Below are 57671 nucleotides of genomic sequence, written 5' to 3'. Positions count from 1 at the left end.
GGGAACACGCGAGCAGTTTGCGTCGCTGGGAATTAAGACGTGGATCTCCCCCGCCGACTGCACGGACAAAACGGTGACGGAAACCTCAAACGCCGACGGAGCGCGCAGCGCGCCGTTTTCACTGGCGGAAATAACGCGCGAAGTCACGGAACTGGCCGCCATCTTTGACGTTTCCGCGCGGGGCGAGCAGCTCAACCGCGCGCTGACGGCGCGTATTGAGAAAGCGCAGGCGCGCGTTTCGGCCAGGCCGCTCAAGGTCGTATTCTGGTTTTCAAGCAGCCGCCTGAACGGCGATCCCTGGGTGGCGGGGAGCTACGGCGCGCCCGGCTGGATAAGCCGCACGCTGGGGTTAAAGAACGTGATTGACTCCCGCGACGAATGGCCCGCCGTCACCTGGGAACATATTGCCCAAATGCAGCCGGACGTTATCGTCATCGCGCAGATGTCGCGCAGGCTCTACCCCGCCGATGACGTTGCGGTAAAGGAGGCCTTTTTACGACGCGATCCGGTAACCCGGAACATTCCCGCGGTCAGGAATAACCAGATTATCGTGGTGCCCGCCATGTCGTTAACCCCTTCTTTGCGTAACGTCGATGCGGTTGAGCTTATCAGCGACCGGCTTGCTTCATTCCGGGGCGAATAATGCGCCATTTCTCCTCTTCCCGCCGCCAGCAGGTGGCGCTTGCGGCAGGCGCCGTGGCGCTGCCGCTGATGCTGGTCTTTGCCGCGAGTATCGGCGATATGCCGGTATCGTATGCCGTTACCGGAAAAGCGATTCTGAACGGGCTGGGGCTGACGTCATATCACCTGCCCCAGCCGGAGGAAGGCATCGTCTGGCAGTACCGCATGAGCCGGGCGCTGATGGCCGCCTGCAGCGGCGGCGGTCTGGCGCTGTGCGGGCTGGTGCTCCAGTCGATACTGCGTAACCCCCTGGCTGAACCCTATCTGCTGGGCATTTCCGCAGGCGCCTCGCTGGGGGCCGTCTGCGTGATGCTTCTCGGCATCGGCGGGAGCGTAATTGGCGTGAGCAGCGGCGCGTTTGTCGGCGCCTGTGCCGCTTTTGCGCTCATCATGCTGATTACCAACGGCATGAGCGAAAGCCCGTCGCGCATTTTGCTGGCAGGCATCGCGGGCACGCAGCTCTTCAACGCGATGACCGCGTACGTCGTCAGCACCTCCGCCAACGCCGAGCAGTCGCGCAGCGTTATGTTCTGGTTAATGGGCAGCCTGAGCGGCGTCCGCTGGCCTGACGCGCTGCTGGCGCTGGCCGTGACGGTGACGGGCCTGCTGGTGGTCTGCCTCTTTTCGCGGGCGCTGGATACCTTCACCTTTGGAGATGAGGTCTCCACCACCCTCGGGATCCCGGTGACCGCCGTGCGTATTGCCCTGTTGCTGACCTGCGCGTTCGTCACCGCAACCCTGGTAAGCGCCATAGGCGCAGTGGGGTTTGTGGGGCTGGTCATTCCCCACGTGACGCGCATTCTAAGCGGTCCGGGCCATCGTCGCGCTATTCCGCTGACGTTTCTTATCGGCGCGCACTTTATGATCCTGGCCGATATCGTGTCACGCACGCTGATCGTGCACCAGGTTTTGCCCATCGGGGTGGTGACTGCGCTGGTGGGCGCGCCTGTCTTTGTGGCGCTGCTTTATCAAAACCGGAAGGAGCATTCATGAATATTTCCGTCTCCGGGTTAAGCGTAACCCGACAAGCACTGACGGTGCTTGAGAATATCAACCTCGACCTGCCGTCCGGACAGATTGTCGGCCTGCTAGGGCCAAACGGCTCGGGCAAATCAACGCTGCTACGCTGTCTTGCCGGGCTGTTTCCGCACCTCGGTGAACGCGTTGCGCTTAACGGCACGTCGCTTAGCGTAATGCCGTTAAAAACGCGCGCGCGGCACCTGGCATTCGTCCCCCAACATGCCGACGTCGAGGGAGAACTGACCGTAGAGGATATCGTGCGGCTGGGGCGAACGCCTTACCGGAAGGCGTTTCAAAGAAGCACGCGAGATGATGATGCGGCGGTTGAAGAGGCGATAAGCCTGATGCAGCTAGGCGGATTACGCCAGCGGCGCTGGCAGCATTTGTCCGGCGGGGAACGTCAGCGAAGCCAGATTGCGCGTGCGCTGGCACAGCGGCCCCGGGTATTGCTGCTCGATGAGCCGACAAACCACCTGGACATTCAGCACCAGCTGGAGCTGATGCGGCTTATTTCGCACCTGCCGCTCACGGTGGTGGTGGCCCTGCACGATCTTAATCTGGCGGCCAACTACTGTCAGCGGCTGATCCTTCTGAAGGCCGGGCGCGTATCGGCCACCGGCGCGCCCCCGGAGGTGCTAACCGCGGAGAACATCGAGAAAACCTGGTGCGTCAAGGCGAACGTCTACAGGGCAGACGCCGGGATCACGATCGGCTACAGCATGGGAGGGATGGCGTAGAACAGAAGCAAAAAAACCTGCGATATTGCTATCGCAGGGTTTTCGAATTTGGCGGAAGCGTAGAGATTCGAACTCTAGAACCCTTTCGGGTCGCCGGTTTTCAAGACCGGTGCCTTCAACCGCTCGGCCACGCTTCCTAGGTGAGGCGAACTATAAACACCTCACCGCGCGCTGTAAAGAGCACGCGCATTCGTTCGCTTTAAAAATAGCCAAATTGCGTTTAATCGGTTGAATTGACGACATATTGGCCATTTTGCCAGCATAAAATCCACCACCGAGGTTTAGTGCTTTTCGATGTACATATCTTTCGTGTAGTAATACCCGAGCTTGTCCGGGGTGAATCCCCCTACCCACGGCTTCACAAGGTGTGTGCGAACGTAGTGGTAGACGGGGATCGCCGGCACGTCACGCCCCAGCAGATCCTCTGCCTGCTGATAAAACTTTCCGCGCTCTTGCGGCGTTTTTGATTTTGCCGCATTCGCCAGCGCCTGGTCGTACTCAGGATTGCTGTACTGCGTGGTGTTTTGGCTATCCCCGGTACGGAAGTTATTCAGGAAAGTGGAGGCGTCATCGTAATCGGCAATCCAGGCGTAGCGCACCGCGTCAAAATTATGGGTGTGCTTGGTATCAAGCATGGTTTTCCACTCCTGATTTTGCAGCTTCGCCTCCACGCCGAGGTTCTTTTTCCACATCGAGCTGGCGGCAATGGCGATACGCTGGTGTGTTTCAGAGGTGTTATACAGCAGATTAAAACTCAGTGGATGGCTGGCGTTATATCCGGCCTCTTCGAGCAGTTTTTTCGCCTCGGCAATACGTTTGTCCCGCGGCCAGCTGGCGTAGTCCGGGTTCTGTAACTTAACGCCACCAATGTCCGGCTGACTGATAAGCCACGCCGGGCGCTGCCCTTGCCCCATCACTTTATCTGCAATGATGTCTTTATCGAGCGCCATATTGAGCGCCTTTCGCACGCGCGCATCGTTGAACGGCGCGCGGCTGGTGTTGAATTCATAATAGTAGGTGGCAAGCTGCGGGGAGACGTCCAGCTGGCTGCCCAGCGTTTTCTTAAGCCGGGCGAACTGGTTTACTGGCACCGTGTAGACAATATCGATTTCTCCCGCTTTATAGCGGTTCACATCAGCCGCCTCGGAGGAAACAGGCAGATATGTCACCCTGTTGATCACGGTATGGGCATTATCCCAGTAGCGCGGGTTACGCTCCGCCACAATGCGTTCGTTAACCACCCACGTCGACAGCTTATAGGCACCGCTGCTGACGATGTGTTCCGGTTTGGTCCATTTATCGCCGAAACGACCTACCAGGACCTTATCTATCGGCACCAGAGACGGGTGTGCCAGCATCGCGAGGAAGGCGGCATTCGGCTGCGTGAGCGTGACTTCCAGCGTGCTGTCATTGATGGCTTTTACCCCCAGCGACGCGGGCGCTTTTTTGCCTTCGGCAATATCGGCGCCGTTAACGATACGCATGCTGCCGGGATAGCTGGCATACGGTGAGGCGGTTTTCGGGTCCACCAGCCGCTGCCAGCTCCAGACGATATCTTCCGCGGTGATGGCGCTTCCATCGCTCCAGGTAATGCCCGGGCGCAGATGGAAGGTCCAGACGGTGTTATCTTTATTCTCCCATTTCTCCGCCAGGCGCGGCTGGATCTCCCCTGCCGGGGAGACGCTGACCAGCCCGTCGAATAAATCGCTGATAATATTGAATTCGACATCGCTTTCGACTTTATGCGGGTCGAGGGAAGCGGGTTCACTTCCGTTGTTCCTGACCAGCTCCTGCTTCTCAGCCAGCTGGGTTCCTGCCGGTACGCTTGCGGCCCAGGCGGCCGTGCTGGCGCTCAGGATCCCCGCGGTTATCAGTGAGAGTGCAGCGTGTGTGCGCGTTTGTGGTTTCATTTCCTTCGCCTTATTGTCTGTTTTTATGACGATCCGGAAATAACTCTTAGCGGCCTTAGTGAAATAACGCAATATTTTTCAGTAACCTATAAGAGGTTGATCTGAATACGTCAGGCAAACCGTGCTTCCTTCTGAAGAAATGGGCTTTATCAGAAGAAAAAACCGGCACAAACCCTAAGGGGCTGAGTAAAGATGGGTAAAACCACTTTGAGACTGCCGCGCCGTTTCCTATTCTTTCCGTTAATTACATCTGTCATAAGAGAGTGACTCATGGATCGTATAATTACTTCCTCACGCGACCGCACATCGCTACTCAGCACCCACAAGGTGCTGCGCAATACCTATTTTATGCTCAGCCTGACGCTGGCGTTTTCGGCCATTACCGCAACGGCCAGCACCGTGCTGATGCTGCCGTCTCCGGGCCTGATCCTGACGCTGGTGGGTATGTATGGTCTGATGTTCCTGACCTACAAAACCGCCGACAAACCGGTGGGTATTCTGTCCGCATTCGCCTTTACGGGCTTCCTGGGGTACATCCTGGGGCCAATCCTGAACGCGTACCTGTCTGCCGGCATGGGTGATGTGATCGGTATGGCGCTGGGCGGTACCGCGCTGGTGTTCTTCTGCTGCTCGGCCTACGTGCTGACCACCCGTAAGGACATGTCCTTCCTCGGCGGCATGCTGATGGCGGGTATCGTGATTGTGCTGGTGGGCATGCTGGCAAACATCTTCCTGCAATTGCCTGCTCTGCACCTGGCAATCAGCGCGGTGTTTATCCTGATTTCATCTGGCGCCATCCTGTATGAAACCAGCAACATCATTCACGGCGGTGAGACGAACTATATCCGCGCGACCGTGAGTCTGTACGTGTCGCTGTACAACATTTTCGTCAGCCTGCTGAGCATCCTGGGCTTCGCCAGCCGCGATTAACTCACCGTGCTGTGAAAAAAGCCCCGCTTATGCGGGGCTTTGTTTTTTTGGTAAACTGCTGCGGTATTTGACTAACGCGTGAATGATTATGTTGAGTTTTGAAGGCAAAGAGATCGAAACCGATAACGATGGTTATCTGAAAGAGAGCAGCCAGTGGAGCGAAGCGCTGGCGGAGAAAATTGCGGAAAACGAAGGGATTACCCTCTCCCCGGAACACTGGGAAGTGGTGCGCTTTGTGCGCGAGTTTTACCTTGAATTCAACACCTCTCCGGCCATCCGCATGCTGGTCAAAGCCATGGCGAACAAATTTGGCGAGGAGAAAGGCAACAGTCGCTATCTGTATCGCCTGTTCCCGAAAGGCCCGGCAAAACAGGCGACCAAAATTGCCGGCCTGCCAAAACCGGTAAAATGCATTTAATAGCGAATACTGAAGTCAGCGTATTCCCGGCCGGGTTGATGCGGTTCCGTTAAGACCTTGTCAACCCGCGCGCTTCGCGGCCCGCCCGCTTTCAGCCACGCCACCAGCTTCTCTACCCTATCCGCCTCACCGCAGGCGACAACTTCCACGCTGCCGTCATCCATGTTACGGGCATACCCCGTAAGCCCGAGCTGAAGGGCTTCACGCTGGGTGCTGTATCGAAAACCGACCCCCTGTACGAGGCCGTGGACCCAGGCAATAGTGCAGATGTTTGACATCGATGTTCTCCTCATCCGTTCTCGGTGCTGTCTCTCCTACTCATCGCAGGAAAGCGCCGCTTTAGCTAGAATTCAAAGAATAGCAAATTATGCCGGTTTTTAAATCGTCCCGGAATATGGTATCAAAATAACTGGATAACCAGACGGCCTTTAGGAAAAACCTATGCCACCATCAGATTATTTCTTTGAAAAGCTGGAAACGAAAGCGGGATTGAATTACATATTACGCGGCCAGGAAAAAGTACCCGAAGGAGGTATGTACATAAAACCACATATGCATCTGGAACATGAAATCATGTGGTTTTACAAAGCCAGCGGCAGTTTTAGTATTGGCAGAGAAAAATATACGCTGAAGAATAACACCTTTGTCTACGTGAGCCCACTGACGCTACATGATATGGAACTGGATTACACATCAGATCATGAGCGTTTTATTTTACAGTACGATCATACTGCGCTTAGCAATCTCTCCTACCCCGTTCCCACACTTGGCCCCCATACGGGCGTCATCTCCTGCCTGGAGAAAAAAGAGGCCGAGCGATTACAATTTGTTTTCAAGTGGTTCTCAGAAATCAATGAGGTGACCCACTCTGAAAAAGACGTTAAACCGTTAATGATATTGTTACTGAATACCGTTCTGCAACATGCTATAAGCGCAAAAAAAATCATCCCAGATACGGATCATCAATCCATTTTTGCGGTAATTATGGCGTTCGTCATCCGCATGGAGACGCAAACTTCATTCAATATTAGCTTAAACGAAGCCGCTGAATCGGTCGGGCTTTCACCCAGCCACTTTTCCAGAACCTTCAAAAAAATCATGCAGGTCAGCTTTAAGGACTATCTTCTGCGTAAAAAAATAGCGAGGTCGATACAGCTGCTGCGTAATACCGAACTCAGCATTACCGACATTGCTTACAAATGTGAGTTCACCGATGCAGCCTACTACTGTTTTCAGTTCCGGAAGATTATTGGCGTTACGCCTAAAAAATTCAGGAACAGCAATCTTACATCTGAACAGTTAAAAATCGGCCATAACGCACCGCTTTAAAAGGAAGCCGACCAAAGGGTTTCCACATTGGCGAATGATAAAAGTGTGATCGGCACAAATCTGCTCGCGCAAAATAATTATATAAAAAGACATTCCTCATACATTTTTTTATGTACTTAATCCTTATCTTTTAACGTGAGACCGGCCACTCACTTCTGATTCGTAATCATCCTGGTTAAAAGGTATTTATTATGAAAGAAATAGGATTTAAAGAAAAGATTGGTTATGGGCTAGGTGATGGTGCGTCCAATATTATCTGGCAAACGATAATGCTGTTCATGGCCTACTTTTATACTGACGTCTATGGCCTGAGCGCTTTTCATATGGGCACTATGTTCCTTGTCGTACGGGCCTTTGACGCGATTGCCGACGTTTACATCGGCTACCTTGCCGACCATACACAGACCCGGCACGGTCAGTTCAGACCCTATATTCTCTGGTTCTCGCTGCCTTTCGGTATTTTTGGCGCCCTGACGTTTTATACCCCCGAGCTGGGCGAGACGGCTAAAATTGTCTACGCCTATGCATCCTATACCGCACTCTCTCTTTTTTATTCGCTCGTTAACGTCCCCTACTGCGCATTGATTAATAACATTTCCGGTGATTCAAAAGAGCGCGTGTCAATGCAGTCATACCGTTTTGCCTTTGCTGCCCTGGGAGGAATAATTGTTTCCGTCGTGGCGCTACCGCTAACAAAAATCCTGGGTGAAGGCGATTTACAGAAAGGTTATTTTCTTGCAATGGTTATTATGGGCGGGATAAGCACCATCATGTTTTACTGCTGCTTTGCGATGACCAAAGAATATTACACAAAAAAAGTCGATAAAAAGCGTAACGTTCGCGGCATCTACGACGATCTGTCCATCGTGGTAAAAGATCATAACTGGCGTTGCATATTCAGCCTGAATATAGCCAGCCTTATCGCTGGCATATTGAAAACTGGTGGCGCGATCTATTTTGTGAGCTATTACCTGAAAAGACCCGATCTTGTGGGGCTGGTGTTGATCATCATCCTCTGCACACGCTTCGTTGGCGCACTGTCGACACCATATTTATATAGACATTACGATCGGGTATTGTCATATAAAGCCTCTTTGATTGCACAAGTGCTAATATTGGTTATCCTTTTCGCTATTCCTTCCCACTTTATACTTGCAACCTGTCTGGCAATCTGCCTGATTCATTTTATAGACGCCAGTTCTGCACCGCTACAGTGGAGTCTGTTGAGCGATATTATTGATAACGTAGAAAAAAAGTCACGTCTGTCGCTAAGCGGTTTGGTCTTCTCAACGAATCTTTTCGCTATAAAAATTGGTATTGCGGTCGGGGGCGCTATCATCGGCTGGCTGCTGACGCTCGGTGGCTATGTTGGCAGCGCTGCGATCCAAACAGAACTCGCCATTCTCATTGTACGCCTCATTTTTACTCTTATCCCTGCCGCTTTTGTTTTCATTATGTATCTCATCATGAGGCAATACCGGACCCACAATACGTGATGCCCCTCATTTCACCAACGCTATTTTGATGACAGGAATTGTATATGACGATAATAACCAACCCCATTATCCCAGGTTTTAATCCAGATCCCTCAATAATTAGAGTGGGAGAGGCCTATTATTTAGCCACATCCACGTTTGAATGGTTTCCAGGCGTTTGTCTGTATAAATCATACGATCTCAAAAACTGGCAACCGATCTCACACCCCCTGAAAAGGAAGAGTCAGTTGAACATGCGTGGAAATCCTGATTCTGGTGGCATTTATGCCCCCTGCCTGACCTATAACGCCGGAAAATTTTATCTCGTTTATACCGATGTCAAAAATGTGACGGGTCGTTTCTGGGACCCCAATAACTTTATCGTGACAACGGACGATATCGAAGGTGACTGGTCTGAGCCAACGTATCTCAACAGCAGAGGTATTGATCCATCGCTCTTCCATCATAGTGATGGCACCAAATGGCTTGTCAGCATGGAGATGAGCTACATGGACGGCGGGGAGGCAGGATTTCCGAAATGGAATGGCATTATCATTCAGCAATACGATGAGCAGAGTAAACGCTTAATTGGGGAGTGCCGAAAAATATATGCCGGTACCGCTCTGGGGATCACCGAGGGACCACACCTTTATGAACTGAACGGCTGGTTCTATTTGTTAGTCGCCGAAGGTGGCACCTTCTATCATCATGGCGTCACGCTAGCGCGCTCCAGACATCTATTTGGTCCTTACGAAACCGATCCTGTCGGACAGATGATGACCTCCCGATTTGACTGTCGCCTGCCCTTACAGCGCGTTGGTCATGCCGATCTTTTTGAAAATGGTCTGGGCGAGTGGTTTATCGTGCATTTATGCGGACGACCGCTGCCCTCGAAAGGACGCAGCCCAATGGGACGTGAAACCGCTATTCAACATGTTTACTGGACGGATGACGGTTGGCTGCGCTTAACAAACAACAACATTATGCCGGAATTAACGGTGCAGACGCGTCTGAAAGAACGTCCGTGGCCAAAGATGCCGACACGGGATGATTTTGATACCCCGACCCTTCCCCTCCACTTTCAGTCTTTACGCATCCCGCTAAGTGAGGAAATGTGCACCTTAAAGGAGCGGCACGGATGGTTGCGCCTACGCGGTTATGAATCACTGAGTTCACAGCACTCCCAAAGCCTGCTGGCAAGAAGACAGACCGACTTTACCTTTACCGCGCAAACTTGCGTCGATTTTAGTCCGCGCTCCTTCCAGCAGATGGCTGGGCTGGTCTGCTATTACGACACCAGTAACTATATCTACCTGAACGTATCCTGTAACGACGCGGGAGAACGAACGGTCAATGTCATGGTAAATGACCTGAACAGGTTCTCACTCCCCACAAAGGAAGGGGTAACAATCGCCGCAGAAGGCCTGGTGTATCTCAGAGTCTGCGTCAAAGATGACGGCGCTCGCTTTTACTATTCTCTGGATGAAAAACAGTGGATCCCCATTGGTGGTTACATTGAATACAGCAAACTTTCCGACGAGTATTTTAAGGAGCGTGGGATAGAGCGCTTCACGGGTGCGTTTGTGGGGATGTGTTGCCAGGATTTTACGGGTGAACATATCCCGGCAGATTTTGACTACTTTGCCTATTTCTCTGAAGATTTTTAGTTAAGCGGGCGCAGAGTACCCGCAGATGATTGACACAGGCCTTCTGTGCTACTCTACGCGCCATTTCCCTGAAATCGACAGAAAAGAAATTATGAGCGTACGTTTAGTGTTAGCCAAAGGGCGCGAGAAGTCATTACTGCGCCGTCATCCCTGGGTCTTTTCCGGCGCGGTTGCCCGAATGGAAGGTAAAGCCAGCCTCGGTGAAACCATCGATATCGTTGACCATCAGGGGAAGTGGTTAGCGCGCGGCGCATACTCGCCTGCATCCCAGATCCGCGCCCGCGTCTGGACGTTCGATAAAGACGAAACCATCGACATCGACTTCTTTGTCCGCCGCCTGCAGCAGGCGCAGCAGTGGCGTGAGTGGCTGGCAAAACGTGACGGGCTGGACAGCTACCGTCTGATCGCCGGTGAGTCCGACGGCCTGCCGGGGGTCACCATTGACCGCTTCGGCAACTTCCTGGTGCTGCAACTGTTAAGCGCCGGGGCGGAGTATCAGCGTGCCGCGCTGATTAGCGCGCTGCAAACGCTGTACCCGGACTGTGCTATTTACGACCGCAGCGACGTGGCGGTGCGTAAAAAAGAGGGCATGGAGCTGACGCAAGGCCCGGTAACCGGTGAACTACCGCCTGCCCTGCTGCCTATCGAAGAACACGGCATGAAGCTGCTGGTGGATATCCAGGGCGGTCATAAGACCGGCTATTACCTCGATCAGCGCGATAGCCGTCTGGCAACCCGCCAGTATGTTGCCGATAAGCGCGTGCTGAACTGCTTCTCCTATACCGGCGGCTTCGCGGTCTCTGCACTGATGGGCGGCTGTGCCCAGGTTGTCAGCGTCGACACCTCGCAGGAAGCGCTGGATGTGGCGAAACAGAACGTCGAGCTGAACGGGCTGGACCTGAGCAAAGCGGAATTTGTTCGCGACGACGTATTCAAACTGCTGCGTAAATACCGCGACCAGGGCGAAAAATTTGACGTCATCGTGATGGACCCGCCGAAGTTCGTGGAGAATAAAAGTCAGCTGATGGGCGCCTGCCGTGGCTATAAAGACATCAACATGCTGGCGATCCAGCTGCTGAACCCGGGCGGCGTGCTGCTGACGTTCTCCTGCTCTGGCCTGATGACCACCGATTTATTCCAAAAAATCATCGCCGATGCCGCTATAGATGCTGGTCGTGATGTACAATTTATAGAGCAGTTCCGTCAGGCCGCCGATCACCCGGTGATCGCTACCTACCCGGAAGGGCTGTATCTGAAAGGGTTTGCCTGTCGCGTCATGTAACTTGAAATGAGAAATATTGCCCGCACATAGTGTGTATGTAATGTTTCCCGGGAGGTGACTATGATTGCCAGCAAATTCGGTATCGGCCAGCAGGTCCGCCACACCTTGCTTGGATATTTGGGGGTGGTCGTGGATATCGACCCGGAATATTCCCTTGATGAACCGTCAGCGGACGAGCTGGCGGTGAACGCAGAGCTTCGCGCCGCGCCCTGGTATCACGTGGTGATGGAGGGCGACGACGGTCAGCCCGTCCATACCTATCTTGCCGAAGCGCAGCTGAGCGGTGAACTGCAGGATGAGCATCCGGAACAACCCACTATGGACGAGCTTGCTCAGACCATCCGCAAACAGCTTCAGGCGCCGAGACTGCGAAATTAAAGGTGTAAAAAAGCCCGTAACCGGGCTTTTTTTATTTCGCGAGACCGAGACGGGGAATGTCGATCGCCGGACAGCGATCCATAACTACCTTCAGCCCGGCATCACGGGCTAATACTGCTGCCTGCTCGTTGATTACCCCCAGCTGCATCCACAGCGTTTTCGCCCCAATCGCAATCGCCTCCTGCGCTACGCCCCACGCGGCCTCCGAGTTGCGGAAAACGTCCACCATATCCACTTTCTCCGGCACTTCCGCGAGCGTCGCGTAGCCCTGCTGTCCCAGCAGCGTTTTACCCGCCACCTTCGGCGAGACAGGGATCACGTGATAGCCCTGATCCAGAAGGTATTTCATTACACGATAGCTTGGGCGATCGGGTTTGTCGCTCGCCCCGACCAGCGCGATAGTGCGCGTGGACGTCAGTATCTCGACAATGTCGTTCTCTTTCATACTCTTCCTCCTGGTTTTTTTCAAAGTGTACGCCAAAGCGGGCATCTCAACCACGCGCCCCATGCAGAAGCATGAGGGCAAAAGGGCAGAATATGTCTATATGTTAGTAAACGTGATAATCGAAAAATTTTGATACATTCTTGCAGAGGATGTTTTCTACGGGAGCCCGCTATGAAAACCGGCATTGCCTGGACCGCGATCGCGTTAATCATGCCGGTTTGCGTTTTCGCGACCAGCCTGAGACTTTCAGCCGATATTGACCTGCTGGTTCTGGACGGGAAAAAAGTTTCCAGCTCGCTCCTGCGCGGCGCGGACAGTATCGAGCTGGATAACGGGCCGCATCAGGTGGTATTGCGGGTGGAAAAGACTATCCGCCTCGCCGACGGCGAACAGCAGGTGTACACTTCGCCTCCGCTGGTTGTCAGCTTTAATACCCGGCGCATCAGCCAGGTTAATTTTCGTCTTCCTCGCCTTGAGACAGAAAAAGAGTCTCTGGCATTCGATGCCTCGCCGCGCGTTGAACTGGTGGATGGGAACGCAGTGCCGATCCCGGTGCAGCTGGATATTCTGGCGCTGACAAAAAGGCCAAAGGGAACAGACTATGAAGCGGATACCGGGATCTACAACAGGGCCAGCAGGCGCGCCTCCCTGCCCCAGTTTGCCGCGGTGATGGCGGATGACAGCGCCCTGCTTTCGGGCGTTTCAGAGCTGGATGAGCTTCCCCCTCAGTCGCAGACGCTTACCGAGCAGCGGCTCAGGTTCTGGTTCCAGAATGCCGATCCGGACACGCGCGCCCGTTTTCTGAAATGGGCGAAAAGACAACCGTCGTCATGAGCCACATTTTTTTGTCCTTTCTCTTGCAGCATCAGTCAGTTCCCGTCATCGTGTAGCGAGGTAACCTCACGGATATGATTATGGAACTGACAACACGCACACTGCCGTCGCGCAAGCACATTGCTCTGGTTGCGCACGATCACTGTAAACAAATGCTGCTTAACTGGGTTCGTCGCCATCAGCCTCTGTTACAGAATCATGCCCTTTCGGCTACGGGGACAACCGGCAACCTGATCCACCGCGAAACCGGTCTGGAAGTGAACGCCATGCTGAGCGGCCCGATGGGGGGCGATCAGCAGGTAGGGGCTCAGATTTCGGAAGGAAAGATTGACGTGCTGATCTTCTTCTGGGATCCGCTGAACGCGGTTCCGCACGATCCGGACGTTAAGGCGCTGCTGCGTCTGGCGACGGTGTGGAACATTCCGGTGGCCACCAATCTTTCAACGGCAGATTTCATCATTGAGTCGCCGCAGTTTAACGCGCCGGTGGAGATCCTGATCCCTGACTATCAGCGTTATCTCGCCGAGAGGCTCAAGTAGCCTTATTTGCCCGGTAGCGCTGCGCGTGCCGGGCAAAAAAAGTTCTGTGCGGCTCGTTACGGCTTTCTCGCCACCGGCACGTCAATGCTTTTCAGCACGTCGACAAACGCGGACGGCTCCTCTTTATCGAACAGCAGCCACACGCGATGGCGCGCGCGGGTTATCGCCACGTACAGCAGGCGCCGCTCTTCTGCATCCGGAAAATCCTCTGGCACAGGCAGCAGCGCCTGCTCCATTACCGACTCGCGAGCCGGTGCCGGGAAACCGTCGCTCCCCCCCTTTAGCCCGACAACGATCGCGTAGTCGGCCTGCTGCCCTTTGCTGGCATGAATGGTCATAAAATCGAGCTGAAGCTTTGGCCAGCGGGTCGCCGCCTTATCCAGCGCCGCCGGCCTGAGATGGTGGTAACGCGCCAGCACCAGAATGCGCTCGTCGGGCTTCGCATAGCCGCTCAGCTTATCCAGCAGCGCCTCCAGGCAATCGTCCGCCAGCAGCGTGACGGCTTTCCTATCCCCCGGCGTCAGGCTGTTGAGCGGTTTCGTCAGCTGGTGCGGATTCTGCTGAATAAACCGGTTAGCAATTTCGCCAATGCGCGAGTTAAAGCGGTAGGTGGTGTCGAGATCGCTGCGATCGCCCTCGCCAAAATAGTGGTGGAATGCCGTCGTGAGGGAAAGCTGTGCCCCGCTAAAGCGGTAGATGGCCTGCCAGTCATCCCCCACGGCAAACAGCGACGTGTGTTTATTCTGCGCCCGCAGCGCCGACAGCAGCGCCGCGCGCTGCGGTGAGATATCCTGAAACTCATCCACCAGAATGTGTTTCCACGGGCTGACGAAGCGTCCTTTCTCCAGAATGACGATGGCCTGATGGATCAGCCCGGAAAAATCGACCGCGTTTTCGTCTTTCAGCGCGCTTTTCCAGGCTTTAAGCATCGGAGCCATCAGCTTGACTCGCTTAGAAAACAGGGCGCGGATTGGCTCCGGCGCGCTTTCAATCATTTCGGCCTGAGAGCCGCCGTGCATACGCATCAGGCTTACCCAGCGGTCGAGTCGTGAGCCCAGACGGCGCGCCAGCTTTTCATCCTGCCAGAAGCTGCCCTCCGGCACCTCCCAGTTCAGCTCCTCTTCTAGCCACTGACGCCAGCCTTTCGCCTGCGCCTTTTTCTCACTGCACTGCTGTCGCCAGGTTTTTATAAACAGCGCCTGACGGGCCTGCGCGTCGTTCTCCAGCTTGCTGACTACGGGCACCTTTTTACTGCCCTGCTGAATGATATGCAGGGCGAGGGAGTGGAAGGTGCGCGCCGAGATATCCTGAGTATGCAAACGCGCCTGGATGCGTTCATCCATCTCCTGCGCGGCCTGGCGGCCAAAGGCCAGCAGCAAAATCTGGTCGGCACCCGCCTCGCCCGTCGTCAGAAGCCAGCCCGCACGCGCCACCAGCACCGACGTTTTGCCGCTCCCGGCACCTGCCAGCACCAGCAGCGACTGCTCGCCGTTTACCACGGCACGCGCCTGGGCGGGGTTGAGGGCCGACGTCTCGACCGTACTGAAGAACCCGGCATAGCGCTCGAGCATTGCATCGGTCCAGGCCTGATTGTGCGCCAGGCGGCTTTTCTCGATATCGCTCAGCCAGGCCTGACACTTCCGCCATGCGTCGCGGCAGTTATCAAACTCTTCAAGCCGGGCCGTGGGTAAAGGTAATGCCGTCAGCGCCTCGGCGATCTTTTGCTGAAGCCCGGCGGTTTGCTGACGTGTCAGCCACTTCTGCTGGGTATGGCTCTGGTCTATATCGTCCAGCACCTGTTGCAGTACCTGCGCGGCAATCACGCTCATCTCCTGGCTCCACTGCTGCCAGCGCGTGTTCAGATGGTGGTGGAAGCGTTGGGTTTCAGCCCACTCCGTCCCGTGCAGCCGTACCACCTTTTCAGCAGGCAGAACGAACTCCAGCTCGCCCCACACCAGCCCACGCTTGCAGTGAATAGCCAGAAGCTGATTAAACGGAATAAGGTATTCGTGGCGTTCACCGGAGACTTTGACGCCCGCATTGAGAAGGACAACCTTGTCGTACGGGTGCTGCGCCAGGCGTTTGCCCATTGAAGTTGCTTTCAGTTCCATATCCTGCCGGATCCACGAGGTAATAATTTGTCAGACAGTTTAACCGCCAGTTTTAAGGTGCTCCAGCCCAAAAAAACGTTACAATCAGCGGGCGTTAATCATATCGAAGGAAATGAGGGTTTATGCGTACCGTTCTGAATGTGTTGAATTTTGTCCTTGGCGGTTTTGCCACCACCCTTTCCTGGCTTTTTGCCACCCTGGTGAGCATCGTGCTCATCTTCACCCTGCCGCTGACGCGCTCCTGCTGGGAAATCACTAAGCTGTCCCTCGTTCCGTATGGCAATGAAGCCGTACACGTGGATGAGCTGGAGCCGGAACGAAAAAGTGCCCTGATGAACACCGGCGGCACGCTGCTGAATATTTTGTGGCTGATCTTCTTCGGCTGGTGGCTGTGTCTGATGCATATTTTCGCCGGTATTGCCCAATGCATTACGATTATCGGCATTCCGGTTGGCATCGCTAATTTTAAAATTGCCACCATCGCCCTGTGGCCGGTAGGACGCCGGGTTGTTCCGGTAGAAGTGGCGCAAGCCGCGCGTGAAGCCAATGCCCGTCGTCGTTTTCAGTAAATAAGGACAGGCCGCTCTCATGCTAAGCCCCCTGCTTCGTCGCTATACGTGGAACAGTAACTGGCTGTATAACGTCAGGATCTTTATCGCCCTCTGCGGCACCGTGGCTCTGCCGTGGTGGCTGAACGATGTGAAGCTCACCATCCCTCTCACGCTTGGGGTGGTGGCCGGCGCGCTTGCCGATCTCGATGACCGTCTGGCCGGACGCTTGCGTAACCTGGTTATCACGCTGGTCTGCTTCTTTATTGCTTCCGCCTCCGTGGAGCTGCTTTTCCCCTGGCCCTGGCTGTTCGCCCTCGGGCTGACGGTATCCACCAGCGGATTCATTTTGCTCGGCGGTCTCGGGCAACGCTATGCCACCATTGCGTTCGGCGCCCTGCTGATTGCCATTTACACCATGCTGGGCGTCTCCCTTTACGATCAGTGGTATCAGCAGCCCGTACTGCTGCTGTTGGGCGCTATCTGGTATAACCTGCTGACCTTAACCGGGCATCTTATTTTTCCGGTTCGCGCCCTGCAGGACAATCTTGCCCGCAGTTACGAACAGCTGGCCCACTATCTGGAGCTGAAATCCCGGCTGTTCGATCCGGATATCGAAGAGGACAGCCAGGCGCCGCTGTACGATCTGGCGCTGGCAAATGGGCAACTGGTCGCCACGCTAAACCAGACGAAAGCCTCCCTGCTCACCCGCCTGCGCGGCGATCGCGGTCAGCGCGGCACCCGACGCACCCTGCACTATTACTTTGCCGCCCAGGATATTCACGAGCGTGCCAGCTCCTCGCATGTGCAGTACGCGGCCCTGCGCGAAAAGTTTCGCTACAGCGACGTGATGTTCCGCTTCCAGCGCCTGCTGTCGATGCAGTCACAGGCCTGCCAGCAGCTTGCCCGATCGATACTGCTGCGCACGCCCTATCAGCATGACCCACGCTTTGAGCGCGCGTTCAGTCATCTGGATGCAGCGCTCGATCGCGTACAGGCCAGCGGCACGTCGCCGGAACAGTTCAAAGCCCTGGGATTTTTGCTCAACAACCTGCGGGCCATTGATGCGCAGCTGGCCACCATTGAGTCTGAGCAGGCCATGGCGATGCCGGGTAATGACGCGGAAAACCAGCTTGCCGACGACAGCCTGAATGGCTTTAGCGATATGTGGCTGCGCCTCAGCCGCCACTTTACGCCCGAATCGGCGCTCTTTCGCCACGCGGTGAGGATGTCGCTGGTGCTGTGCGTGGGCTATGCCTTTATCCAGATAACGGGGCTGCACCACGGGTACTGGATCCTGCTGACCAGCCTGTTCGTCTGCCAGCCGAACTACAACGCGACCCGCCATCGCCTCGCGCTGCGTATTGTCGGGACATTAATCGGGGTCGCCATCGGGCTGCCGGTCCTCTATTTTGTGCCATCAGTAGAAGGGCAGCTGATCCTCATTGTTATCACCGGCGTCCTGTTCTTTGCCTTCCGTAACGTGCAGTACGCCCACGCAACCATGTTCATTACGCTGCTGGTTCTGCTCTGCTTCAATCTGCTGGGCGAAGGGTTTGAAGTTGCCCTCCCCCGCGTGATCGACACCCTGATTGGCTGCGCTATCGCCTGGGCGGCGGTGAGCTTTATCTGGCCTGACTGGCGTTTTCGTAACTTACCGCGCGTGTCCGACAGAGCCATGAACGCCAACTGCCGCTACCTGGATGCCATCCTGGAGCAGTACCATCAGGGCCGTGATAACCGTCTGGCCTATCGCATTGCCCGCCGCGACGCGCACAACACCGATGCCGAACTGGCTTCCGTCGTCTCGAATATGTCCACAGAGCCACGCGCCACGGCAGAGATGCGGGAAACGGCCTTCCGTCTGCTGTGCCTGAACCATACCTTCACCAGCTATATCTCCACGCTCGGCGCACACCGCGAGAGGCTGACGAACCCGGGTATCCTGGCGCTGCTGGACGACGCCGTCTGCTACGTTGATGACGCGCTTCATCATCAGCCCGCGGATGAGCCACGGGTACACCAGGCGCTGGAGGAACTGTCGCAGCGTATCGCCCATCTTGACCCGGGCACCGACAACAAAGCGCCGCTGGTCCTACAGCAAATTGGCCTGCTTATCGCTTTGCTGCCGGAAATTTGTCGACTGCGTCAGCAGATCGCTACCTGGCGGAACGATGCCCCTGCGACTCGGGCAGCGCATTAAACCACTCCGTAAGCTCCCGGCGAATCTCCGCCGGGAGTGCCGCCTCATGCAATCCCTCTATAGCACCTTCAAGCGCAAACAATACCCGGATACTCAGCCCCTTATTTTTAGAGCGCATTTTCAGCCAGCTTGTCTTAGACCCCAGCTGCCGTAGCGTCTCTTCATTAGTAATGCCCGCCTCCAAAAGCAGGACCTCAATCTGAAAGGTCAGGTTCGGCAGATCCTTCAGCCGGTTACGCTGATGGCGCTGGTAGCGCTCTCTCCTGGCGGCATCAAGCGCAAAAGAGGAAAGCTGAAGCAGTTTTTCCCTGTCTTGCCACAGGCCTTCATCCACGCGGTAGTAATTAAGCAGAACCGGACGTCCGCGCTTCATTAACGTCAGAAAAGAAGAGGCGTTTTTTACACAGTATTTTGCACTCTCCTCACAGGCGCGAAGGTAGAGTTCGCCGTCAGACACCATGGCAAATACCGCTTCATCCACGGCCAGGGTATAACCGCCAAACAGGGCACGATGACGGATTTCACCCAGCGGAGAGAGATATTCCTGGGATTGATAAATCCGTTCATAAGATATCTTTTTCATGATAATTCCATTAAAAATCAAACATTAACCACGATATTTCTTACTAACGGATCCGTTAGCAGGAAAATAGGCAACTTATTGCCGTTGGGCAAGATGATTTTTTCAGGTTCACCGGGAATGGATGAAATTTGCGAGTTGCTTTCCGAAAATGAGGTTGATCTTTATGCATACAGGGGTTACTGTATATCCATACAGTAACTACAGGGCTGGAATGAACATGTACACTTCAGGCTATGCAAATCACTCAACACCTTCCTCTTCTGCCGCAGGCAATACTGCGCAGAATTCTAGCGGACGTGTATCGACAGGGCTTATCAGTGAAGTGGTTTACCGTGAAGACCAGCCGCTGTTAACACAACTTTTACTTTTGCCGCTGTTGCAGCAGCTCGGCCAACAGTCTCGCTGGCAGCTCTGGCTGACGCCTCAGCAAAAACTGAGCCGCGAGTGGGTGCAGTCCGCTGGCCTGCCGCTGGCGAAGGTGATGCAGATTAATCAGCTTTCCCCGTGTGATACGGTCGAGTCGATGGTTCGCGCATTACGTACCGGGAACTACAGCGTCGTGATTGGCTGGCTTCCTGAGGAACTGACGGAAGAGGAACATTTGCGTCTGACTGAAGCAGCAGAAGAAGGTAACGCAATGGGCTTTATTATGCGGCCGGTTCGTGCAGATTCTTATCGCAGAGGACAACTTTCTGGGCTAAAAATTCACTCAAATTTGTACCATTGAGTCATTTTAAGAGTTTTCCTGGAATTTTTTTCGACCTCATGATGCAAAAAAAGTTCAACGCGCCAAAACTGCGGCAAGGCTTGTCTGACGCGGTTCTCGTTAATTTTACTGCACAAAATTCGTTCAAAAAATGTTAAATATTGGGTATACGGACCTTTTTTTTTCATATGCCTGACGGACTTCACACTTGTAAGTTTTCAGCTACGTTGTAGACTTTACATCGCCAGGGGTGCTCGGCCTAAGCCGAAGATATCGGTAGGTTTATATTTGACCACGCCCCCCGGTGAAGGATTTAACCGTGATTTCTCTGACGGAGATATTCATGGCAAATTTTGGATGATAACGAGGCGCAAAAAATGAAAAAGACAGCTATCGCGATTGCAGTGGCACTGGCTGGCTTCGCTACCGTAGCGCAGGCCGCTCCGAAAGATAATACCTGGTATGCAGGTGGTAAACTGGGCTGGTCTCAGTTCCATGACACTGGTTGGTACAACAGCGACCTGAACAACGATGGCCCTACTCACGAGAGCCAGCTGGGTGCAGGTGCGTTCGGTGGCTATCAGGTTAACCCGTATGTTGGCTTTGAAATGGGTTACGACTGGTTAGGTCGTATGCCTTACAAAGGCGACAACGTAAATGGCGCTTTTAAAGCTCAAGGCGTACAGCTGACCGCTAAACTGGGTTACCCAGTAACTGACGATCTGGACGTGTACACCCGTCTGGGCGGCATGGTATGGCGTGCAGACTCCAGCAACAGCATCAATGGTGACGAGCACGACACTGGCGTTTCTCCAGTATTCGCTGGCGGCGTTGAGTGGGCAATGACCCGTGACATCGCTACCCGTCTGGAATACCAGTGGGTTAACAACATCGGTGACGGTGCTACCGTTGGCGTTCGTCCAGACAACGGCATGCTGAGCGTTGGTGTTTCTTACCGTTTCGGTCAGCAGGAAGATGCGCCAGTCGTAGCTCCAGCTCCGGCTCCAGCTCCAGAAGTACAGACCAAGCACTTCACTCTGAAGTCTGACGTTCTGTTCAACTTCAACAAAGCGTCCCTGAAACCAGAAGGTCAGCAGGCGCTGGATCAGCTGTACACCCAGCTGAGCAACCTGGATCCTAAAGACGGTTCTGTAGTGGTTCTGGGCTTCACCGACCGTATCGGTTCTGACGCTTACAACCAGGGTCTGTCTGAGAAACGTGCACAGTCTGTAGTTGATTACCTGGTATCTAAAGGTATCCCAGCTAACAAGATCTCCCCACGTGGTATGGGCGAATCTAACCCAGTTACCGGTTCTACCTGTGACAACGTGAAACCACGCGCTGCACTGATCGACTGCCTGGCACCAGATCGTCGCGTAGAGATCGAAGTTAAAGGTATCAAAGACGTTGTAACTCAGCCTGCGGCATAAGTTATCGTCTTATAAAAAAACCCCGCGATGCGGGGTTTTTTATTATCTGAACAAACGTAAAAACGTCATTTTTTACCCAGCAGTGCCTGCAAATCGTTTTTCAGCGTCGACATCTGGCTGGCATATTTTTCTTTGTGTTCGGCATCTTCAATCAGCTGCACCACCGTTTCTGACAAAGTTTTCCCGCGACGTTGCGCAAGCCCGGCCAGACGCTGCCAGACCATAAACTCCAGGTCGATGGATTTTTTACGGGTGTGCTGATGTTCAGCATTGAAGTGCCGCTTACGTCGCGCACGGATAGTTTGCTTCATCCGGTTCAACAGGGCCGGATTAATGTGTTTCTCAATCCAGCCGTTGACCTGTACCGGTTCGTTTTCGAGGGTCAGCAACATATCCACAGCTTCTTGTGCCGCGCTGGCTTCGATGTAGCAGGTGATCAGCTCCCCTTCACGGTGCTTTTTGACCAGGTACTTCCATTTCCAGCCGCTTTCGAGGTTTTCCAGTTGTTGATATTTCATTGCGATCTCAGTGTTACCGTGTAACTCTGTTCAGAATATCAGTTTTTTGGCAATCTGCTGAAAAGAAATCATATCCTGTGAAACACGACAGGCTAACTGCATGACGAAATCCCGAATCCTGATTGGGCAGAGTGCACCGCTTACGGTATACTCCACGGTTTTACATCTGACTAAAAAACATCAACTTTGACCATTACGAAACTTGCATGGCGTGACCTGGTTCCGGATACCGAGAGCTATCAGGAGCTGTTTGCACAGCCAGACCTCACAAAAGAACACGAATACATACTTAGCGAGACACAACCGCGTTTGCATTACGCGCTGGAGCAGATGGCGTCCCCCTGGGCGACATCTCCTTTCATGCTGCTCAAAGCCCCGGAAGAAGCCGAGTATCTGACGCTTCTCGGTGATGCCATGCGCCAGTTGCAGCCGAAAACGAACGCCGTTTTTGGCGGTCGCTATCATGTTGCCGGACGCGACGTCACGTTCGAACCGTCAACGCAGGCCGACGGGCTTTTCGCCGCAAAAGGCGAGGTGATTACCGCCAGCTGGGTGGAAGCCGAGCAGCTGTTTGGCTGCCTTCGTCAGTTTAATGGTGAAGTGTCGCTGCAGCCGGGGCTGGTACACCGCGCGAACGGCGGCGTGCTGCTGATTTCCCTTCGCACCCTGCTTGCACAGCCTCTGCTGTGGATGCGCCTGAAAACGATAGTAACGCAGCAGCGTTTTGACTGGATTGGTTACGACGATTCGCGTCCGCTGCCTGTATCCGTCCCGTCGATGCCGCTCTCGCTGACCGTTGTGCTGACGGGTGACCGCGAATCTCTGGCTGATTTCCAGGAAATGGAGCCAGAACTCGCGGAACAGGCCGTATACAGTGAATACGAAGACAATATCCAGATTGCCGATGCCGATGACATGGCGCAGTGGTGCAGCTGGGTTATGGACGTGGCAGAACGTTTTGCCCTGCCCTCACCGGCCGACGACGCGTGGCCCGGCTTAATCCGCGAGGCCGTGCGCTATACCGGCGATCGGGAAACCCTGCCGCTCTGCCCGCTCTGGATTGGCAAACAGCTGCGTGAAGTAGGCGTCATCAGCGGCAGCGGCGCGTTTAGCGGCGAGCAGTTCACCCAGATGCTGGCCCAGCGCGAATGGCGTGAAGGCTATCTTGCTGACCGTATGCAGGATGAAATTCTGCTGGAGCAAATTCTGGTGGAAACCGAAGGCGAACGTATCGGGCAGATCAACGCCTTATCCGTTATCGAGTTCCCGGGGCACCCGCGCGCCTTTGGCGAGCCTTCCCGCATCAGCTGTGTTGTGCACGTTGGTGACGGCGAATTTACCGATATCGAACGCAAGGCCGAGCTGGGGGGAAACATTCATGCCAAAGGCATGATGATTATGCAGGCCTTCCTGATGTCTGAGCTCCAGCTTGAGCAACAGATCCCCTTCTCTGCCTCTCTGACCTTTGAGCAGTCCTACAGTGAAGTCGACGGCGATAGCGCCTCTATGGCCGAGCTGTGCGCGCTGATCAGTGCCCTGGCAGAAGTGCCAATCAATCAGAACATCGCGATCACCGGCTCCGTGGATCAGTTTGGTCGTGCTCAGCCGGTCGGCGGACTGAATGAAAAAATTGAGGGTTTCTTTGCCATCTGCGAGCAGCGCGGTTTAAACGGCAAACAGGGCGTTATTATTCCAGCCCCTAACGCCCGTCATTTGAGCCTGAGCCAGGCGATTCTGGACGCGGTAGAGCAGGAACAATTCTTCATCTGGGCCATCGAAGGCGTTGAGGATGCACTACCCTTACTGACAAACCTGGTCTGGGATGGCGAAGGACAGACCACCCTGATGCAAACCATTCAGGAACGTATTGCTCAGGCGACACAGCAGGATGCTCGTCATCGTTATCCGTGGCCGTTACGCTGGTTAAGTTGGTTTAGTGCAAACTGATCGGACTTGTTCAGCGTACACGTGTTAGCTATCCTGCGTCCTTCACTAAAATAAGGCTTACTGAGAACATGGTAGATAAACGCGAATCCTATACTAAAGAAGACCTTCTTGCCTCTGGTCGCGGTGAACTGTTTGGCGCGAATGGCCCGCAGTTACCGGCCCCAAATATGCTGATGATGGACCGTGTCGTGAAAATGACCGAAACCGGCGGCAACTTTGATAAGGGTTACGTAGAAGCAGAACTCGATATCAACCCGGACCTGTGGTTCTTCGGTTGCCACTTTATTGGCGATCCGGTAATGCCTGGCTGCCTCGGCCTCGATGCAATGTGGCAGCTGGTTGGCTTCTATCTGGGCTGGCTTGGCGGTGAAGGCAAAGGCCGCGCGCTGGGCGTTGGCGAAGTGAAATTCACCGGTCAGGTTCTCCCTACCGCGAAGAAAGTCACCTACCGCATCCATTTCAAACGCATCGTTAACCGTCGTCTGATTATGGGCCTGGCGGATGGCGAAGTGCTGGTTGATGGTCGTCTGATCTATACCGCGAACGATCTGAAAGTGGGTCTGTTCCAGGATACCTCTGCTTTCTGATAGCGGCTTTTAGCCTCCTCCAGAAAGGCGAAACCTCCGCATTGCGGAGGTTTCTTTTTAAAGAGACGGTATCAGGCAAGTACTGCCCTGTCTCCGATGGCTTCTCGCCAGCCCCCTAACCATTGAGACCTTTGATTTAAGGCCTGGTAGGGACACATTTCTTTTGAACGTCCGGCGATGCCAGCCTGATAACCACGTTGATGAGCCCTTTCCAGGCGATCTCGTTTCTGTCTCTTCATGCCTCGTTTCCCTCATTCTTTTGTCTGGTGGAAAGAAAACAGTGGTTGCAATATGTGCAAGCACAGTTAACGAATACCCCGAATCAGCCTCAGCGTCAACGTTCAAAATTCATACGGGTGTCATATTTGTGAGCTATGCGGAAGATCGTTTGTACAAAAAATGTGATGCGGCACAAGTAACAGCCTGAAGCCAAAACGAAAAAAAAGCCGCAATCAGCGACAAGCTGAGAGCGGCTTAATACTATGAATTTTACTTATGGTAGCCGGGAAATCTCTCTGGCAATGGCGGTCGACTCCTGCGCCCAACCCTGTGCCAGCACTTTCACCATCTCGTCATATCCATCTTTTTGCTGCTTCAGCTCAAGATGGAAAGGACGCTTGATCAGCTGTCCCTGATGGTTCAGCAGCCACTCCCCGCTGATGACAACGGCACCGTCATAGCGGCCGTGGAAGCCCGTTACGTTAACATTCAGCGTGTCCTGATCGCTTCCCAAAGGCTGTGAGGCCACGACCCAGCCGGGGAGCTGACCGCTCAGATTTGCCACCAGCGTATTGCGTAACTGCTGATCCAGCGGGCTGGCCCACAGGTTATTGCTGGCGATCACGTACTGCACGTCGCTGGTCTGGTAGACAACCCCGTTGCCAGCCAGATAATCCGGCACCGCAACCTGCTCGACCCACAGCAGCCGGCTGCCCTGCGAGGCGATGCTTTGAGCGCCCGGCTGCGCGCCCATGGGCAGCTGATAGTAGCTTTTGTTATCACTTCCCGAGCTACAGGCCGTTAATAACAGCGCGCCCACGATAGTTAGCCATTTTTTCATTGTTTCGCCCTCTTAGGCTCAGGATCCTTTTTATCTTTCGCTTCAAACACCAGCGCGTTGCTCTTCTCGTTGAGCGTTTTCAACACTGGCTGGAGCTCGCGTAAGACCTGGTCAAGACGCTGCATGTCCGCCACCATTTTGTTGTAGGCCGCTGAACCAGGCTGGAAGCCCTGCATACTGCGGTTCAGTTCGCGCAACGTTTTCTGCATATCCTGCGGCAGCTGCTGCATGGACTGGTTGGCGGTGAGCTTGTTGATATTATCCAGCGTGGTTTGCAGTCGTCGCATCGTCGCCTGACTCTGTTGCAGCGATCCCGTTGCAGCCTCAAGCATTGGATTCAGCGGCAGATTGTTAATCTTATCCAGCGTTTCCATCAGGCGCTGCTGGATCTGCGCCAGGCCACTGCTCACCGTAGGGATAATTTTATAACCGCCAAATTCGCGGATCCCCGTCATTGGTGGCGCTTTTGGATAGAAGTCCATATCGACATACAGCGCACCCGTCACCAGGTTACCGGTTTTCAGCGAGCCGCGCAGACCGCGGTTCATCAGGTCGGTGATGTGCTCGCCGATATCCTGATCCTGACCAATCTGGTTAATCAAACGCTCAGGCTCAATGCGGATCAGCACCGGAATACGGTAATCATCATCAAGCATCTGCTTAAGACCCGGAACAAAGTAAGGCACCTGTCCCACTGTCCCCAGACGGATACCGCGGAACTCGACCGGCGCTCCCGGTTGCAGGCCGCGCACCGAATCCTTAAAGAACATCAGATAGTCGATGTGATCGGTATAGAGCGCATCCTGAATGCTTTTCTGATCGTCAAACAGCCTGAAGGCGGTTTTCTCCGCCACCGGCTGTCCGAGATCCAAACCTTCCGGTACGTCAAAGCTGACGCCCCCGCCAAACAGGGTGGTGAGTGATCCCATCTCTACGCGCATCCCCGCCGAAGTCAGATCGACCGCGATCCCGCTGTCTTTCCAGAAGCGCACGTTGCTGGTCACCAGCCGGTCGTTCGGCGCATTGATGAAAAGCTGATAGCTGATGGTCCGCTTTTGCGGATCGAACGTACTGGTCTCAACCGAACCGACGCGATAGCCGCGGAACAGCACAGGATCGCCCGGCGAGAGCTGGCCCGCTTTTTTACTGTCCAGAATGACGCGGATCCCCTTAGCGTCCGGCGGCGCAAGCGGCGGAGAGTCCAGCAGCTCATAGCTCGCGGGCTGGATACCCTTGTTGCCAGGCTGAAGCTCAATGTAAGCCCCTGACAGGAGCGTTCCTAACCCGCTGATCCCTTCACGGCCGACCTGGGGTTTAACCACCCAAAAGACGGAATCTTCATGCAGCAGTTTTTCCATGCCGGCATTCAGGCGAGCCTTAATTTCTACATGGGTTAAGTCATCCGTCAGGGTCGCACTTTCGACCACGCCCACATCCACGCTGCGGCTTTTGATGGTGGTTTTACCGCCCTCAATGCCTTCTGCATTGGTGGTGATTAGCGTGACTTCCGGGCCCTGATGGCTGTAATGATAAAACAGGATCCATGCGCCGATCAGCGCGGTCACGATGGGGAATATCCACACCGGCGACCAGTTTCTGACCTTCTGCACTTTAGCCTCTCCACTCTTATTTTCCATGCTCTTACTCTTCCTCATGGCTTGTCTCGGGCTCACGATCCCACGATAAACGAGGGTCGAAGGTCATGGCCGCAAACATGGTCATAATGACGACCAACGCAAACATCAGCGCTCCCATCGCGGGATAAATACTCATCAGCCCGCCCATGCGCACCAGCGCAGAGAGAACCGCTATCACAAACACGTCAATCATCGACCAGCGGCCAACAAATTCCACAACCTCATAAATCAGGTGCATACGTTCACTGTCGCGCTTTCCGTGCCCTTTCGCATCCCAGCAAAGCCAGGCAATCGCAATCATCTTTAAGGTCGGCACCATAATGCTGGCGATGAAAATCACCCCCGCAACCGGGTACGACCCTTCCCCCCACAGCAAAATAACCCCGGCCAGGATGGTCGAAGGCATTTTGTCGCCGAGCAGGTCGGTGATCATGATCGGCAGGATATTGGCGGGCAGATAAAGCATGATGGAGGTCACCAGCAGCGCCATCGTCCATTGCAGGCTATTTTTACGCCGCACGTACCCCTTTGTTTCACAGCGCGGACACACCTCAACCTCTGCGGGCAGGATGGCGGTGCAGCAGGAGCAGGAGCGAAGCCCCTGACGAATGCCCGGCACGCCCACCTTAACCGTCTGCGACAGCGTCGGCGCCGGGGCGATATCGTCCCAGGCCCAGCGTCGGTCTACGCACTGAAAGGCGCGCAGCTGCAACACGCAGTACAGGCACCAGGGTATAAAGCTGCTGCCAATTCCCACGTCGCCGTAGGCCATCAGCTTCACGAAGCTGACCAGTACCCCCGCCAGAAAGATCTCCGCCATCCCCCAGCTTTTCAGCTGGAACAAAACGCGCGCGAGTTTGATTTTGAGGGAGAGCGGCATCCTGACGCGGTTAACCAGCAGCAGGATGACGACCAGGCAAAAGGCCGGAACTATCTGTACGAACAGCAGGAAGAAGGTGCCGAGGCTGGCGTAGTCCTCCGAGAACATGACGTTCGGGATTTCCAGTAAATCTACCTGGCTGGTCATCCCCCCCACCTTCATGTAGATGAAAGGGAAGAGATTGGAGAGCAGCAGCATGAATAAGGCTGCCAGCGCATAAGCGGTAGGACGCTGCCTGGGCGCGTCCCACGCGGTTGTTAGCGTCGCCCCACAGCGCGGGCAGGCAGCCTTGTGTCCGTGACCAAGCTCTGGCAACGCCACAAGCATATCGCACTGCGAGCATAGAATATGCCGATCGGCATGGTGCTGGTCACACATAGTTTATCCCTGTTTATGCGCCGTTTTTCAGAGACTCAAGATACTCCCAGCGCTCAAACGCTTCCTCCAGCGCCTGCTCGGCCTGGGAGAGCTCAGCCAGTACTTTCTGAGTATAGTCGTGAGGCTGCGTAAAGAATGACGCATCAGCAACCTGAATCTGCAGCGCTTCCAGCGCGGCTTCCAGCTCTTCCAGACGCTGTGGCAGGCCTTCCAGTTCGCGCTGCAGGTTATAGCTCATTTTAGCCGGTGATTTTTTGGCCGTTTCTGCTTTTGCAACAACGGGTTCCGCTACGCTTTTGGTCCTGGCCTGTTTTTGCGCCAGGGACTGGGATTGCTGCCCGCGCGCGTCGTGATAGCCGCCAACGTACTGACCAATCCGGCCTTCGCCTTCGAAGATCCAGCACTCGGTCACGGTGTTATCGACGAACTGACGGTCGTGGCTAACCAGCATCACCGTGCCCTGATAGCCATCAATCAGTTCTTCAAGCAGCTCCAGCGTTTCGACATCCAGGTCGTTCGTCGGTTCATCGAGGATCAGTAAATTGCTTGGTTTCAGGAACAGGCGCGCCAGCAGAAGACGGTTACGCTCCCCGCCGGACAGCGCGCGCACCGGGGTCATGGCGCGTTTTGGATGGAACAGGAAGTCCTGAAGGTAGCCCAGCACGTGGCGCGGCTTGCCGTTAACCATCACCTCCTGCTTACCTTCGGCAAGGTTATCCATCACCGTGCGGTCTGGATCCAGCTCGGCGCGGTGCTGGTCGAAGTACGCCACTTCCAGCTTGGTGCCGCAGTGAATACGGCCGCTGTCGGCCTGGAGCTGGCCCAGCATCAGCTTCAGCAGCGTGGTTTTACCGCAGCCATTCGGGCCGATAAGCGCAATTTTGTCGCCGCGCTGTACCTGCGCGGAGAAATCGTTCACCAGCACTTTACCGTCGACCGAATAGTTAACGTTTTCCATTTCGAAGACGATTTTGCCGGAGCGGGACGCCTCTTCAACCTGCATTTTGGCGCTGCCCATCACCTCACGGCGTTCGCTGCGTTCGCGACGCATCGCCTTCAGGGCGCGAACGCGGCCTTCGTTACGGGTACGACGCGCTTTAATGCCCTGACGGATCCACACCTCTTCCTGCGCCAGCTTGCGGTCGAACTCAGCATTTTGCAGCTCTTCCACGCGCAGGTTCTCTTCTTTCTCCAGCAGGTAGGTATCGTAATCGCCCGGATAGGTCACCAGTTTGCCGCGATCGAGATCGACGATGCGTGTCGCCATATTGCGGATAAACGAACGGTCGTGCGAGATAAAGATAATGGTGCCGTTAAAGGTTTTCAGGAAACCTTCCAGCCAGTCAATCGCTTCGATATCCAGGTGGTTCGTCGGTTCGTCCAGCAGCAGCACCTTAGGTCCGCTCACCAGCGCACGGCCCAGCGCCGCTTTACGCAGCCAGCCGCCGGACAGCGCCGACAGCTCCATATCCGCTTCGAGGCCAAGCTGCGCCAGCACTTCGTTAATGCGGTTTTCCAGCTGCCACAGGCCGTGGTGATCGAGCATCTCCTGCACCTTAGCCAGCTCGTTGAGATTCTTGTCGCTCGGGTCAGTCATCACCAGATGCGAAATCTCGTGGTAGCGCTTCAGGTATTCCGCCTGCTCAGAAATACCTTCCGCCACGAAATCATAAACGCTGCCGGTGACGTTACGCGGTGGATCCTGTTGCAGACGAGAGACGATCAGATCCTGTTCGTAAACAATGCGTCCATCGTCCAGCCCCTGCTCGCGGTTAAGGATTTTCATCAGCGTCGATTTGCCCGCGCCGTTACGGCCAACCAGGCAGACGCGCTCGTTATCTTCGATATGCAGCTCTGCATTATCGAGAAGCGGCGAGTCGCTGAAAGAGAGCCACGCGCCGTGCATACTAATTAAAGACATTTATTTTTCCTTTCAGACCGCGGAGATAAGCCAGCAGTTGTGGATTTGACGGTTACGGGCAAAGTCCTGAGACAGCGTTTTTTGGCTGATTTCTTGTGCTTTCAGTCCCAGTTCGGCCAGGCCGTCGTGATCCATGCGGAATCCGCGCTTGTTGTTCGAGAACATAATGGTGCCGCCCTTACGCAGCAGGCGCTTCAGGTCGGTCATCAGGCGCAGGTGATCGCGTTGAACATCAAAGCTATCCTCCATGCGCTTGGAGTTAGAGAACGTCGGTGGATCGATAAAGATCAGATCGAACTGTTCATCCGTATCGCGCAGCCAGCCCAGCACGTCCGCCTGCAACAGACGATGCTGACGCCCGGTTAAGCCGTTGAGACGCAGGTTACGCTCCGCCCACTCCAGATAGGTGCGGGACATATCCACCGTGGTGGTGCTGCGCGCGCCGCCAAGCCCTGCATGTACGCTGGCGCTGCCGGTGTATGAGAAGAGGTTAAGGAAATCTTTGCCTTTGCTCATCTGGCCCAGCATGCGGCGGGCGATACGGTGATCGAGGAACAGGCCGGTATCAAGATAGTCGGTCAGGTTAACCCACAGGCGAGCGTTATATTCGCCCACTTCGATGAAGTCGCCCTTCTCGCCCATTTTCTGATACTGATTTTTACCTTTCTGACGTTCACGGGTTTTCAGCACCAGCCTGTTTGGCGAAATGCCGAGCACGGCGATGGTCGCCGCAATGACGTCCAGCATACGCTGACGCGCTTTTTGCGCATCAATGGTTTTCGGCGGGGCATACTCCTGAACAACCACCCAGTCCGCATAGCGGTCAACCGCCACGTTGTATTCCGGCAGGTCAGCGTCGTACAGGCGATAGCATTCGATCCCTTCCTGCTTCGCCCACTTCTCAAATTTCTTCAGGTTTTTGCGCAGGCGGTTGGCGTAATCTTCCGCTACGCCGGAGGGCTTGCTGTCCGCCGCCGTCTCGGCCAGATGGTAGTTTTTCTGCACGCAGTCCAGCGGGCCGTTTTTCGCCTTGTACTGGCGATCCGCACGCAGCTGCAGGCAGCTCAGCAGCTCCGGCGAGGCGCTAAACAGGGAGAGATTCCAGCCGCCGAAATGCGCTTTCATGTTGCGGCCCAGCAGGCTGTGCAGCGCAATCAGCGCCGGCTCGCTGCCCAGACGTTCGCCGTAAGGCGGGTTGCTGATCACCGTACCGTACGGGCCCTTAGGCAGCGGGTTGGTCAGGTTCGCAACGTCCTTGACGTCAAAATGAATCAGCTCGCCGATCCCGGCGCGGCGGGCGTTGCTGCGGGCGCGTTCAATGACGCGGGCATCGCTGTCCGAACCATAAAAACGAGACGTGTACTCCGCCAGCCCCTTGCGCGCGCGGGTCTGCGCGTCGTCCTTCACCTCTTTCCAGAGGGCTTCATCGTGCTGTGCCCAGCCTTTAAAGCCCCACTGTCCACGGTGCAGGCCTGGCGCACGGTCGGTAGCCAGCATCGCGGCTTCAATCAGCAGCGTGCCGGAACCGCACATCGGATCGAGCAGCGGCGTACCCGGCTGCCAGCCGGAGCGCATGACGATGGCCGCAGCCAGCGTTTCTTTGATGGGCGCCATCCCGGTGCGGTCGCGATAGCCGCGCAGATGCAGGCCCGCGCCGCTCAGATCCAGGGATATGCTGGCGGTGTCGCCGTTCAGCCAGACGTTGATACGCAGATCCGGGTTTTCGCGGTCAACGTTCGGGCGTTCCTTATTTCGACGCGTGAAGCAGTCGACAATGGCGTCTTTGACGCGCAGAGCACCGTACTGGCTGTTGCGGATCTCATCGTTGACGCCGTTGAAATGCACCGCAAAGGTGGCGTCCGGGGTGAAGATCTCTGTCCAGTCGATCATCTGTACGCCGGTGTAGAGATCAAGATCGCTGTAGACCTTGCACTCTTTCATCGGCAGCATGATGCGCGACGCCAGACGGCTCCACATCAGGCTCTGGTAAATAAGCCGCGTGTCGCCCTCAAAATGGACACCACCCTGAACCACCCGGCACTCTCTCGCGCCCAGGCCTTCCAGTTCAGTTTTTAACAGCTCTTCCAGCCCACGGGCCGTACTGGCAAACAGAGAATTCATATCGTCACTTTTACTCTTAGAAAATTGTCGCGCATTATAGCTAATATGGCGTGTATGTCATAAAGTTGAAGGCTTATTTTCTTTTGCGGGAGTGTGCAGTGGCGACGTTATCCAGGCTTTTTATTCATCCGGTGAAATCCATGCGCGGTATCGGCGTTACGCACGCGCTGGCCGATATAAGCGGATTTGCCTTCGATCGCATATTTATGGTCACCGAGCCTGACGGTACGTTCATTACGGCACGCCAGTTCCCGCAGATGGTTCGCTTTACCCCTTCCCCGCTTCATGACGGTTTGCACCTGACCGCGCCGGACGGATCGAGCGCGGTGGTTCGCTTTACCGATTTTGCGCCGGTGGATGCGCCAACGGAGGTGTGGGGGAATCATTTTACCGCGCGTATCGCCCCGGACGCTATAAACCAGTGGCTGAGCGGCTTTTTCTCCCGTAACGTTCAGCTGCGCTGGGTTGGGCCAGCCCTGACCCGTCGCGTTAAGCGCCACAACGCGGTCCCCCTCTCCTTCGCGGATGGTTTTCCATTCCTGCTGACCAACGAGGCCTCGCTTCGCGACCTACAAAACCGCTGTAAAGCCAGCGTGCAGATGGAGCAGTTTCGCCCGAATCTGGTGGTGACCGGAGCGGATGCCTGGGATGAAGATACCTGGAAAACGATCCGCATCGGCAGCGTGATTTTTGACGTGGTGAAACCGTGCAGCCGCTGTATTTTCACCACCGTCAGCCCGGAAAAAGGCCAGAAGCATCCTTCCGGCGAACCGCTGAAAACGTTGCAGTCATTCCGTACCGCGCAGGACAGCGGCGACGTCGATTTCGGTCAGAACCTCATCCCCCGCTCAAGCGGCGCGATCCGCGTGGGCGACGAGGTCGAAATCCTCACCCGCGGTCCGGCACGCGTATATGGCGCAGGTCAGGAAGAAGAGATGGTCGACGCCGTGACCAACGTCGCTTCCGCGGTGGATATTCACTGGGAAGGCAAAGTTATCCGGGGTAACAATCAGCAGGTACTACTGGAGCAGCTGGAGCAGGCGGGTATTCGCGTACCGTATTCCTGTCGGGCGGGAATTTGTGGATGCTGCCGCATCAGGCTGGTAGACGGTGAGGTGAGTGCTCTGAAGAAATCCGCGATTGGCAATGACGGCACGATCCTGTGCTGTAGCTGCGTACCGAAAACGTCCGTACAGCTGGAAGCTTAAACCGCCTGTTCGAGGCTGAAGGAATCTACGCGCAGCTGTGGCTTCAGCCTGTCGTTCATTACCTTGATGGCATCACCTAACTGCATCACTCGCCCGGCAATGGTCACGCCGGGCTGTGCCAGCAAACAGAGCGCGGCGTTTTCGCCGGGTTCAACTACCAGCAAACTCACCTCTTCTTCGGTATCGCTCAGGCTCACGCTGGCCGCATCGCCCGTGGCCGGGGTCCAGCTCATGCCGTGCGCGAGGAAATGCCAGCTTTTCGGCATTTGGGGTTTCAGGAAGCGGATTGCCACCAGCGCGTTTAATACCAGTTCGGCGCGCTGTTCTTTGGAAAGATCGAGATCGCGGCATTTTTCTTCAAAAGAGAAATAGAGCGCGGCATCGTCAACGCAAAAGCCTGAGGGGGCAAACGCGTCTGGCGTGAGCATCCGGCGCGCAAAACGAGAGCGAAACAACATGCCATTGGCTAAGTCGAGCATCATTCGGTCATGCTCTTCGCAATAATACCAGCGCCAGTTATCGTCAGGTTTAATTCGCATGTTTCTCTCCCGTCCCCAAACGTCCTGTACTAAAAATGTCCTGTTTGCCGCTTCGTTTATAACACTAGTAATAAAAGACTATAATGTCTAAATAAGCAACAATGACGGAATATAAAACAACCAGGGCTGGAAATAAAGCCCTGGTTGTCTGATTAAGAGAAAAGATTAGATATGGGTGACAATTTCTTTAATCAATGGCGGCCCTTTAAAAATAAAGCCGGAATAAATTTGCACCAGCGATGCGCCCGCCGCCATCTTTTCACGCGCAGCGATGACGGAATCAATGCCGCCCACCCCAATAATCGGCAGCTGGCCTTTTAATTCCGCAGAAAGTGCGCGAATAATTTCGGTGCTTTTTAATTGTACCGGACGGCCGCTTAAACCACCCGCTTCGTCACAGTTTTTCATTCCCTGAACGAGGGATCGATCGAGCGTCGTATTGGTCGCAATAACGCCATCAATATTATGGCGAACTAAACTGTCGGCAACCTGGATCAATTCTTCAGGAGAAAGATCCGGGGCGATCTTAACCGCGACCGGAACATATTTATGGTGGCTCGCCTGCAGCTCCGTTTGTTTATTTTTAATGGCGCTGAGAAGATCGTCGAGCGCTTCGCCATATTGTAATGAACGCAGCCCTGGGGTGTTTGGTGATGAAATATTCACCGCGATATAACCGGCATAGGCGTAGACTTTTTCCATACAAATCAGATAGTCATCTTTACCCTGCTCGACTGGGGTGTCTTTATTTTTACCGATATTAATACCCAGCACGCCATCAAAATGGGCTTTTTTTACGTTCTCTACCAGATGATCGACACCGAGGTTATTAAAGCCCATGCGGTTGATCAGCCCTTCGGCTTCGACCAGGCGGAACAGGCGCGGCTTGTCGTTACCCGGCTGCGGGCGCGGCGTCACCGTCCCGATTTCGATCGAGCCAAAGCCCATCGCACCGAGTGCATCAATGCATTCGCCATTTTTATCCAGGCCGGCCGCGAGGCCCAGCGGATTCTTGAAGGTCAGGCCCATGCACTGCACAGGTTTTTCCGGCACGTTCTGGCGCACCAGCGCCGCTAAAGGCGTTCCGGTAATGCGGCGTAACTGCTGAAACGTCAATTCATGAGCGCGCTCTGGATCGAGCTGGAAAAGGGCTTTACGAACGAAGGGGTAGTACATGAACTCTCCTGGATTCCCGGTGTGCAAACCGGGAGGGGATTATGTGCGATCCGGCACGGAAAGGGAATTGACCTGTGGCAAAAAAAGCCGAGTAAAACGCAATCGTTTCCTTCGGGAAGACTTCTTATGCATTTTTTGGCATTTCACCTGAGGATAAATCATTTAGTGGAATAACGGCGCAATGTCACACTCCTGAAAATTGTTATGAATGTTAGATAAAAGCAAACAATTAGTTATAAGGAGCAACCATGCGCGTCATTACTCTGGCCGGAAGCCCGCGCTTCCCCTCTCGCTCCAGCGCCCTGCTGGAATACGCCCGCGATAAGCTTAATGCTCTGGATGTGGAGGTATGCCACTGGAATCTGCACAATTTCGACCCTGAGGATCTGCTCTACGCCCGCTTTGACAGCCCGGCGCTGAAAACCCTGACAGAACAGCTTAAAGGCGCGGATGGACTGATCGTCGCGACGCCCATTTATAAAGCCTCTTTTTCGGGTGCGCTGAAAACCCTGCTCGACCTGCTGCCCGAACGCGCGCTGGACGGCAAGGTCGTCCTGCCGCTGGCCACCGGCGGTACCGTGGCCCATTTGCTGGCGGTGGATTACGCCCTCAAGCCCGTACTGAACGCGCTGAAGGCGCAGGAGATCCTGCACGGCGTCTTCGCAGACGACTCACAGGTTATTGACTACCAGCACAAGCCACACTTCACCCCGAACCTGCAAACCCGCCTCGACAGCGCGCTTGATACCTTCTGGCACGCCCTGAACCGCCGGGAACGCCATGCAGAGGCACGTCGTCAACCACAAGGAGTAGCGCATGTTTAAAATCCTTACCCGTATCGGGCTGGCGGGCCTGCTGGCAGTCGCGTCGCTGGCACACGCGGCGGAGGCCGCACCGGAGAGCCTGCGCATTGGCTATCAGAAAGGCAGCGTCAGCATGGTGCTGGCGAAAAGCCACGCGCTTTTGGAAAAACGCTTCCCGGACACCACATTCTCCTGGGTCGAATTCCCTGCCGGCCCCCAAATGCTGGAGGCGCTGAACGTCGGGAGTATTGATTTAGGCAGCACCGGCGACATTCCGCCGATCTTTGCGCAGGCAGCCGGGGCGGATCTGGTTTACGTTGGCGTTGAACCCGCGAAGCCCAAGGCAGAGGTGATCCTGGTGCCGGAAAATAGCGGGATTAAACGCGTCGCCGATCTGAAAGGGCATAAGGTTGCTTTCCAGAAAGGCTCCAGCTCGCACAACCTGCTGCTGCGCGCGTTGCAGGAGGCTGGCCTGTCGTTCACCGATATCCAGCCCGTTTACCTGACGCCTGCCGATGCGCGCGCGGCGTTCCAGCAAAAGAACGTTGATGCCTGGGCTATCTGGGATCCGTACTACTCTGCCGCCCTGCTGCAGGGCGGCGTGCGGGTGCTGAAAGACGGCACGTCCCTGAAACAGACGGGTTCGTTCTACCTGGCAGCGCGTCCGTACGCCGAAAAGAACGGCGCTTTTATTCAGGAGGTGCTCGATACCTTCACGCAGGCCGATGCGCTGACCCAGACCCAGCGTCAGCAGAGCGTAACGCTGCTCGCAAAAACCATGGGCTTGCCTGAGCCGGTGATTGCCACCTACCTTGACCACCGTCCACCAACCACCATCGCCCCGGTTGACGCGCGCGTTGCCGCCCTCCAGCAGCAAACGGCAGATCTTTTTTATCAAAACCGCCTGGTTCCAAAGCAGGTAAATATTCGCGAACGCATCTGGCAACCCGCAGGCACTGAAGGAAAAAAATCATGAGTCTGAATCTTTTCTGGTTTTTACCCACCCACGGTGATGGACGCTATCTTGGCACAGAAGAAGGCGCTCGCCCGGTCGACCACGGCTACCTTCAGCAGATAGCACAGGCGGCAGACCGCATCGGTTTTACCGGGGTGCTGATCCCGACGGGCCGCTCGTGCGAGGATGCCTGGCTGGTTGCCGCCTCAATGATCCCCGTCACCCAGCGTCTGAAATTCCTGGTGGCGCTGCGCCCGAGCGTGGTATCGCCAACCGTCGCGGCGCGTCAGGCGGCAACGCTGGACAGGCTATCCAACGGGCGCGCGCTGTTCAATCTGGTCACCGGCAGCGATCCGCAGGAGCTGGCGGGAGACGGCGTGTTCCTCGATCACACCGAACGTTATGAAGCCTCCGCCGAGTTCACACGCGTCTGGCGACGGCTGCTGGAGGGTGAAACCGTCACCTTCGAAGGAAAACATATCCACGTTCGGGATGCGAAACTCTACTTCCCGCCGGTTCAGCAGCCGCGCCCTCCCCTCTATTTCGGTGGTTCATCGGACGTGGCGCAGGATCTGGCGGCTGAGCAGGTCGATCTCTATCTGACCTGGGGCGAGCCGCCTGCGCTGGTGAAGGAAAAAATTGCCCAGGTACGCGCTAAAGCGGCTGAACATGGCCGCAAGGTGCGCTTCGGTATTCGCCTGCACGTGATTGTGCGCGAAACCAGCGAAGAGGCCTGGCAGGCCGCCGACCGGTTAATTTCCCATCTGGACGACGACACCATCGCCAGGGCACAGGCGGCGTTTGCCAGTACCGACTCCGTGGGTCAGCACCGGATGGCGTCGCTACACAACGGCAGGCGAGAAAATCTGGAAATCAGCCCGAACCTGTGGGCCGGCGTAGGTCTGGTGCGCGGCGGCGCCGGTACGGCGCTGGTAGGTGACGGCCCAACCGTAGCGGCACGCATCAATGAATACGCGGAGCTGGGCATCGATAGCGTTATCCTCTCCGGCTATCCGCATCTGGAAGAGGCGTACAGGGTGGGCGAGCTGCTGTTCCCGCATCTGGATGTCGCTGTTCCGGACATTCCGCAGCCGCGGCAGCTTCAGCTGCAGGGCGAAGCGGTGGCGAACGCGTTTATTCCGGGAAAAGTCGCGCAAAGCTAAGGAGCCTCTATGTCCGCAAACGCACAAAAATGGCTGCTGCGCGCCGCGCCGTGGTTCTTGCCCGTCGGCATTGTCCTTGTCTGGCAGCTGGCGTCTTCAACCGGCTGGCTGTCGAGCCGCATCCTGCCCTCCCCGGAGGGCGTTGTCGAAGCATTCTGGTCGCTAAGCGCCAGCGGCGAGCTGTGGCAGCATCTGGCTATCAGCTCCTGGCGTGCGGCGATCGGTTTTTCGATTGGCGGCAGCATCGGCCTGACGCTTGGGCTGATCAGCGGTCTCTCCCGCTGGGGAGAGCGGCTGCTGGACACCTCCGTGCAGATGCTGCGCAACGTGCCGCACCTGGCGCTGATCCCGCTGGTCATCCTGTGGTTTGGCATAGATGAGAGCGCAAAAATCTTTCTCGTGGCGCTGGGGACGCTGTTCCCGATCTATATCAATACCTGGCATGGGATCCGCAATATCGATCGCGGCCTGGTGGAGATGGCCCGCAGCTATGGCCTGTCGGGTTTTGCCCTGTTTACGCATGTCATTCTGCCGGGCGCCCTTCCCTCCATCATGGTCGGCGTGCGTTTTGCGCTCGGCCTGATGTGGTTGACCCTGATCGTGGCGGAAACCATTTCGGCTAACTCCGGCATTGGCTATCTGGCGATGAACGCCCGGGAGTTTCTGCAAACGGACGTGGTGGTGGTTGCCATTATCCTTTATGCCCTGCTCGGCAAACTCGCAGACGTCAGCGCCCAGTGGCTGGAGCGTACCTGGCTGCGCTGGAACCCGGCCTATACCGCTCAGGAGGCGAAAGCATGAATACTGCACGACTGAATCAGGGGACACCGTTGCTGTTAAGCGGCGTAACCAAACGCTACGGCGAAAAAACCATTCTGAACGCGCTGGATCTGCATATTCCCGCCGGACAGTTTGTGGCCGTTGTCGGCCGCAGCGGCGGCGGAAAAAGCACCCTGCTGCGTCTTTTAGCCGGGCTGGAAGCCCCCAACGGGGGTGACATTCTGGCGGGCACCACGCCGCTGGCCAACATTCAGGACGATACGCGCATGATGTTTCAGGACGCGCGCCTGCTGCCGTGGAAAACGGTGATGGATAACGTCGGGCTTGGTCTGAAAGGCAGCTGGCGGGAGGAGGCCCGGCAGGCACTCGCCGCGGTCGGGCTGGAGGATCGCGCGGGTGAATGGCCTGCGGCGCTGTCGGGCGGTCAAAAGCAGCGCGTGGCCCTGGCGCGGGCGTTAATCCATCGTCCCGGCCTGCTGCTGCTTGATGAACCGCTCGGCGCGCTCGATGCCCTGACGCGGATCGAGATGCAGGATCTGATTGCGTCTCTCTGGCAGACGCACGGTTTTACGGTGCTGCTGGTGACGCACGACGTCAGCGAAGCCGTGGCGATGGCCGACCGGGTGCTGTTAATAGAAGAGGGAAAAATTGGTCTGGATCTGACGGTGGACATTCCACGCCCTCGCCGCGTGGGCGCTGCAAGACTGGCAGAGCTGGAGGCGGAAGTGCTGGACAGGGTAATGAAGCGTGGGGTGAATGAGCGCGCGTTGATTAAAGCTAATGCCTGATGCCCTCACCCCGGCCCTCTCCCACAGGGAGAGGGAGGGTTAAGCTTTCTATCAGGCCAGCGCCTTCGCAATCTTTTCGTACAGATCGCCAGACAGGTTTTCCAGCCCTTTTAGCTGCTCAAGCGCGGCTCGCATTTTCGCCTGACGCTGCGCGTCGTAGCGCTTCAGGCGGATCAGCGGCTCAATCAGGCGAGACGCCACCTGCGGGTTACGGCTGTTCAGCTCGGTGAGCATTTCCACCATGAACTGATAGCCGCTGCCGTCTTCGGCATGGAACGCGGCCGGGTTGCTGCTGGCAAACGCGCCAATCAGCGAGCGTACGCGGTTCGGGTTGCTCATGGTGAACGAACGGTGCCTGAGCAGGCTGCGGACCTTGCTCAGCGCATCGGCCGCCGGGCTGGTGGCCTGCAGGATGAACCATTTGTCCATCACCAGACCATCCTCGTGCCACCTGTCGTCGTACTCCTGCATCAGCGCGTCACGGCACGGCAGCTCGGCGGCAACGCTCGCCGCCAGCGCGGCCAGCGCATCCGTCATGTTATCCGCTTCGTGGTACTGCTTGCTTACCAGCACGTTTGCCAGCTCAGCCTCGCCAAACGCAAGGTAGCGCAGGCAGGTATTGCGCAGGGAACGCTTGCCGATGTCCGCATGCTCCACGCGATAGGCGTCCAGCCTGTTGGCGTTATAGATGGCGAGGAATTCATCCGCCAGTTCGGTCGCCAGCGTGCGGGTCAGCGCTTCACGCACGGCCACAATCGCAATCGGGTCAATGATGTCGAACAGCTCCGCGATTTCGGTCGCGGACGGCAGCGTCAGAATTTCAGCCGCCAGCGCCGGGTCAATCTTCTCATCCAGCAGTATGGCGCGGAAGGCATCTGCCACATGCACCGGCAGCGTCAGCGGCTGACCCTGCTGGTAACGGTTGACGTTCAGCTTGATGTACGTCGCCAGCAGGCTTTGCGCCGCATCCCAGCGAGAGAAATCATTGCGCGCGTGACGCATCAGGAACGTCAGCTGCTGATCGCTCCACTTGTACTCCAGCTTAACCGGCGCGGAGAACTCACACAGCAGCGCAGGAACCGGCTGGAAGTAGACGTTATCGAAGATAAAGGTCTGCTCCGCCTGGGTTACGTTCAGCACGTTATGGACCGGATGCCCGCCCTTCTGCAACGGGATCGCGTTGCCTTCGTTGTCGTACAGTTCAATGCTGAACGGAATGTGCAGCGGATGTTTTTCCTCCTGCTCGGCCGTTGGCGGCGTGCGCTGGCTGATGGTCAGCGTGTACTGCTCGGTTTCCGGATTGTAATCGTCTTTCACGGTGACAATCGGCGTTCCTGCCTGGCTGTACCAGCGGCGGAAATGAGAGAGATCGACGTTGGACGCGTCTTCCATTGCCTGCACGAAGTCGTCGCAGGTGGCCGCGCTGCCGTCGTGACGCTCGAAGTAAAGCTGCATCCCTTTCTGGAAGTTCTCTTCCCCCAGCAGGGTGTGGATCATACGGATAATTTCAGCGCCTTTCTCATACACCGTCAGGGTGTAGAAGTTGTTCATCTCAATCACTTTATCCGGGCGGATCGGGTGCGCCATTGGGCTGGCGTCTTCCGCAAACTGCAGGCCGCGCATGGTACGCACGTTGTTGATGCGGTTTACCGCCCGCGAGCCCAGATCGGAGCTGAACTCCTGATCGCGGAAGACGGTCAGGCCCTCTTTCAGGCTCAGCTGGAACCAGTCGCGGCAGGTGACGCGGTTTCCGGTCCAGTTGTGGAAATATTCGTGACCGATGACGCGCTCGATATCGAGATAGTCTTTATCGGTGGCGGTATCGGTACGCGCCAGCACGTATTTGGAGTTAAAGACGTTAAGGCCCTTATTCTCCATCGCGCCCATATTGAAGAAGTCGACGGCGACAATCATATAAATGTCGAGATCGTATTCGAGGCCAAAGCGCTCTTCGTCCCACTTCATGGAGTTGATGAGGGAAGTCATCGCCCACGGCGCGCGGTCAAGGTTTCCACGGTCGACGAAGAGCTCCAGCGCCACTTCACGGCCAGAGCGGGTTTTGAAGGTGTCGCGCAGAACGTCGAAATCCCCTGCCACCAGCGCAAACAGGTAGCACGGTTTCGGGAACGGATCCTGCCACTGCACCCAGTGACGGCCATTCTCCAGCTCGCCTTCGCCGATACGGTTACCGTTGGAGAGCAGGAACGGGTACAGCGCTTTATCGGCAATAATTTTCGTGGTAAAGCGCGCCAGCATGTCCGGGCGATCCAGATACCAGGTAATGTGGCGGAAACCTTCTGCTTCACACTGGGTACACAGGGCTACGCCTGACTGGTAAAGCCCTTCCAGCGCGGTATTGGCGGCAGGGCTGATTTCATTCACGATGCGTAGCGTAAAGCGTTCCGGCAGGTTGTCGATGACCAGCTGGTTGCCTTCTTCTTTATAGTCTGACCAGGCTTCATCATTAATATGCAGGGAGACCAGCGTCAGGTCTTCACCATCCAGACGCAGCGGCACGGCCGTCGCGCTCTGGCGCGTCACCTGGCTTTCCGCCGTCACAACGGTTTTTGTAGCATCCAGGTCAAACGTCAGATCGATATCGCTAATCAGGTAATCCGGCGCACGGTAGTCGTGGCGGTATTTGGCTTGTGGCTGTTGTGTCATAGAAAACCTTATGCATCGTTTGTCGAGTAACGATTCAATATATTCCTGTTGTGTAAAACGCGCTATGCAGAATGTTCATCTTTTCAGGCACAACGTCCTTTATTGCTACATTTTTATAACACGGGGCACGAAATGCACTCGACCATAAAGTGTGCTTATGTTGTGATCGGGGTTCAATAAATCATTAAACAAGGTATACTCCGGAGTTGTTTATTGTACTAAACGCTCCCGTGAGAGGATGCTACAGCGCACCTATGACTCAATTCGCTTCTCCGGTTCTGCATACGTTGCTGGATACCGACGCGTACAAGCTGCATATGCAGCAAGCCGTGTTTCACCACTATCATGATGTTCATGTTGCGGCGGAATTTCGCTGCCGGGGTGACGACTTGCTGGGTATCTACGCAGACGCCATTCGTGAACAGGTCGATGCCATGCAGCATCTGGCGCTGCAGGATGACGAATATCAATGGCTTTCTGGCCTGCCGTTCTTCAAAGCGGACTATCTGAACTGGCTGCGCGACTTCCGCTATAACCCGGAACAGGTCACCGTCTCGAATGATAACGGCAAGCTGGACATCCGCCTGACCGGCCCGTGGCGCGAAGTGATCATGTGGGAAGTGCCGCTCCTGGCCGTAATCAGCGAGCTGGCCCACCGCTATCGTTCCCCGGAAACCGGCGTTACCCAGGCCGTTGCCGCGCTGGAAAATAAACTTGTTGAGTTTAACCAGCTGACCGAAGGGCTGGATATGTCCCGCTTCCGGCTGATGGACTTTGGCACGCGCCGCCGCTTCTCACGCGACGTGCAGGAAGCTATCGTCAGACGCCTTCAGCAGGAGCCGTGGTTTGTTGGCACCAGCAACTACGATCTGGCGCGTCGCCTGGATTTAACCCCGATGGGCACCCAGGCGCACGAATGGTTCCAGGCACACCAGCAAATTAGCCCTGACCTCGCTAACAGCCAGCGCGCGGCCCTCGCCGCGTGGCTTGACGAATACCCGGATCGGCTCGGCATTGCCCTCACCGACTGTATTACCATGGACGCGTTCCTGCGCGACTTTGGTCCTGAATTTGCTGAACGCTATCAGGGCTTACGCCATGACTCCGGGGATCCGGTGGAATGGGGTGAGAAAGCCATTGCCCATTACGAAAAATTGGGTATCGACCCGATGAGTAAGGTGCTGGTCTTCTCCGATAATCTCGATCTCGCGAAAGCCGTTGACCTTTATCGCCACTTCTCCTCTCGGGTGAATCTTAGCTTCGGGATCGGTACGCGCCTGACCTGCGATATCCCTCAGGTGAAACCGCTGAACATTGTCATAAAACTGGTGGAATGTAACGGCAAGCCGGTGGCGAAGCTATCCGACAGCCCGGGCAAAACCATCTGCCATGACAAAGCGTTCGTTCGCGCATTACGTAAAGCCTTCGATCTGCCCCTGGTGAAAAAAGCCAGCTAACCGCTTCGGGGAGCCTCCATGGCTCCCCTTCTCTTATTTATTTCTTATTTCTTCTCTTAAGACTGCGAAATTTACTTGTCTGATAGCGGATGGCAGGTAACATAGATATCCCCCCTATAAGGGCGGACAAGTGTTTATTTTTTCCGACTATTAACAGAGAGAATATTATGAGCGTTGTGCCTGTAGCCGACGTACTCCAGGGCCGTGTCGCCGTTGACCAGGAGGTCACCGTGCGCGGATGGGTGCGTACTCGTCGAGATTCTAAAGCTGGCATCTCCTTCCTCGCCGTCTATGACGGTTCCTGCTTTGATCCTGTACAGGCCGTCATTAATAATTCTCTGCCCAATTACAATGACGACGTTCTGCACCTGACAACAGGCTGTTCCGTGATCGTTACCGGCGTTGTGGTGGCTTCTCCGGGCCAGGGTCAGAGCTTCGAAATTCAGGCGACTGCTGTGGAAGTGACAGGCTGGGTTGAAGATCCGGATACCTACCCGATGGCTGCAAAGCGTCACAGCATTGAATATCTGCGTGAAGTCGCGCACCTGCGTCCGCGCACCAACCTGATTGGTGCGGTTGCCCGCGTGCGTCACACCCTGGCGCAGGCGCTGCATCGCTTCTTTAACGAGCAGGGTTACTTCTGGGTTTCTACCCCGCTGATTACCGCATCCGACACCGAAGGTGCAGGTGAAATGTTCCGCGTTTCAACGCTAGATATGGAAAACCTGCCGCGTACGCCGGAAGGTAAAGTCGACTACGACAAAGACTTCTTTGGTAAAGAAGCCTTCCTGACGGTATCCGGTCAGCTGAACGGTGAAACCTATGCCTGTGCGCTGTCCAGGATCTATACCTTCGGCCCAACCTTCCGTGCGGAAAACTCCAACACCAGCCGTCACCTGGCGGAATTCTGGATGCTGGAGCCGGAAGTGGCCTTTGCCGACCTGAACGACGTTGCGGGCCTGGCGGAAGCGATGCTGAAATACGTGTTCAAAGCCGTTCTTGAAGAGCGCGCAGACGACATGAAATTCTTCGCTGAGCGTGTGGATAACGATGCTATCGCCCGTCTTGAACGCTTTGTCTCCGCGGACTTCGCGCAGGTAGATTACACCGATGCGGTTGCTATCCTGGAAAAATGCGGCGAGAAGTTCGAAAACCCGGTTTACTGGGGCGTGGATCTCTCCTCCGAGCACGAACGTTATCTGGCAGAGAAGCACTTTAAAGCGCCGGTTGTTGTGAAAAACTATCCGAAAGACATTAAGGCGTTCTATATGCGCCTTAACGAAGACGGTAAAACCGTTGCCGCGATGGACGTCCTGGCACCGGGCATCGGTGAAATCATCGGTGGTTCCCAGCGTGAAGAGCGTCTGGATGTGCTGGATGCGCGTATGCAAGAGATGGGTCTGAACCCGGCTGACTACAGCTGGTATCGCGACCTGCGCCGCTACGGTACCGTTCCGCACTCCGGTTTCGGTCTGGGCTTTGAGCGTCTGATTGCCTACGTTACCGGTGTTCAGAACGTGCGTGATGTGATTCCGTTCCCGCGCACGCCGCGTAACGCAAGCTTCTAACCGACCTTCTTACCTATGGCCAGCAAACGCTGGCCATTATTTTATCCTGCAATGTCAGTTTTCGTCAGTCGAAAGTCAGCGTCTTTAAAACACAACCCCGCAATAACCTCTACCTGTTACGTTTTGTTTCCACGAAATATCTGTGAACAAAAAAATAACCTCACTCTCATTGCGCTTAATACATTCCTTAACTAATAGCACAAAAAACAACCAAATCCAGAGCCATCCGGACGTCTTATTATGGTCATAAGAAAATCCACACCGTTTAGCTTCTGTTTATAAGTAATGCATTTAGCAAAATTAAAGATAAGCAAATCATATATATAGGAATAAAGGAGATGTTTAATTCGCCAGATGCCGCTGAAATTTGAGGTGCTTCACAAAGTTCCCTAAAATACACATTTAGTTACATATAATTTCTTTTTGTAACCGAATCTTGAAGATTGTAGCACTTTCAGTGTAGCGAAACGCTTCTATGAATGGAAAGATGCCTGTCAGATACAAAAAGACACCTAACTCTCATCAATAGTTCCGGAAATATTTATTGACAGAATTTATTGACGGCGGTGGCGAGTGTCATAAAAAAACCAATGAGGGTAATAAATAATGATGAAGCGCAATATCCTGGCAGTGGTAGTCCCTGCCCTGCTGGTAGCCGGTGCAGCAAACGCTGCTGAAATCTATAACAAAGACGGCAACAAATTAGATCTTTACGGTAAAGCAGTTGGCCTGCACTACTTCTCTGACTTCGCAGGCAACGATGGCGACAAAACTTACGCGCGTCTGGGCTTCAAAGGCGAAACTCAGATCAACGACCAGCTGACTGGTTACGGTCAGTGGGAATACAACTTCCAGGGTAACAACTCTGAAGGCGGCGATGCACAGAACGGCAACAAAACCCGTCTGGCATTCGCAGGTCTGAAATTTGGTGATGCAGGCTCCTTCGACTACGGTCGTAACTACGGCCTGGTCTATGACGCAATCGGCATCACCGATATGCTGCCTGAGTTCGGTGGTGATACCGGCGCGAGCGATAACTTCTTCGCAGGCCGTACCGGTGGTCTGGCAACATACCGCAACAGCAACTTCTTCGGCCTGGTCGATGGTCTGAACTTTGGCCTTCAGTACCTGGGCAAAAACGAGCGTGATGACGCATTACGTTCTAACGGTGACGGCTGGGCGACCTCTCTGAGCTATGAATACGAAGGCTTCGGCATTGTTGGTGCTTATGGTGCGGCTGACCGTACTGATGCACAGCAAACCAGCCTGGCCTGGGGCGAAGGCGATAAAGCTGAGCAGTGGGCAACCGGTCTGAAATATGACGCGAACAACATCTACCTGGCGGCAGTGTACGGCGAAATGCGTAACGCAGCACGTCTGGACAATGGTTTCGCTAACAAGTCTCAGGACTTCTCTGTCGTTGCTCAGTACCAGTTCGACTTCGGTCTGCGTCCATCCATCGCCTACTACAAATCTAAGGCGAAAGACGTAGAAGGTATCGGTGACGAAGACTACATCAACTACATCGACATTGGCGCGACCTACTACTTCAACAAAAACATGTCCACCTATGTTGACTACCAGATCAACCAGCTGAAAGACGACAACAAGCTGGGCATCAACAACGACGACGTTGTCGCTGTGGGTCTGGTTTACCAGTTCTAATCAGCACACCGCATTGTTATATGCTTAATAAACAGGGCTTCGGCCCTGTTTTTTTTATTTGTGCAGATAAAACTTAGCGACTTTTGAAAAGCCGCACGCTTTTCGTCGCAAACGGTTGGCATTTTGTAAATCTACCGTTAACCTGATAGCGGATTTCACTTCTGTAATCACAATGGAACTTCGTCATGTTTGAGAACATTACTGCCGCTCCTGCCGACCCAATTCTGGGCCTGGCCGATCTGTTTCGTGCCGACGACCGCCCTGGCAAAATCAACCTGGGTATTGGTGTATATAAAGATGAAACCGGCAAAACTCCGGTACTGACCAGCGTTAAAAAAGCTGAGCAGTACCTGCTGGAAAACGAAACCACCAAAAACTACCTCGGTATTGATGGTATTCCTGAATTTGGTCGCTGCACCCAGGAACTGCTGTTCGGCAAAGGCAGCACCATTGTGAGCGAAAAACGCGCCCGCACGGCCCAGACCCCTGGCGGTACCGGCGCACTGCGCGTGGCGGCAGATTTCCTGGCGAAAAACACCTCCGTGAAGCGCGTGTGGGTGAGCGACCCAAGCTGGCCTAACCATAAGAGCGTATTCAATTCCGCGGGTCTGGAAGTGCGTGAATACGCCTACTACGACGCGGCAAACCACGCTCTGGACTTTGACGGTCTGCTGGCAAGCCTGAACGAAGCCCAGGCGGGCGACGTGGTGCTGTTCCACGGCTGCTGCCATAACCCAACCGGTATCGACCCTACCCTTGAGCAGTGGGAACAGCTGGCTAAGCTGTCCGTTGAAAAAGGCTGGCTGCCGCTGTTCGACTTCGCCTACCAGGGCTTTGCCCGTGGTCTGGAAGAAGACGCCGAAGGCCTGCGCGCGTTCGCTGCGGTGCATCAGGAGCTGATCGTAGCCAGTTCTTATTCCAAGAACTTTGGCCTGTATAACGAGCGCGTGGGTGCCTGTACGCTGGTGGCCGCTGACGAGCAAATCGTCGATCGCGCCTTCAGCCAGATGAAATCCGCGATCCGCGCTAACTACTCCAACCCACCGGCACACGGTGCATCTGTGGTCGCGACGATCCTGAGCAACGATGCGCTGCGCGCTATCTGGGAACAGGAGCTGAACGATATGCGTCAGCGCATTCAGCGCATGCGCCTGCTGTTTGTGAACACGCTGGCAGAGAAAGGTGCCGATCGTGATTTCAGCTTCATCATCAAGCAGAACGGCATGTTCTCCTTCAGCGGCCTGACCAAAGAGCAGGTGCTGCGTCTGCGTGAAGAGTTTGGCGTGTACGCCGTTGCCTCTGGCCGCGTGAACGTTGCAGGCATGACGCCTGACAACATGGCACCACTGTGCGAAGCCATTGTCGCGGTGCTGTAATCTGCATCCACAAAAAAGCCTGCATAAGCAGGCTTTTTTATTTCTGGTTACCAGACAGGCATTTCATCCTGAAGGAACGGGTTATGTAACCGCTCATGGCCCAGCGTCGACATCGGACCGTGACCCGGAATAAACGTCACGTCATCGCCCAGCGGCAACAGCTTCTGCTTAATCGACTGAATCAGCTGACCGTGATCGCCGCGCGGGAAATCGCTGCGTCCTACGCCGCCTTTGAAAATCACGTCACCGGAAATCAGCAGCCGCGACTGGTCGTCAAAGAAGACGATATGGCCGGGCGTATGCCCGGGACAATGCAACACCTGTAAAGTCACATTCCCTACGTTAACGCGCTCACCTTCGTTCAGCCAGCGGTCAGGCGTCAACGGCTGACACTCGTCCAGGCCAAACATGCGGCTTTGGGCGGGTAACCCCTGCAGCCAGAACTCATCTTCTTTTTCCGGGCCGATAATCGGCACACCGTAGTGTTCAGCCAGTTCAGCCGCTGCCCCAACATGGTCGAGATGACCGTGGGTCAGTAAAATCTGTACCAGCGTCACGCCGCTGGCAGCGACTTCCTGCCTGATTGTCCCGGCGTCACCGCCGGGATCGACAAGCGCGGCCAGCCTGGTTTGTTCACACCAGATCAATGAACAGTTCTGTGAGAACGCGGTAACCGGAATAATACGATAGTTCATACTGCTCCTGTGTTTCGTTATTACCAGTGCCGAACCGGCCCGGTATCAATATGCACAAAGTTGCTACGTGGGTAGTATCCTACACCACCTGCGCGCATAGATAACGCCGCTTTGCGAATATTGGCTAACGAAACGCCTTCAATATGGAAATCCATCGCCTGCCCTTTCGTGTGGTAGCTTTTTTTCGCTACCCCACGGCTGTGGGCGCGCAGTTCATTGTTGGTGTCCAGAGAGCGGTAGCCAGAAATGAGCTGCACCGGCCTTTTGGTGCCCAGCAGGCCCTGCAGGCGGAAAAGCTGATCGAACAGTCCAGGGTCGATGGCTTTGATTTTATTCGCGCGGAAATCACGGAAAAAATGGTTGAGTCTTGCTAATTCATCCTGAATATAGCCTCTGCCATCGAAAAACTCCGCCTTAAGCGTCTCACCAGTATGCAGATTGTTGAGCGTTAAAATACGCGGACGAGGTGTCGAGAGGGTGGCAAATGCTGGCGTCGGAAGGATAGCCGCTGCGCCCAGCGCAACGCCACCTAACGCCAGCAATTTGCGGCGATTAGCGTCAAATTTGTCCATGATAATCAGGTCTACAGGTAAAAGAAATTGTCAATATGCTTAGCGCACGAAGGGCACCTTAACTGGCAAAGCCTGATACGTCAAGGCGCCCAACCCCAGCAAATACGCGGCCTGTAGCCAGATCGCCCCGTATTCACCATAACTTACGACAATCATTTTCCCCGAACTGCTTCATTTACCTGATTAATTGTTCCGCTTTTGGCAAAATTTGTGCGCCGGATCGCGCTGTCTGATCATAATTGTAAATATCTGTGCGGTACTGGGTGCGCCCGTCCGCCCCCACAAACGCGGTGAGATAATACAGGTTGACCGGAATATTGTGGCGGATATTGACGTAACGGGTGTCCCCCTGCTTGAGAGCATCGGAGATCCGCGTGTCGTTCCAGCCCGCATCCTGCAACAGCATATTCGCCAGCTCCGATGCCTTATTCACACGCACGCAGCCTGAGCTGAGCGCGCGGGCATCTTTCTGAAACAGGTTATGGTTCGGCGTATCATGCAGATAGATAGCGTCCGAACTTGGCATGTTGAATTTATAGCGCCCCAGCGAGTTATGCGCACCCGGCGCCTGCTGGAAACGGAACGGCAGGTTCGACGGCGTAATCGTTGACCAGTCTACCATCCACGGATCGATCGTCTCTTTGCTGTTCCAGCCGCGGATCACCGTATAGTTATGACGCTCAAGATAGCCAGGATCGTTCCAGACCTTAGGCAGAATATCCTTGCGCGCCAGCGTTGGCGGCACGTTCCACGGCGGGTTCACCACCACGTTATTCAGGGCGCTGCTCATCATCGGCGTTTTCCGGTCAGGCCGCCCCACAATCACCCGGGAGGCCAGCACCTCGCTACCGTCCTGATAGTAGACCAGCGAATAAGCGGGAATGTTAACCATAATGCCGGTGGATAAGGTCCCCGGGAGCAAGCGCAGGCGCTGGATATTCAACGCCAGTACCCCAGCGCGCTGAGCCGGCGAGACGTTCAGCCAGTCGCGGGTGGATGGACCGATTACCCCGTCTGCGCCCAGCCCCTGCGCGGCCTGGAACTGCTTAACCGCCGCGACCAGTTCGCGATCGTAGGCGGCGGGTTTGTTGCTCAGCGCAGCGGCCTTTTTCTCTTTTACCGGGGCCGACGGGCTGACGACCGCGTTTTGCGTATCGTCGCCAGGCAGCGCAATCTTAGGACCGCTTTCGAGAATGCCGGAGCGTTTCATAATTTCGCGGATCGCCGGGACATCGCTGCTCCACTGCCCCGGACGAAGCGTGGTTGTCCCACGTACCTGAGGCCACGGGCGGGAATCCGCTACCAGTTCAAGCAGCGACTGATGCATGGTGGCATACTGCGGATGGGCAGGCGCCAGGCTTGCGATAAAGCGCGGCAGGTCACCGTTGTCCAGCGCCAGCTGCCACTGGTTAATCACAGACAGCGCAGGAGTCGCCAGCCTGTACGGCTTATTGCTGTAGAGCCAGCGGTTGCCGTTCACCGAAATGCCCGCCACAAACTGCAGGTAGCCCATCATGGCATCAGACAGCACCACGTCACGCGCCTGGCCGGTGACGGCGGGATCGGTGAGGAGTTCAACCCAGGTCGTGAACTGCGGCTGAAAACCTGCAATCGCCACTTCTGCCAGCTGCTGCTGGAAGGCGCGCACCGCATCCCGGTTTTCCCACATCGGTTTCATATCGCGCGCAGCGTACAGCAGCGTAAGCTGGTTGATATAGGCAGGAGTATAGCCCGCAGGCAGCCCGGTCATGAGCTGCTGGCGTAGTGATTCAGTATCGATGCCTTCCGGCAGCGGTTTAATGCCGGCCATAATGGCCGTCGCCGGAGACTGATCCAGCGGCTGTGACAGCGACGTCGGCTGCGCGCCCATCGTCGCAGAGCTGTCAGTCGGCACAATTTCAGGCTCGTCGGCCTGAGCGGTAAACAGTGGAGCAAACATCACTGTCAGGCACAAACTCAGCGCAGACAGCTGACGACCACGATTTTTCTTAAGCAACATCCCTTGCCCCCTGTTTTTACGACATGCCCAGTGTACTGGAGCTTTCCTTCAGTATAGAAAGGCATATACGCTGTTGCCTTACCTTATGTAAAGAAGTTTAAAGATAACGCAGCCCTGAACACAAGTTAAGTGAATAAAAAAAGCGGCGCATCAGCGCCGCCCTTTGTAGTAACCCGCCTTACGAAGCGTCAGCCGTGCCGGGTAATGATTCCGGAGGCTGCGGCGCGAAACCGCGCAGGCCGACGACGTGTACGTGTTCACTGTTCTGGAACACCTTACGCACCAGCTTATAGGTCGTGCCTTTTTCCGGGCTGATGTTTTCCGGCGCCGCAATGATGAGCTGCATATCAAGTCGATCGCAAAGCTCAAACAGCGTGGCGATGGAGCGGGCATCAAGACGCGCGGCTTCATCGAGGAACAGCAGACGGCATGGAGAGATGTCTTTACCGCGCAGACGACGCGCCTCATCTTCCCAGCTCTGCACCACCATCACCAGAATCGACATACCGGTACCGATCGCTTCACCGGTAGAAAGCGCACCGGATTCAGCGCGCAGCCAGCCGTCGGAGCCACGGTTAACCTCAACCTCCATCTCGAGATAGTTGCGGTAATCCAGCAGCTCTTCACCGATGGTTTGCGGGGTACGCTGGCCCATGTCAATCTGCGGATTCAAGCGCTGATACAGTTTCGCCAGCGCTTCGGAGAAGGTCAGGCGGTTACTGTTAAACAGATCCTGATGCTGCTCGTGCTGTTCAGACAGCACGTCCAGCAGCGTGGAGTGCGCTTCACGCACGTTCACGTTCAGCCGCACGCTGTTGACCTGGCCAAACGACACGCTTTGCAGGCCCTGATTCAGCTGGCGGATACGGTTCTGCTCGCGCTGAATGGTTTTACGAATAATATTCGCCACGCTGCGGGAGCTGATAGCCAGCTTCTGCTCGCGGGAGGTCAGCTCTTCCGTCAGACGCCCCAGTTCGATCTCCATCTGCTCGATGGCTTCAACCGGATCGTCGGTGCGGATGATGTCCTGACGAATACGCTCGCGCAAGTGCTGATAAACCGCCACGAAGAACTGGATTTTGCGCTCGGGGCGCTTCGGATCTTCGGACATGCGCAGCACGTCGCGCAGGTGTTCGTTGTCCGCCACGGCCAGACGCAGCGCGCCCAGCGCCTTATCCGACATAGAACGCAGCTCATCGGCTGACAGATACGCCAGCTCGCGACGGTGCAGACGACGTTCCACGTTATTGTCTTTCACCATGCGCATCACCGCGCACCAGCCCGCCTTCGCGGTCACGACCTGTTCACGCATTTCGTGATAGTCGCGCTCCAGCTTGCGCAGGCGACGCGTCAGGTTGTCCATCTCCGCTTCACAGAAGGTCAGCGCTTTTTCCAGCTGATTACGACGCGCGCGGTTGTTGCTGAGCTGTGCATGCAGTTCATCGCGTCGGATACGGGCGCGCTCTTCCGCACCGCTGTCGGCGCGCACGCCGATGTCCTGAAGCTCTTTATGCAGGTCGTTTAGCAGCTCTTTCTTGGTGTCGAAGGAGCTTTTCAACGATGCCATCACCTGGCTGTACTGGCTCAGCTGTGCGGCGTGAGTACGCATCGCCTCACGCGCGCGGGTACGTTCCGCTTCGGCCTGCTCAAGACGCTGGCGCAGCTTTTCATTGAGATCGCTGTTCCCGCTCAGCATTTCTGCTGAATCGGAGTAGCCGAAGTGCGCGCGACGTTGCACCACTTCCGTCAGGGCAAACGCCTGCTGACGCGCTTCGCGCTGCACCTGCTGTGACCAGGCGTAATCTTCTTTTAACTGCTCAAACTGTTCCGGATCGCTCTGGAGAACGGAGACCATCGGCTCCAGTTTTGCCAGCTGGTTGCCGTGCTGCTGCACAAAGCGCGCCGCTTCCTGCGCTTCGTCCAGGCGTTCCTGAATTTCATCCACGCGATCGGCGAGGGTATCGTCCGCCAGCAGATTCAGGCGCGGCAGAATGCGGTTAAGCGCAGCAACCCCCTCTTTCGCCTGTTCGAACTGCACGCGGCTCTGCTGGTTGTCATTTTCATGGCTGGCCAGCGCGCGCTCCAGTTCACCACGGCGGGTGTTGAGCTTGCGAATTTCCGCTTCCGGATCGGGCTCAAAGGCCACGCCCAGATGGCTACCGATAAAGCGGCTGAACGCCTGATGCAGACGCTGCGTTTTCTGCACATCGAACGACAGCGTCGCAAAACGTTCAGAAAGCGTTTCACGCTCGGCGTGCAGGGTTTCAATACGGTTTTCACGCGCGGCGCGGCCAAACAGCGGCAGTTCCGGGAAGCGCGAGTAGCGCCACTGGCGATCGGCGATTTTCACCACCACCGCTTTTTCCAGCTCGTCTACGCTGAATACGCTGTCATCAAACGACTGCGGATCCCCTTCGATGAGGTAGAGATCTTCCGGGCAGTCCTCAAGCCCTGCGAGCTGCTCAGAAATCAGCGACAGATCCGGCACCACAATCGCGTTACGGGACGGACCGTACAGCGCGGAGAAGTACGGCGCATCGTCCAGGCCGACGTCGTCGTAAATTTCAGACAGCAGCACGCCGCCGAAACGCTCGGCTAACGCATTCAGACGCGGATCCTCTGACCCGCCCGGCTGGCTTAAGCGCTCAATTTCTTCATCGACGTCACGCTTGCGCGCGCCCACTTCGTCACGTTCAACAATCGCTTCACGCTCGCGCTCCAGCAGCTGTTGCATGTATTCTGTGACGTCCTGGCTGGAGGTAAACTCCTGGCCACACTGCTCGCTGAGCTGGTTCAGGCTGCTTTGCGCGGCCAGCCAGACTGGCGCACGTTGTAATAGCGTCTTCGAGCGGGACTGGAGCTGCTCAAGCTCCTGACGCAGCGTCATGCGCTGTTCGCTGGCATTCGAGACGGTATCGGACAGGGCCGCAATACGCGCCTCCAGCTCCTGATGCAGGGCTTCAAGCTCGTCGAAATCGTAATTTTTACCCTGACGCTTGCAGAAATCCGCCAGCAGACGTTCGGCTTCCTGCTGCTCGCGCAGGCGCTGTTCCAGCTCGTTCAGACGCATGCGCAGCGGCTGCACCTGCTCGGCCAGATGGCGCTGGTTCACGCCGTCGCGCAGCAATTCACGGGCAACGTCCCACGCTTCGTTACGCGCCAGCGGGCCGTTGATCGCCACCACCAGCTGGTACGCCTGCTCAAACTGGCTGTGCGCCGTCTGGGCCACGCTCATTTTCTGATCGAGGGAAAGCAGTTTTTCCGTGGCTTCCTGCTCTTTCGCCTGGAAGGTATCCAGCCATTCGTCGGCGCTTTCCGGGGTGAGATCGGGCAGATGGCAGAGCGCTTTTGCACGCTGCAACGCCTGCAGCGCCTGGTTGTACTGGATCGCGCGGGTTTGCTGCACGTCCAGCGCCTGCTGGTAGTCAGCGAGCTGGCTTTTCAGCTCATCCACTTCCAGCTCGGCGGCTTCGGCGCGGGCTTCGTTCTCTTCCTGCAAATCGGCGGCTTCCGCCACCACTTCATTTTGCTCTTCGAGACGAATTTGCAGCTCATCGAGATCCGCTTCGTAGCGCTCAATTTTTTCCTGCTGACGCAGCGCGGTTTGCACCAGGTTAAGGTGATCGCTGGCCGCCTGGTAATCGGCTTCCAGATCCCCTTCGGCGCCGTTGTGCTCGCCCAGCTCGCGCGCCATTTCGACGTGCTTATACTGCTCGGCCACCAGCTGTTTGCGGGAGGTAAACAGCTCGCGACGATACTCTAACGCCTGATCGAGGTGAATGCGGCGCTCGTTGGCGTGGCGCATATAGTCTGCCGCCACGTAGTTAGTGGCTTCGCTGATCAGGTGTTTAAACAGATCGCGGTCAGACTGCGTAACGCGAATCGCTTCCAGCGTCATGCGGTTTTCACGCAGCGCGGCTTCCATATCCTGGAAGGCCTTACGCACGCCGCTGTTTTCCGGCAGCAGGTAGTCGCGCAGGGAGCGGGTAATGGCGCTGGAGATACCGCCGTACAGGGAGGCTTCGATCAGGCGGTAGTATTTACTACGATCGGACGCGCTGCGCAGACGGCGGGCAACCACGCCCAGATCGAACATCAGGGAGTGGTAGTCGGTAATAGAGTTGAACTGCTTGAACTGAACGCCTTCAATGGCTTCGAGCTTGTCTTTCAGCTCCTGAAGCGTCAGGACGCGCGCCTGGCGTTCATTCAGGGTTTCCGTCAGCAGCGCGGTCGGCTGCACGGACGTTGGCAGCCCCTGAATCGCAAACGGCTTGATATCCACTTTACGATCGCGACCGGCGACCTGTTGCAGACGAACCCCCACGACCACGCGCTGGTGACGGGAGTTGATCACGTCCAGCACCGAATAACAGACGCCCGCTTTCAGCTTACCGTGCAGACCTTTATCGCGGGAGCCGCTTGTCGCCCCCGCTTCGGTGGTGTTACGGAAGTGCAGCAGCGTCAGGTCAGGGATCAGCGCCGTAACGAAGGCCGCCATGGTGGTGGATTTACCCGCCCCGTTACCGCCGGAGAGCGTCGTCACCAGCTCATCCAGATCGAAGGTTCGGGCAAAGAAGCCGTTCCAGTTAATCAGCGTTAGTGAGCGAAATTTACCGCGTTCAATCATTACTCTTCCTCCCCGCTATCCGGCTGATTCTCTTCATGCTCGTCATTGAGCTGCAAATGGTTTTCCACCGGCATCGCCTCACCGTCACGGATCATACGCAGCTGCGCTTCGCGCGCATCGTCGCCCGCGCGCACGTCGGCGCCAAAGCGGAAGACCGATTCGGTAATGCGGAACTTGCTGCTGTCGTGGCCCATGAACCAGACCATTCCCAGACGGCGCAGACGGTTAAGGGAAGAGCGTACTTTTTCCTGTAATTTCTGACGGTCCAGATCGGACCCCGTCGAACGATTGTTCACCAGCTTGAGAAGCTTGCTTTCATCCGCCAGCGACAGCAGCTCATCGTAAAGCTCCTGCTGGGTGAAGATCCCCTCATTCGCCAGACGTTCCGGGCTGAGGTAGAGGTAGCAGAGAATTTTACCCACCATCATGTCCAGCTCGGAAAGCACGGAACGGGGAATAAGCGTGGTCGAGCGCGGTCGCAGGTAGAAAAACCCTTCCGGCGCGCGGATAAGCTCAACGTTATAGCGAGCGTAAAACTCTTCCAGGTACTCCTGAAAGTCCATCAAAAAGGCGTGATTATCCAGCTCGTCAAGGCCAATGTGACGACCGGCACGCAGCTGGCTGTCCAGCGCCGGAAACAACGGATTCGCCAGCGCCTGTGCCAGCTTAACTGGCATCACTTGTTCAATATTTGTCAATGACATGCGCCTGTACCTTGGCTCCGTAATCGTTAATCGGCTGCCACTTCGGCGGCAGTCCGGTGAAATCGGCTTGTGCGATACCCAGGCGCACCGCCTGGTCTACAACAATGCGGGCAACGTCGAAGTGGCGCGCGCGCGGATACTGCGCCAGATAGTCGCGCACCACGAGGCCAAGATCCAGCGGCGCCTGTCTGGTTTTGTAGACAGCGAGCTGTTCTTCGATCATCGCCGCAAGCTGCTCGCGAATTTCGTTAAATTCTTCGTATTCCAGATCCGGCGGCAGTTCCCCGGTGACCTCTTCATCGCGCAGCGCCATCTCTTCGTCGCGCATATCCAGCAGACGATCGGCATTGGCGTAGGTCAGCGCCCATGGCGCATCGAAGTAGGTCTGTACCGACTGGCGCAGACGCTGGGCAAAGACGCGGTTTTTATCCATATCGATGGCGGTACGGATAAATTTATGCACGTGACGGTCATAACCAATCCACAGATCGATCGACTGCTGGCCCCAGCTGATAATGCGGTCAAGCTTGCTCTGCAGATCGAACACCAGACGGTCGATAAAATGCAGATCGTCGTGCGCCATCGTCGCGTCCTGGATGCGCAGCAGGTTGGCCTGAAGCTTGTCGCCTGCCGCCTCCAGCGTATCCTGCAGTTCGC

At 55.7% G+C, this 57671-nt stretch carries 49 protein-coding genes and 1 tRNA gene (2 of these 50 running past the window's edge); 28 read left to right on the top strand and 22 right to left on the bottom strand.

Features of this window, described 5'->3' with window-relative positions:
• The 3 genes in view from OWK27_RS15795 to OWK27_RS15785 are tightly spaced (each overlapping or abutting the next) and all read left to right on the top strand, a layout consistent with a single transcriptional unit that may run on beyond the window.
• Window positions 1-643 carry the 3' portion of an ABC transporter substrate-binding protein gene (locus OWK27_RS15795; RefSeq protein WP_267590737.1) on the top strand. It extends 362 nt beyond the left edge of the window, so only the last 643 of its 1005 coding nucleotides appear in the window; the start codon falls outside the window, past its left edge; its stop codon occupies window positions 641-643.
• Window positions 643-1674 carry a FecCD family ABC transporter permease gene (locus tag OWK27_RS15790; protein ID WP_267590736.1) on the top strand — a complete coding sequence of 344 codons (1032 nt, stop codon included), beginning with the start codon at window positions 643-645 and terminating at the stop codon, window positions 1672-1674. Before OWK27_RS15795 ends, OWK27_RS15790 begins: the two co-directional genes overlap by 1 nt.
• On the top strand, window positions 1671-2438 hold the full coding sequence (locus OWK27_RS15785; protein ID WP_267590735.1) for an ABC transporter ATP-binding protein: 768 nt from the start codon (window positions 1671-1673) through the stop codon (window positions 2436-2438). The genes OWK27_RS15790 and OWK27_RS15785 overlap by 4 nt, the downstream gene beginning before the upstream one ends.
• A gap of 49 nt (window positions 2439-2487) precedes the next feature.
• On the opposite strand, the gene OWK27_RS15780 is transcribed toward OWK27_RS15785, so the two are convergent.
• Window positions 2488-2575 (bottom strand) — tRNA-Ser (locus OWK27_RS15780).
• A 144-nt stretch (window positions 2576-2719) separates the two neighbouring features.
• Entirely contained in the window at window positions 2720-4348 is a 1629-nt protein-coding gene (locus OWK27_RS15775; protein ID WP_267590734.1) for an ABC transporter substrate-binding protein, read from the bottom strand.
• A 270-nt stretch (window positions 4349-4618) separates the two neighbouring features.
• Between OWK27_RS15775 and yccA the strand changes: the two genes are divergently transcribed.
• Together yccA and tusE are read left to right on the top strand one after the other, a co-directional pair.
• On the top strand, window positions 4619-5278 hold the full coding sequence (gene yccA / locus OWK27_RS15770; protein WP_003858127.1) for an FtsH protease modulator YccA: 660 nt from the start codon (window positions 4619-4621) through the stop codon (window positions 5276-5278).
• Between the two features lie 88 nt (window positions 5279-5366).
• Window positions 5367-5696, top strand: a complete 330-nt coding sequence (gene tusE, locus OWK27_RS15765; RefSeq protein ID WP_003858129.1) for a sulfurtransferase TusE — start codon at window positions 5367-5369, stop codon at window positions 5694-5696.
• On the opposite strand, the gene yccX is transcribed toward tusE, so the two are convergent.
• Window positions 5693-5974: an acylphosphatase gene (gene yccX / locus OWK27_RS15760; RefSeq protein ID WP_267590733.1), complete on the bottom strand. Its 282-nt coding sequence runs from the start codon at window positions 5972-5974 to the stop codon at window positions 5693-5695. The genes tusE and yccX overlap by 4 nt on opposite strands.
• Window positions 5975-6137: 163 nt before the next feature.
• Here yccX and OWK27_RS15755 point away from each other — a divergent pair, with 163 nt between their 5' ends.
• The 5 genes from OWK27_RS15755 (at window position 6138) to hspQ (ending at window position 11827) form a co-directional block, all read left to right on the top strand.
• Window positions 6138-7025: an AraC family transcriptional regulator gene (locus tag OWK27_RS15755; RefSeq protein ID WP_267590732.1), complete on the top strand. Its 888-nt coding sequence runs from the start codon at window positions 6138-6140 to the stop codon at window positions 7023-7025.
• Between the two features lie 191 nt (window positions 7026-7216).
• Window positions 7217-8521 carry a glycoside-pentoside-hexuronide (GPH):cation symporter gene (locus OWK27_RS15750; RefSeq protein ID WP_267590731.1) on the top strand — a complete coding sequence of 435 codons (1305 nt, stop codon included), beginning with the start codon at window positions 7217-7219 and terminating at the stop codon, window positions 8519-8521.
• Window positions 8522-8565: 44 nt separating this feature from the next.
• Entirely contained in the window at window positions 8566-10167 is a 1602-nt protein-coding gene (locus tag OWK27_RS15745; protein WP_267590730.1) for a glycoside hydrolase family 43 protein, read from the top strand.
• 91 nt (window positions 10168-10258) lie between these two features.
• Window positions 10259-11449: a 23S rRNA (cytosine(1962)-C(5))-methyltransferase RlmI gene (gene rlmI, locus OWK27_RS15740; protein WP_176610702.1), complete on the top strand. Its 1191-nt coding sequence runs from the start codon at window positions 10259-10261 to the stop codon at window positions 11447-11449.
• Window positions 11450-11509: 60 nt separating this feature from the next.
• Window positions 11510-11827 carry a heat shock protein HspQ gene (hspQ, locus tag OWK27_RS15735; protein WP_148420968.1) on the top strand — a complete coding sequence of 106 codons (318 nt, stop codon included), beginning with the start codon at window positions 11510-11512 and terminating at the stop codon, window positions 11825-11827.
• Window positions 11828-11858: 31 nt separating this feature from the next.
• Here hspQ and OWK27_RS15730 read toward each other — a convergent pair whose 3' ends face one another.
• Window positions 11859-12272 (bottom strand): CoA-binding protein, encoded by a 414-nt coding sequence (locus OWK27_RS15730; protein ID WP_148420970.1) that lies wholly within the window; start codon window positions 12270-12272, stop codon window positions 11859-11861.
• 171 nt (window positions 12273-12443) lie between these two features.
• Between OWK27_RS15730 and csgI the strand changes: the two genes are divergently transcribed.
• Together csgI and mgsA are read left to right on the top strand one after the other, a co-directional pair.
• The gene (gene csgI, locus OWK27_RS15725; RefSeq protein WP_193356361.1) at window positions 12444-13106 is read left to right on the top strand and encodes a curli synthesis inhibitor; all 663 of its coding nucleotides are present in this window, start codon (window positions 12444-12446) and stop codon (window positions 13104-13106) included.
• Window positions 13107-13186: 80 nt separating this feature from the next.
• Window positions 13187-13645: a methylglyoxal synthase gene (gene mgsA, locus OWK27_RS15720; protein ID WP_148420974.1), complete on the top strand. Its 459-nt coding sequence runs from the start codon at window positions 13187-13189 to the stop codon at window positions 13643-13645.
• Window positions 13646-13701: 56 nt separating this feature from the next.
• Here mgsA and helD read toward each other — a convergent pair whose 3' ends face one another.
• Window positions 13702-15756, bottom strand: a complete 2055-nt coding sequence (gene helD, locus OWK27_RS15715; protein ID WP_267590729.1) for a DNA helicase IV — start codon at window positions 15754-15756, stop codon at window positions 13702-13704.
• Window positions 15757-15878: 122 nt separating this feature from the next.
• On the opposite strand from helD, the gene OWK27_RS15710 reads away from it, so the two are divergent.
• Entirely contained in the window at window positions 15879-16325 is a 447-nt protein-coding gene (locus OWK27_RS15710; RefSeq protein ID WP_148420978.1) for a YccF domain-containing protein, read from the top strand.
• A 19-nt stretch (window positions 16326-16344) separates the two neighbouring features.
• Entirely contained in the window at window positions 16345-18507 is a 2163-nt protein-coding gene (gene yccS / locus OWK27_RS15705; RefSeq protein ID WP_267590728.1) for a YccS family putative transporter, read from the top strand.
• On the opposite strand, the gene OWK27_RS15700 is transcribed toward yccS, so the two are convergent.
• Window positions 18464-19090 carry a TfoX/Sxy family DNA transformation protein gene (locus tag OWK27_RS15700; protein WP_267590727.1) on the bottom strand — a complete coding sequence of 209 codons (627 nt, stop codon included), beginning with the start codon at window positions 19088-19090 and terminating at the stop codon, window positions 18464-18466. The genes yccS and OWK27_RS15700 overlap by 44 nt on opposite strands.
• A gap of 217 nt (window positions 19091-19307) precedes the next feature.
• On the opposite strand from OWK27_RS15700, the gene sulA reads away from it, so the two are divergent.
• The gene (sulA, locus tag OWK27_RS15695; protein ID WP_148420984.1) at window positions 19308-19817 is read left to right on the top strand and encodes an SOS-induced cell division inhibitor SulA; all 510 of its coding nucleotides are present in this window, start codon (window positions 19308-19310) and stop codon (window positions 19815-19817) included.
• Window positions 19818-20173: 356 nt separating this feature from the next.
• A complete protein-coding gene (gene ompA / locus OWK27_RS15690) occupies window positions 20174-21226 on the top strand; it encodes a porin OmpA (RefSeq protein WP_242174605.1) in 1053 nt (350 codons plus the stop codon).
• A gap of 65 nt (window positions 21227-21291) precedes the next feature.
• Here the strand turns inward: ompA and matP are convergent, their stop codons facing one another.
• Window positions 21292-21744 carry a macrodomain Ter protein MatP gene (gene matP, locus OWK27_RS15685; protein WP_006809347.1) on the bottom strand — a complete coding sequence of 151 codons (453 nt, stop codon included), beginning with the start codon at window positions 21742-21744 and terminating at the stop codon, window positions 21292-21294.
• A 186-nt stretch (window positions 21745-21930) separates the two neighbouring features.
• Here matP and OWK27_RS15680 point away from each other — a divergent pair, with 186 nt between their 5' ends.
• A complete protein-coding gene (locus OWK27_RS15680; protein ID WP_267590726.1) occupies window positions 21931-23691 on the top strand; it encodes a Lon protease family protein in 1761 nt (586 codons plus the stop codon).
• Window positions 23692-23759: 68 nt separating this feature from the next.
• Window positions 23760-24278: a bifunctional 3-hydroxydecanoyl-ACP dehydratase/trans-2-decenoyl-ACP isomerase gene (fabA, locus tag OWK27_RS15675; protein WP_148420990.1), complete on the top strand. Its 519-nt coding sequence runs from the start codon at window positions 23760-23762 to the stop codon at window positions 24276-24278.
• A gap of 71 nt (window positions 24279-24349) precedes the next feature.
• Here the strand turns inward: fabA and rmf are convergent, their stop codons facing one another.
• The 6 genes from rmf to rlmKL form a co-directional block, all read right to left on the bottom strand.
• Window positions 24350-24517 (bottom strand): ribosome modulation factor, encoded by a 168-nt coding sequence (rmf, locus tag OWK27_RS15670; protein ID WP_003858162.1) that lies wholly within the window; start codon window positions 24515-24517, stop codon window positions 24350-24352.
• 254 nt (window positions 24518-24771) lie between these two features.
• Window positions 24772-25338 carry a membrane integrity-associated transporter subunit PqiC gene (gene pqiC, locus OWK27_RS15665; RefSeq protein ID WP_267590725.1) on the bottom strand — a complete coding sequence of 189 codons (567 nt, stop codon included), beginning with the start codon at window positions 25336-25338 and terminating at the stop codon, window positions 24772-24774.
• Entirely contained in the window at window positions 25335-26975 is a 1641-nt protein-coding gene (pqiB, locus tag OWK27_RS15660) for an intermembrane transport protein PqiB (protein ID WP_148420994.1), read from the bottom strand. Before pqiB ends, pqiC begins: the two co-directional genes overlap by 4 nt.
• 4 nt (window positions 26976-26979) lie before the next feature.
• Complete coding sequence (gene pqiA, locus OWK27_RS15655; protein WP_267590724.1) at window positions 26980-28233, bottom strand: membrane integrity-associated transporter subunit PqiA; 1254 nt, start codon at window positions 28231-28233, stop codon at window positions 26980-26982.
• 13 nt (window positions 28234-28246) lie between these two features.
• Window positions 28247-30154, bottom strand: coding sequence for an ABC transporter ATP-binding protein (locus tag OWK27_RS15650; protein WP_148420998.1), 1908 nt, complete (start codon window positions 30152-30154; stop codon window positions 28247-28249).
• A gap of 12 nt (window positions 30155-30166) precedes the next feature.
• Window positions 30167-32275 (bottom strand): bifunctional 23S rRNA (guanine(2069)-N(7))-methyltransferase RlmK/23S rRNA (guanine(2445)-N(2))-methyltransferase RlmL, encoded by a 2109-nt coding sequence (rlmKL, locus tag OWK27_RS15645; RefSeq protein WP_193356366.1) that lies wholly within the window; start codon window positions 32273-32275, stop codon window positions 30167-30169.
• A 98-nt stretch (window positions 32276-32373) separates the two neighbouring features.
• Here rlmKL and OWK27_RS15640 point away from each other — a divergent pair, with 98 nt between their 5' ends.
• Window positions 32374-33483, top strand: coding sequence for a YcbX family protein (locus OWK27_RS15640; protein WP_176610712.1), 1110 nt, complete (start codon window positions 32374-32376; stop codon window positions 33481-33483).
• On the opposite strand, the gene zapC is transcribed toward OWK27_RS15640, so the two are convergent.
• On the bottom strand, window positions 33480-34022 hold the full coding sequence (gene zapC, locus OWK27_RS15635) for a cell division protein ZapC (RefSeq protein WP_148421004.1): 543 nt from the start codon (window positions 34020-34022) through the stop codon (window positions 33480-33482). The genes OWK27_RS15640 and zapC overlap by 4 nt on opposite strands.
• Window positions 34023-34187: 165 nt before the next feature.
• Window positions 34188-35198, bottom strand: a complete 1011-nt coding sequence (gene pyrD, locus OWK27_RS15630) for a quinone-dependent dihydroorotate dehydrogenase (RefSeq protein WP_148421006.1) — start codon at window positions 35196-35198, stop codon at window positions 34188-34190.
• A gap of 248 nt (window positions 35199-35446) precedes the next feature.
• On the opposite strand from pyrD, the gene ssuE reads away from it, so the two are divergent.
• Genes ssuE through ssuB form a run of 5 tightly spaced genes read left to right on the top strand, consistent with a single transcriptional unit; the run spans window position 35447 to window position 39687 of the window.
• On the top strand, window positions 35447-36022 hold the full coding sequence (ssuE, locus tag OWK27_RS15625; protein ID WP_267590723.1) for an NADPH-dependent FMN reductase: 576 nt from the start codon (window positions 35447-35449) through the stop codon (window positions 36020-36022).
• Entirely contained in the window at window positions 36015-36977 is a 963-nt protein-coding gene (locus tag OWK27_RS15620) for a sulfonate ABC transporter substrate-binding protein (RefSeq protein WP_176610714.1), read from the top strand. The genes ssuE and OWK27_RS15620 overlap by 8 nt, the downstream gene beginning before the upstream one ends.
• Window positions 36974-38119, top strand: a complete 1146-nt coding sequence (gene ssuD / locus OWK27_RS15615) for an FMNH2-dependent alkanesulfonate monooxygenase (protein ID WP_148421012.1) — start codon at window positions 36974-36976, stop codon at window positions 38117-38119. Before OWK27_RS15620 ends, ssuD begins: the two co-directional genes overlap by 4 nt.
• 9 nt (window positions 38120-38128) lie before the next feature.
• Window positions 38129-38920, top strand: coding sequence for an aliphatic sulfonate ABC transporter permease SsuC (ssuC, locus tag OWK27_RS15610; protein ID WP_267590722.1), 792 nt, complete (start codon window positions 38129-38131; stop codon window positions 38918-38920).
• Window positions 38917-39687: an aliphatic sulfonates ABC transporter ATP-binding protein gene (gene ssuB, locus OWK27_RS15605; RefSeq protein WP_148421017.1), complete on the top strand. Its 771-nt coding sequence runs from the start codon at window positions 38917-38919 to the stop codon at window positions 39685-39687. Before ssuC ends, ssuB begins: the two co-directional genes overlap by 4 nt.
• A 51-nt stretch (window positions 39688-39738) precedes the next feature.
• On the opposite strand, the gene pepN is transcribed toward ssuB, so the two are convergent.
• A complete protein-coding gene (gene pepN, locus OWK27_RS15600) occupies window positions 39739-42351 on the bottom strand; it encodes an aminopeptidase N (protein ID WP_267590721.1) in 2613 nt (870 codons plus the stop codon).
• 254 nt (window positions 42352-42605) lie between these two features.
• Here pepN and pncB point away from each other — a divergent pair, with 254 nt between their 5' ends.
• The 4 genes from pncB to OWK27_RS15580 all read left to right on the top strand — a co-directional run bounded on the left by pncB (window position 42606) and on the right by OWK27_RS15580 (window position 48417).
• Window positions 42606-43808 (top strand): nicotinate phosphoribosyltransferase, encoded by a 1203-nt coding sequence (gene pncB, locus OWK27_RS15595; protein ID WP_148421020.1) that lies wholly within the window; start codon window positions 42606-42608, stop codon window positions 43806-43808.
• A 167-nt stretch (window positions 43809-43975) separates the two neighbouring features.
• A complete protein-coding gene (gene asnS, locus OWK27_RS15590; RefSeq protein ID WP_148421022.1) occupies window positions 43976-45376 on the top strand; it encodes an asparagine--tRNA ligase in 1401 nt (466 codons plus the stop codon).
• A 606-nt stretch (window positions 45377-45982) separates the two neighbouring features.
• Window positions 45983-47041 (top strand): porin OmpF, encoded by a 1059-nt coding sequence (ompF, locus tag OWK27_RS15585; protein WP_305038515.1) that lies wholly within the window; start codon window positions 45983-45985, stop codon window positions 47039-47041.
• Window positions 47042-47226: 185 nt separating this feature from the next.
• Window positions 47227-48417, top strand: coding sequence for an amino acid aminotransferase (locus tag OWK27_RS15580; RefSeq protein ID WP_267590720.1), 1191 nt, complete (start codon window positions 47227-47229; stop codon window positions 48415-48417).
• Window positions 48418-48464: 47 nt separating this feature from the next.
• Here OWK27_RS15580 and OWK27_RS15575 read toward each other — a convergent pair whose 3' ends face one another.
• From OWK27_RS15575 to mukF, 6 genes are all read right to left on the bottom strand, one after another.
• A complete protein-coding gene (locus tag OWK27_RS15575; RefSeq protein WP_148421027.1) occupies window positions 48465-49112 on the bottom strand; it encodes an MBL fold metallo-hydrolase in 648 nt (215 codons plus the stop codon).
• 20 nt (window positions 49113-49132) lie between these two features.
• Window positions 49133-49684: a YcbK family protein gene (locus tag OWK27_RS15570; protein WP_176610717.1), complete on the bottom strand. Its 552-nt coding sequence runs from the start codon at window positions 49682-49684 to the stop codon at window positions 49133-49135.
• A gap of 175 nt (window positions 49685-49859) precedes the next feature.
• A complete protein-coding gene (ldtD, locus tag OWK27_RS15565) occupies window positions 49860-51683 on the bottom strand; it encodes a L,D-transpeptidase (RefSeq protein ID WP_267590719.1) in 1824 nt (607 codons plus the stop codon).
• 178 nt (window positions 51684-51861) lie between these two features.
• Entirely contained in the window at window positions 51862-56310 is a 4449-nt protein-coding gene (mukB, locus tag OWK27_RS15560; protein ID WP_176610719.1) for a chromosome partition protein MukB, read from the bottom strand.
• Entirely contained in the window at window positions 56310-57014 is a 705-nt protein-coding gene (gene mukE, locus OWK27_RS15555; protein ID WP_003858208.1) for a chromosome partition protein MukE, read from the bottom strand. Before mukE ends, mukB begins: the two co-directional genes overlap by 1 nt.
• Window positions 56995-57671 carry the 3' portion of a chromosome partition protein MukF gene (gene mukF, locus OWK27_RS15550; protein ID WP_015570962.1) on the bottom strand. Its footprint extends 646 nt past the window's final position, so the window shows 677 of its 1323 coding nt (coding positions 647-1323); its start codon lies beyond the right edge, outside the window; the stop codon is at window positions 56995-56997. The genes mukE and mukF overlap by 20 nt, the downstream gene beginning before the upstream one ends.

Origin of the sequence: Enterobacter cloacae complex sp. 2022EL-00788 (assembly GCF_026627565.1) — a bacterium.
GTDB lineage: Bacteria > Pseudomonadota > Gammaproteobacteria > Enterobacterales > Enterobacteriaceae > Enterobacter > Enterobacter pasteurii.
This window is presented reverse-complemented; position numbering and strand designations above follow the sequence as displayed.

Excerpts from the sequence above, each read along its gene's own strand:
- OWK27_RS15790 (WP_267590736.1), top strand. The coding sequence starts at position 643 with ATGCGCCATTTCTCCTCTTCCCGCCGCCAGCAGGTGGCGCTTGCGGCA.
- mukB (WP_176610719.1), bottom strand. The coding sequence starts at position 56,310 with ATGATTGAACGCGGTAAATTTCGCTCACTAACGCTGATTAACTGGAAC.
- OWK27_RS15700 (WP_267590727.1), bottom strand. The coding sequence starts at position 19,090 with ATGAAAAAGATATCTTATGAACGGATTTATCAATCCCAGGAATATCTC.
- ldtD (WP_267590719.1), bottom strand. The coding sequence starts at position 51,683 with ATGTTGCTTAAGAAAAATCGTGGTCGTCAGCTGTCTGCGCTGAGTTTG.
- ssuE (WP_267590723.1), top strand. The coding sequence starts at position 35,447 with ATGCGCGTCATTACTCTGGCCGGAAGCCCGCGCTTCCCCTCTCGCTCC.
- yccA (WP_003858127.1), top strand. The coding sequence starts at position 4,619 with ATGGATCGTATAATTACTTCCTCACGCGACCGCACATCGCTACTCAGC.
- pepN (WP_267590721.1), bottom strand. The coding sequence starts at position 42,351 with ATGACACAACAGCCACAAGCCAAATACCGCCACGACTACCGTGCGCCG.
- OWK27_RS15775 (WP_267590734.1), bottom strand. The coding sequence starts at position 4,348 with ATGAAACCACAAACGCGCACACACGCTGCACTCTCACTGATAACCGCG.
- pyrD (WP_148421006.1), bottom strand. The coding sequence starts at position 35,198 with ATGTACTACCCCTTCGTTCGTAAAGCCCTTTTCCAGCTCGATCCAGAG.
- OWK27_RS15580 (WP_267590720.1), top strand. The coding sequence starts at position 47,227 with ATGTTTGAGAACATTACTGCCGCTCCTGCCGACCCAATTCTGGGCCTG.
- OWK27_RS15620 (WP_176610714.1), top strand. The coding sequence starts at position 36,015 with ATGTTTAAAATCCTTACCCGTATCGGGCTGGCGGGCCTGCTGGCAGTC.
- OWK27_RS15785 (WP_267590735.1), top strand. The coding sequence starts at position 1,671 with ATGAATATTTCCGTCTCCGGGTTAAGCGTAACCCGACAAGCACTGACG.
- pncB (WP_148421020.1), top strand. The coding sequence starts at position 42,606 with ATGACTCAATTCGCTTCTCCGGTTCTGCATACGTTGCTGGATACCGAC.
- ssuB (WP_148421017.1), top strand. The coding sequence starts at position 38,917 with ATGAATACTGCACGACTGAATCAGGGGACACCGTTGCTGTTAAGCGGC.
- pqiA (WP_267590724.1), bottom strand. The coding sequence starts at position 28,233 with ATGTGTGACCAGCACCATGCCGATCGGCATATTCTATGCTCGCAGTGC.
- zapC (WP_148421004.1), bottom strand. The coding sequence starts at position 34,022 with ATGCGAATTAAACCTGACGATAACTGGCGCTGGTATTATTGCGAAGAG.
- yccX (WP_267590733.1), bottom strand. The coding sequence starts at position 5,974 with ATGTCAAACATCTGCACTATTGCCTGGGTCCACGGCCTCGTACAGGGG.
- matP (WP_006809347.1), bottom strand. The coding sequence starts at position 21,744 with ATGAAATATCAACAACTGGAAAACCTCGAAAGCGGCTGGAAATGGAAG.
- csgI (WP_193356361.1), top strand. The coding sequence starts at position 12,444 with ATGAAAACCGGCATTGCCTGGACCGCGATCGCGTTAATCATGCCGGTT.
- tusE (WP_003858129.1), top strand. The coding sequence starts at position 5,367 with ATGTTGAGTTTTGAAGGCAAAGAGATCGAAACCGATAACGATGGTTAT.
- OWK27_RS15650 (WP_148420998.1), bottom strand. The coding sequence starts at position 30,154 with ATGTCTTTAATTAGTATGCACGGCGCGTGGCTCTCTTTCAGCGACTCG.
- ompF (WP_305038515.1), top strand. The coding sequence starts at position 45,983 with ATGATGAAGCGCAATATCCTGGCAGTGGTAGTCCCTGCCCTGCTGGTA.
- OWK27_RS15570 (WP_176610717.1), bottom strand. The coding sequence starts at position 49,684 with ATGGACAAATTTGACGCTAATCGCCGCAAATTGCTGGCGTTAGGTGGC.
- ssuD (WP_148421012.1), top strand. The coding sequence starts at position 36,974 with ATGAGTCTGAATCTTTTCTGGTTTTTACCCACCCACGGTGATGGACGC.
- yccS (WP_267590728.1), top strand. The coding sequence starts at position 16,345 with ATGCTAAGCCCCCTGCTTCGTCGCTATACGTGGAACAGTAACTGGCTG.
- rmf (WP_003858162.1), bottom strand. The coding sequence starts at position 24,517 with ATGAAGAGACAGAAACGAGATCGCCTGGAAAGGGCTCATCAACGTGGT.
- rlmKL (WP_193356366.1), bottom strand. The coding sequence starts at position 32,275 with ATGAATTCTCTGTTTGCCAGTACGGCCCGTGGGCTGGAAGAGCTGTTA.
- OWK27_RS15710 (WP_148420978.1), top strand. The coding sequence starts at position 15,879 with ATGCGTACCGTTCTGAATGTGTTGAATTTTGTCCTTGGCGGTTTTGCC.
- fabA (WP_148420990.1), top strand. The coding sequence starts at position 23,760 with ATGGTAGATAAACGCGAATCCTATACTAAAGAAGACCTTCTTGCCTCT.
- sulA (WP_148420984.1), top strand. The coding sequence starts at position 19,308 with ATGTACACTTCAGGCTATGCAAATCACTCAACACCTTCCTCTTCTGCC.
- asnS (WP_148421022.1), top strand. The coding sequence starts at position 43,976 with ATGAGCGTTGTGCCTGTAGCCGACGTACTCCAGGGCCGTGTCGCCGTT.
- OWK27_RS15755 (WP_267590732.1), top strand. The coding sequence starts at position 6,138 with ATGCCACCATCAGATTATTTCTTTGAAAAGCTGGAAACGAAAGCGGGA.
- mgsA (WP_148420974.1), top strand. The coding sequence starts at position 13,187 with ATGGAACTGACAACACGCACACTGCCGTCGCGCAAGCACATTGCTCTG.
- pqiB (WP_148420994.1), bottom strand. The coding sequence starts at position 26,975 with ATGGAAAATAAGAGTGGAGAGGCTAAAGTGCAGAAGGTCAGAAACTGG.
- pqiC (WP_267590725.1), bottom strand. The coding sequence starts at position 25,338 with ATGAAAAAATGGCTAACTATCGTGGGCGCGCTGTTATTAACGGCCTGT.
- ssuC (WP_267590722.1), top strand. The coding sequence starts at position 38,129 with ATGTCCGCAAACGCACAAAAATGGCTGCTGCGCGCCGCGCCGTGGTTC.
- helD (WP_267590729.1), bottom strand. The coding sequence starts at position 15,756 with ATGGAACTGAAAGCAACTTCAATGGGCAAACGCCTGGCGCAGCACCCG.
- OWK27_RS15730 (WP_148420970.1), bottom strand. The coding sequence starts at position 12,272 with ATGAAAGAGAACGACATTGTCGAGATACTGACGTCCACGCGCACTATC.
- hspQ (WP_148420968.1), top strand. The coding sequence starts at position 11,510 with ATGATTGCCAGCAAATTCGGTATCGGCCAGCAGGTCCGCCACACCTTG.
- mukE (WP_003858208.1), bottom strand. The coding sequence starts at position 57,014 with ATGTCATTGACAAATATTGAACAAGTGATGCCAGTTAAGCTGGCACAG.
- OWK27_RS15575 (WP_148421027.1), bottom strand. The coding sequence starts at position 49,112 with ATGAACTATCGTATTATTCCGGTTACCGCGTTCTCACAGAACTGTTCA.
- OWK27_RS15750 (WP_267590731.1), top strand. The coding sequence starts at position 7,217 with ATGAAAGAAATAGGATTTAAAGAAAAGATTGGTTATGGGCTAGGTGAT.
- ompA (WP_242174605.1), top strand. The coding sequence starts at position 20,174 with ATGAAAAAGACAGCTATCGCGATTGCAGTGGCACTGGCTGGCTTCGCT.
- OWK27_RS15745 (WP_267590730.1), top strand. The coding sequence starts at position 8,566 with ATGACGATAATAACCAACCCCATTATCCCAGGTTTTAATCCAGATCCC.
- rlmI (WP_176610702.1), top strand. The coding sequence starts at position 10,259 with ATGAGCGTACGTTTAGTGTTAGCCAAAGGGCGCGAGAAGTCATTACTG.